Raw genomic sequence first — 55,622 nt, 5'->3', positions numbered from 1 at the left:
CAGATGTGTACCTCGCGATGCTCGGAGAGCGCCCCGAGTACTTCGAGCTGGTCGGTCGTCAACCGGGTGGGACCGAACACCGACAATCGGTTCGGTAGCTCCACCGATTCCGGCGCATCCCGCAAGCGAGCGCACGTCTCGGGCAGCCGCTCGGCGGGGCTCGGACTGCCGATCCGCTCCCGCATCAGATTCCACACTCGTGGTTGCCACAGCAGATCGTCGTCCAGGTCGCCGCCGAGCCCGTCGGAGAATCGACCGGCGAACCAGTCTCGCAGCATCTGGGGGCGTTGAGACCCGTAGGCGCGGAACAGTTCTGCCACGTGCGACGCCGTGGACCAACGACGTCCCGCACGGTGATCCTCGATCCTGGCACCCAGGTGTTCGTCCAGCACAGCGGCCCACGGTTCGGTGCGGCACTCGTCGATGACGTTCAGCGCCGTCCAGAGCACCCGTCCCGTCGCCCAGGGATCGTCGTCCGGATCGATGCCGTCGACCGCACCGATGGCGTGCGAAACCAACCTCGCCGGACTCGGAAATTCGATGTTCGCGGCGATTCCGTCGCCATCGGTACCGCCGAGCGTGCTCGACAGTCGTTGCGTCAGCCACCGCTCGACGCCCTTGGCGGGCACCGACACGATCTCGGGAACGAATGGATCGTCCAGCGGCTCGGAAAGAATGTCTGCGAGTGCCGCCGCGAGTGTCCCGGCGCGTTCCGCGCGGTGGAGCGTCAACACCGTTGCGGTCCCCTGCCTGCTCGTATCGGTGCCCGATCTCGGACTGATGACGACCCTACTCGAGCCTCCGACAAGTTCTGCGCGATGAATCCGGACGCTGATCCCGGTCAGTATTCGCGAACCCGTGTCGACAAGAAGGAGAATGGAATGTTCACCCATGTAATGGCAGTGGTGGCGGTGCGCGAGATCGACTCGGCCTCCGACTGGTACGAGCGGCTGTTCGATCGGCCTGCAGACAACAATCCGATGCCGAGCCTGGTGGAGTGGCAGGTCGCCCTCACTGCATGGGTGCAGGTGACAGTCGATCCCGATCGAGCAGGGTCGTCGCAGTTCAACGTTGCCGTCGACGATCTGGAGTCGTTCGTCGACGACGCTCGTTCACGCGGCATCGTCTTCGGCAACATCGTCGAAGCGAACAAGGGGGTCAGACTTTCGACGGTCACCGATCCCGATGGCAATTCCATTACGGCAATCGGCGGCTTTCGAGAGCACTACTGACCGTCAACCCACCAACCGCCGCGTCAGGTTCGCGCTCTCGTGGGAGTACGCCACCAGCATGACGAGGTCGACGGACGGCCGCGCAGCTTTCACCGCCAGCACCTGTTGAGTGACTGCGTCGTGCATCGGCCATCCGAATGATCCGCCGGAGATCAGAGGAAACGCGATGGACGTCAGATTCATCGACGCTGCGAGAGCAAGACTGCGGGCGTAGCACGACCGCAGCAGTTCGGACCTGTCCTCGTGCCGGGAGTATCGCGGACCGACGGTGTGGATGACATAGTCGGCACGTAGCCGGCCTGCGGTGGTTGCGACGGCCGCGCCTACTGTGAGGCCGTACGGCAAGGTGGTTGCCCGCAGTGCCTTGCATTCCGCCAGGATGGTCGGCCCACCCGCTCGGTGGATAGCACCGTCCACGCCGCCGCCGCCGAGTAGTCGCGTGTTGGCGGCGTTGACGATCGCGCCGGCGGTCACATCCGTGATGTCACCCTGAACGATGTCGATGACGGTCATGAGAGCTCCTCTCGTGCAATGATGTTCGAGGTAATTCGATCGAGGTCGTCGGCACGGACACCGGGGTAGCCGTGAACGACGTCGCGCCACTCACTCGGCACCGCCGATGCTCCCCAGCGCGCTCCGAGAAGTCCGCCGGCAATGGCCGCTGTGGTGTCGGTGTCACCGCCCGCCCGTACGCATCTTTCGAGAGCGGCCGGCAGGGGCCGTTCTGCGTCGACACTGCGATGGATTGCCCACCACGCGGTCTGCAGCGCATGCACCACCCAGCCATTGTTGGGGAAGTCGGCAGGCTCGCCCACCTCTGCCTGACGAATCAGCGGCTGCCAGTAGTCCCGCACCTCGCGCGTCGCCTCGTCGAGGAACTCGGTGACGCCGTCGTAGGTACCGCGGCGAACTGCGTATCGAATAGCGTGACTCCACAACTGGCACGCCTCACGGGCGCGTGGATCGGCATGTGTGAGGTCGCTGATCCGCGCGGCCGCCGCTGTACAACCGGCCGCATCGCCTAGGTAGGCCAGCGCGACGGGCGCGGTACGCATGAGCGATCCGTTGCCACCGGTGCGTCCCGGCAACGAGGCCGCCGCCGCGGTCATGTCCGCGCCATCGCGTGTGAGCTGCGACAGCACGGCGCGGGTTTGGTTTCCCACGTCGGGAGGGTTCTGCGCGAACCAACCGCGAAAATTCTCGGCGATCTCGTCGACGTCTCCGCCGGTTTCCAATGCCCGAGCGACACACAGCGCCATCGAGGTGTCGTCGGTCCATTCCCCCGGAGCCCAGTGAAATTGGCCGCCGCCGATCATGTCGATCGCCGTGTCGGCAGAGGGATACCCGAACTCGTATCCCGCGCCCAAGGCGTCGCCCACTGCCGTTCCGAGGAGCACGCCCTTCGCTCGATCGCGCTGCACATCCGTCAACTGCATGCCAAACCCCTTAGATCGTTGTTGCGCTAACCATAGATCACATTCGCGCTAAGATGCAAGGCATGACATGGCGAGACCGAGATGGCAACGCGTTGACCGACTACCCCCGCCCCTCCGTGGCAGTCGATGTGGCGGTTTTGACCGTGCTCGAAAATCGATTGCACGTCGTGGTGGTGCCCACGGAACGAGGCCCAGCGCTTCCGGGCACGTTTCTGCGACCCGAGGAAAAGCTCGCCGACGCTGCAGACCGCGCGTTACGCACCAAAGCAGGCATCGTCGATCTCGAATTTCACCAGCTGAGAATGTTCGACGCCCCGCATCGGGACGACCGTGGATGGGTTCTGTCGATGGCCCACAGCGCTGCCGTTTCGGCCCGATCGCTGATGGCGACAACCGAATTCGCAACGATAGACAATGGCAGACCGTCGTCGCCGCTCGCCTTCGACCATGCCGAGATGGTGACCGAGGCCGTGCTCGAACTACGTGAACGCTACGCACGCGAGGTAGATCCCGCGCTGCTGATCGCCGAGGAGTTCACTCTCCTCGAACTGCGGGAGCTCTACGAGATCGTGTTCGATCGGCGGCTGCCGAAGGACACGTTCCGCCGCCATGTCCTGGCCTCACTGGAGGGGACGGGCACGACGACGACTGCGGGCGGCGGACGTCCCGCCGAGCTGTATCGGCGTCGGCCGAACCGGACGCTCCCGCCGTCCGCTGCGACGTTCCTGCTCGGCTGAGGGCATGGACCGGCGAAACCGGACATCCCAGCAGATAAGCTCGGGTCCATGGGATCGAAGCGGCCTGCCAACCGCGGACAGAAACGTGCAGAGAAGACCAAGGCCCGGCAACGGCGTCAGCAGTCCCGACCGGCTCCGACCGGAACCGACAGAGAACGCATCGCCGATCTGGTCGACGGGTTCGTCGAGTGGCTGGACGAGAGCGAGATGTCGGAACAATCGGAGGCCATCTCTCGGCTCGTCTCCTCGACGCTCACCCAGCTCGCCGGAGCCCGTCCCGGCTTCTCGCCCAGCGCATGGCAGCCTGCCGATGCGCACCTGCTGGTGGACGCCGCGGAACGCATCCTGCAGGAGGAGTCGGAGACGGCCGAGGATACCGCGGTCAATCTGGTGCTCACGTCACTGCAGTACCTGACCTTTCTCGACGAGACCGACCTGTGGGACGGCACTCCCGAGGATTTCGCGCACTGCATGGAGGACCTGTCGGACTTCCTCCAAGGTGACGAGCCCGACATGCTCGACGCCGACGACATCGACCTGCCCGACGTGTCACTGGCCCAAGAACTGTCGGCAATCTCGTCGTTGCCCCTGTTGCCGGCGTTGGACGACATCGTCGCGCGGGTCGCCGACGGCCTCGCTGTGTCCAGCGATGCACATCTGCTCGGCGCAGCAGGGTCGAGTCCATTCGACGCTACCGAGTCCGGTGACGGTATTGCTGCGATCGATTACTGGTCGACGGCCATCGCGACGGGATTGATTCGCATCGACGGCGACACCGCGAAGCCGGGCGACAACGCACATTCCCTGGCGGGTCGGAGCGCAGAAACCGTGCACGAGTTGGTCGCCGAGCACGTGCGCGTGCAGCTGTCCGGAGACGCCGACGACCCCGACGTGTCGCGGTCGCTGGCCAACACGTTCGCCGTGCAAACACTGCTTGCCGCCATGACCGACGAACTACCGATCGACAACCAGGGCGAGGATTACTCCGATCTCGAAGGCGAGGATTTGCGGACGGCACAGTTGATCGATCATCGCGTCCGATCGCTGATCGAACAGGGCATCCTTGTCAGGATCGAGGAAGTGTTGGCCGTGCCGCACGCACTGCGCCCGGCCGTGCTGGACGGCGTGGCCGAGGCGCTGCCCTTCGGTGCGATCGACGAGCTGCCGAAGGACGCCTCACTGCACGACTCGGCCGAGGACCCGGCGTAGTCGTGATCGCCCCCGCGAGCGCCGAGACCCTGTCGGTGGTCGCCGCTAGCGTGATCGAGTGCGCATCACGAGAGCGCAATCTGGGTAAGGAGCCGACATGAGCGATTCACTCGAGTTCGACTTCGACGTCGATGCCGCCTGGATGCAATTCCAGCGCGCGCTCGGTGACTACGTCAACGCGATGCACGACGGCGACGCGCTGGTGATCGAGTCGCGGTACGACACCACCGACGGCGTTCCCGACACCGCCGCGTGCGTGCAGTTCTATGCCTGGGATTTCGATATGGTTCGCTGCGAGATTCCCGCGAACGAACACCTGCACAGCAGCCGTGCCATCACCGGCGAGCAGCGAGAAGCTTTGAGTGCATTGGGTTTTCGCGTGTCCGTCGATTCCGAGCCGACGGCACCGCACGTGGATCGCAATCGGTCGTGGTCCGATGATCTGGCGAAGAAGACCGTCACGGTGTTCCGGGACATCTGGGGCCTGCCGCATCCGTCGTTCCTGAGCTCCCGCGCCACGGGTCGTTACGACGTTCCGAGTTTCGACCTCACGGCTACCGAGCCCGATATCACCGTGGTTCCACTGTGCGTGCAACCCAAGGGCAGAGAGCATCTCCAACAACTGGTCGATCGCGCTCTCGAGCCGTGGTTCGGGTTCCCGCCGGATCACGACCCGGACGGCGACATTCCGTTGCGGTTCGTGGGCGGCACCGCGTACGTCTCGGTCAAACCCACCGAACCGGTGGTCGAAATCAATTCCACGTTGGTTCATGCCGTGTCCGGCCGCACTCGCGCGGCAGAACTTCTGGTCGACCTCAACCTGCAATTGCCCGATGTGATGCTGCACTTGGTTCAGGACTGCATCGTCGCTCAGGTTCGAGTCAGTGGGTCACCCTTCGTCGCCGATCACCTGCTGTGGGCGGTGCGCATGCTCAGTCACGTATGGGAGCAGGTCGACGACAAGTTCGCCGAGGATTTCGGTGGTGCGCTCGGGGAGCCGACGCCGCCCCCGGTCGACGCGGACGACTTTCCCGACGGCCTACTCGAACTGGTCGACCTGCTGGCCGAGTCGGAAGACAATCCCCTCGATCTCCAGGCCGTTCTCGAGTGTTGCTCGTCCGATCGCGATGTCGCGGTCTCCTACCTGCGAATCAGCGCCGAGCAGGAGGCGTCGTGGCGCGGGATGGCGGTCGCGGCGGATCTGGGCGACGAGCACTGCGACGTCGATGAGGCGGATCGGGAAGCGGCCAACTGGGCCCGTGCCGTGGCTGCCCTGCGCGAAGTACTGCGCAGTACTCCTGAGCAGGTGACGCAGGTTGTGGATCCCTCGGCGATCCAACTGCAGCTGTTCGAGACCGACGAAGTGGCCGAGGTATCCGACGAGCGTTCGGACGAACAATAGGACGCTCACCGAGAAGGCCTCACCGACGCGCTTCCCTTTTGTGTTAACCCGGGTTACATTAACCCCATGTTCGCGCAACGTTTGGAGAAGCCATGACACTGACGACAGGTAATACGTCCGTTTCGGTAGACACCGACTCTGCGGACGACAAGCAGTACATCGAGACCCTCACCCTGCTGTCCGAGGGTTCGGTGCACAAGCACTTCGATCCCTACGTCGACATCGACTGGAAGTCCGAGAAGTTCGCGGTACCCGCGAACGACCCCCGCTGGGTGCTTCCGGCCAAGACCGACCCCATCGGCGGCCACGACTGGTACCGCGCACTGCCGCTCGATCGGCAAATCGAAATCGGCATGTGGCGTCAGGCCAACGTAGCCAAGGTCGGTCTGCAGTTCGAGAACATCCTGATCCGCGGCATGATGCAGTACGTGTTCTCGCTGCCCAACGGCTCGGCCGAGGCGCGCTACTGCACCCATGAATCCATCGAAGAGTGCAACCACACCCTGATGTTCCAGGAGATGGTCAACCGGGTCGATTCGGATGCCCCCGGCATGAGTCGGCCGATGAAAATGCTCTCGCCGTTCATCCCGCTGTTCGCCACATTGCTCCCCGAACTGTTCTTCGTCGGTGTTCTCGCCGGCGAAGAACCGATCGACCACATTCAGAAGTCGGTGTTGCGATCCGGCGACGAGATCCACCCGATCATGCAGAGCGTCATGGCTATCCACGTTGCCGAGGAAGCGCGCCACATCTCTTTCGCGCACCAATTGCTGCGTCGTCGAGTCCCCAAGATGTCCAAGGCCGGGCGGTTCCTGCTTTCACTCGCGTTCCCGATCACGATGCGCATTCTGTGCGACGTGATCGTCATTCCGCCGAAGAAGTTCTGGACCAAGTTCGACATCCCCAAGCAGGTCAAGAAGGACCTCTTCTGGGGCACGCCGGAATCTCAGCACGCCCTGCAGGATTACTTCGGCGATGTCCGCATGTTGGCCACCGACACCGGCATGATGAATCGCGCCGCCAAGTTGATGTGGAAACTGTGCGGAATCGACGGCAAGGCGTCACGCTTCCGCAGCGAGCCCGATCGCAGTTCGAGTCAGTTCGCCGCATAACCCTCTCGACACCCCACGCGCCAGTTATCCGTACAGCAGCGCCCGCCGTCAGGAACCCTCATGCCCCACGTCGTCACCCAGTCATGTTGCAGCGACGCGTCGTGCGTCTTCGCGTGCCCCGTCAACTGCATCCACCCCACCCCCGACGAGCCGGACTTCCTGACGGCGGAGATGCTGCACATCGATCCGCAGTCGTGCGTCGACTGCGGTGCGTGCGTCTCGGCGTGCCCGGTCGATGCCATTGTGCCGCAAGCGAAGTTGACCGAGGCGCAGCTGCCGTTCCTGACGATCAATGCTGATTTCTACAAGCAGGAACGTCCACCGCGGCCGATTCTGGCACCGGTCACGCCGGCCGCCTCGGTCTCGCGGGATCGTCAGCCGCTCAGAGTCGCGATCGTAGGATCCGGCCCGTCGGCCATGTATGCGGCAGACGAACTGCTGACGCAGCCGGGCGTGCAAGTCGACGTCTACGACAGACTTCCGCAACCACACGGCCTCGCTCGCCTCGGCGTCGCGCCCGACCACCAGAAGACGCGTCAAGTATCGCGCTTGTTCGAGACCATCTCCGCGCAAAAGGGATTCACCTATCACTTGGGTATGGAGGTCGGCAAGGACATCACCCATGACGATTTGATGGACACCCACCACGCAGTGATCTACGCAGTCGGCGCATCGTCGGACCGTGAACTTCGTATCCCCGGTGCCGAATTGCCGGGCCGCAGTTCGGCAACCGACTTCGTCGCCTGGTACAACGGCCACCCCGATCACGCGCACCGCATGTTCGATCTATCGCACGAGCGCGCCGTCATCATCGGCAACGGCAACGTGGCACTCGATGTCGCACGCATCCTGACCATGGACCCGGAAGAGCTCGCCCAGACCGACATCGCCCCCCATGCCTTGGATGCCCTGCGGCGCAGCTCCATTCGTGAGGTTGTCGTGGTCGGCCGCCGAGGCGTGGCCCAGTCTGCATTCACCGTCCCCGAGTTCGCCGGCTTGCTCACCGTCCCGGACATCGACCTGGCCATCGACAGCAGCGAACTCGCACTCGACCCGGTGACTGCCCGTCTCGCCGCTACCGACGACCTACCTCACGCTGTGGCTCAGAAGCTTCAACTCCTCCGCCACGTCGACGAGTCACCTGAGCACCGCGACGGCCGCAAACGAATAACACTGCGGTACCTTCTCTCCCCGACGCGAATCCTCGGCACTGATCGGGTGACGGGCGTCGAGTTCGAGCGAATGGGCCTGTCCGCGGACGGCGACGACGTAGTGCGCAGTACCCCGACAGGTGACATGGACTCGATCGACGCCGGCCTCGTCCTCACCTCCATCGGATACCGCGGTGTCGCGCTGCCCGGGGTTCCATTCGACGATCTCGCCGGCATCATTCCCAACACCGGCGGCCGGGTATTGCAGGAACCCGGTGGGCAGACCTCGATCGGCAGCTACGTCACCGGCTGGATCAAGCGCGGGCCCTCGGGATTCATCGGCACCAACAAGTCGTGCGCCCAGGAAACCGTCGGGCATCTGGTCGCCGACTTCAATGCCGGTCACCTCACGGATCCGCTGAAGTTGCCCGACGCTTGGCCGGCCGCGTCGAATCGAGGGCCGTTACGACGATCGCGAGAAATGCTGTCGACGCTGCGCCGGTCCTGACTGGTCGCCCTCTTGTTGGGATCAATGCGCCTTCCAGTCGCTCCGACCGCAACCAAGCCACATTCATCCAGGTGACGAGGGCCTCAGAACTCGAGAAGGCGGCGCGAGGTTGAACCGTCTACCATCGGGGTAGCTTCACCCATCGGCCACCGAACAGCGGCGGGCCTACACCTCGAGGAGACCGAGATGCCGGGCCTACGTCGCAACGCACTGAGAGCCGCTGTCCCAATTGTCGGTATTGCGCTGGCCTTGACGTGCGCGGCTCCCGCCCAGGCTCTGCCGACACCCGCTGACCTGGCCGATGTTCCATCCCGGACCTCGATCTCGTACGAGCACGTACCTACAGGCACATACGTAGGCAGTGCCGAGGACAATTCCCCCCGTCCGGGACTGTCCACGGTCAAGCTCTACATGGCCGATTACATCGTTCGCTTCGGCGACGGTTCTGCGCGTGACCGCGACCTGTCCGCACGGATGGTCCAGGTCAGCGACGACGGGGCCGCCTCCGAACTCGACAGGAAATATCCTCAGGCAATTGGTGCAACTGCAGCGGAGTTCGGACTCACGTCGACGTCACGTGGTGGCTTCTGGGGCAATTCGTCCACCAGCACAGCCGACACCGTGCGGTTCTTGGCCGCGAAGAAGCGAACCGATCCCGCCAGCCCGATTCTGGCCTGGATGGCCACGGCCGCTCCCGTGGCACGGGACGGGTTTGCCCAGAACTGGGGAACCTCGCTGTTGCCTGGCGTGATCGGTAGCAAGTGGGGATGGGCCGACGACCGATCGAGCGTGGTCGCGTCGGCGTCGATCGGCGCTGATTTCGTCGTTGCATCCAATACTTACGGACCGAGCCGCTCCAATACCGACGATGTCTTGGCCACGCTCGGCGACCTCGAGTTGACGGCACCGCCCGCGCCCGCCCCTGTTCCGAACCTTCCCGTGATTCCCGGCCTGCCGTCGGTCGAAGAACTGCTTCAGATGCTCAGTCCTCGCTGACACGTTCGAATAGTTTGTCGTACCCCTCCCCTAGTCTGCGATTCACCGAAAAGTTCGGGGACCACACCGGGGGACGTGGAGGGGACGACGATGAGTCGTATCGATCTGGACAGTTTTTTCAAGTATTCGCGCGCAACCACCTCGAAAGACAGCGCTGATCCGAACGAATTGCTGGACAGCGGGATCGGTTTCGCCCAGTTGGGGTCGTCGGCGAAGGACATGACCCAGCTGATCGCGGAACGCCTGTCCGCCGTGGACGGCACCGGCCGCGTGCATTCGGTGCACGATCGCGCGGCAAAAGTACTCGACGACGCTGTCGACACGGCATTCGAGAACGGTTGGCAGCCGGCAGAACTGGTACACGTCACGCGTCAGAGCGCCGGAGCGGACGGTGCGGTGGTGATGATCGAGGCTATCGGCGCCCACGCGGTGCGCACTTCTGCGGACAGCCTTGCTCCGGATTCCTGGCGAGACCAATTGTCCGAGCTGAACGTGGAGTGTGCAGGAGGAACCTCTGCCGACCGTCTTCGGCGGTGGCGTTCGTACAACCGACGTTCATCGACGCAATCGTGGTACACCCTCCTTCTCGTACTCGGTTGCGCAACATGGTTGTTGCCCATCGAGACACTGCTGCCCTCTCCGACTCGATGGACATCACGCACGACGCCTACCGGTCCGCGAAAGGCGGCGGACTCCAAGATGCTCGGGAGGATTCGAGGGCTGCTGGCCAAGGCCGAGTCGACGCAGTTCCCCGCCGAAGCCGAGGCATTCTCGGCCAAGGCCCAGGACCTGATGACGCGGTATGCGATCGACAGCGCGCTTCTCGATGCGGAGAACTCTCGCAGCTTGACCGATGATGTCGTCAGTCGTCGCATCATGGTGAGCAATCCGTACTCGAAAGCCAAACTGCTTCTGCTACACAGCGTGTGTCAGGCGAACGGTGCCAGAACAGTGTGGAAGAAGAAGTACTTGCTGGCCACCGTGATCGGTCTGCCCGTCGACCTCGACCTGTGCGAACTCCTGTACACCTCGTTGCTGGTTCAATCGGCACGCGCACTCGAGGAGGTCGGTGAGTCGGCGAACTCGCGCACCCGCAGCTTCCGTCACGCATTCCTGATCGCGTACGCCCACCGAGTCGGTGAACGATTGCAGGACGCACGCAAGCGCGCCACTGCGGCGGCAACGCAAGAACACGGATCGGCTCTGGTGCCGATCATGGCGCAGCGATCCGATGCCGTGGACCGCGTCTACGCTGCCCGCTATCCGTCGACGAAGACGATCAGGTTCGGTAGCGACAATGCTCAGGGGTGGCTTGCGGGCCGGGCCGCCGCCGAACGCGCCGACCTGACCGGTGGCCGCGAACGTATCGACAAATCCGATCTGGCCTCGTGAGCGCGCGCTACATTGGCTCACATGACCGGTCTGGATACTCCCGTGACGCCACTTCGCTTTCTCGAACGCGCGGCGGAGGTCCACCCCCATAAGACTGCCGTGGTGGACGGTCCCAGGACGTTCACCTACGAGCAGTTCGCCGCCGATGTCACCCGGCTCGCGCATGCACTGCGCGCGTCGGGGGTCGGCCACGGAGATCGAGTGGCCTACCTCGCCTCCAATTCCGCAGAGCTGTTGTTCGCGCACTACGCGGTGCCACTGGCCGGTGCCGTTCTGGTTGCACTCAACACCCGGCTCTCACCGGATGAAGTTCGCTACATCTGCGATCACTCCGGCGCGGTTCTGCTGGTCGGTGATTCGGCGCTGCTGTCCGCACTCGGAACAGATCCCATCGCAGATTCGGTCACCGAGATCGTCGAGACCCCCTCGGTGAACGGCACGTACGGCAAGCTGCCGCACACCACGCGATACGACGCGTTCCTGGAACGAGGGTCCGACGAACCGCTGGAGTGGGAGGTCGACGACGAGACCTCGACCATCACGATCAACTACACCTCGGGCACCACCGGTCGACCCAAGGGCGTGATGTACACCCACCGCGGTGCCTACCTCAATTCGCTCGGAGAATTGCACCACCAGGGCTTCGACATCGACACTCGCTATCTGTGGACGCTGCCCATGTTCCACTGCAACGGGTGGTGCACCACCTGGGCGGTCACGGCCGCGTCGGGCACGCACGTCTGTCTGCGCGGTGTGCGCGGCGACGCGATCTGGTCGGCCATCGACGATGGCGTCGACCACCTCGCCGGCGCACCGACCGTGTTGACCACTCTTGCCACTGCTGCGCAGGCACATGCACTGGATCGCCCCCTCACCATCGTCACGGCCGGGGCTCCCCCGAGCCCGACGATCATCGGCAAGATTCGCGCGCTGGGCGCAACGCTCGTGCACGTCTACGGACTCACCGAGACCTACGGCCCGTACTCGGTGTGCGAGGCCAAGCAGGAGTGGCTCGAACTCGACGGCGATGAGCAGGCTCGGCGCTTGGCCCGGCAGGGAGTCGGAATGCTCACTGCCGACCGTCTACGCGTGGTACGCGACAAGCCTGGTCCAGGTGGAGTACTGATCGACGTCGAACCCGACGGCACCGAAATGGGCGAGATCGTCATGCGCGGAAACAACGTCATGAAGGGGTACTACAACGACACCGCCGGCACGACAGAAGCTTTCGCAGGCGGCTGGTTCCATTCCGGCGACCTGGGCGTGATGCATCCCGACGGCTACGTGCAGCTACTCGATCGCGCCAAGGACGTCGTCATCTCCGGCGGCGAGAACATCTCGACGATCGAGGTGGAACAGGCACTGGCCAGTCACCCCGCCGTCGCCGACGTCGCGGTGATCGGTGTACCGGACGACAAGTGGGGCGAGCGACCGAAAGCTTTCGTGGTGCTGGCACCGAGTGCGGACGCCTCGGAGGCCGAGCTCGTGGCGCACGTCAAATCGTCCATCGCGTCGTACAAAGCTCCCCGCGCAGTCGAATTCATCGTCGAACTACCGAAGACCTCGACCGGCAAGATCAGAAAGAAAGAACTACGCGACGCGGAATGGGGCGCATCCGCGTCCAAGATCAACGGGTAGACAGAGACCTCACGCCATCTGCACACCGGCGATTTCGGTGACCCCGCCCGTGCCATCGAAGGACAACTGCCGAAACGCCACCTTCTCGACGAAGAACCTGTCGTGGCTCACCAAGATCACCGCGCCGGGAAACGCCATCAGCGCGCGCTCGAGCACCTGAGTGCTCGGTAGGTCGAGGTGGTTGGTGGGCTCGTCGAGCACGATCACTCCGGCACCGAACAGCAGACACTGCGCCAGCGCCACGCGGGCTTTCTGTCCACCGGACAGGACGCCGATCTTGGTCTTGAGGTCGAGCTCGGAGAATTGCAGCAAGGTCAGGAAGCGGTGCACTTCCTTCTTGGTCGCGGTCAGCGCGAGGCTGCCCGGCATCGCGTTGACGGAGTGCGAGACGGTGTCGTCCAAGTCGAGGTCCTCGAGCACCTGGTTGTAATAGATGAACGACGGTGCCTTGGTCTTCCACTTGATCTTGCCGCTGTCCGGTTGTTCGGCACCGACGAGGATATCGACGAGCGTGGTCTTCCCGCATCCGTTCGGCCCAGTGATCGCAATTCGATCGCCACGATGGACGGTGAACGAGATGTTCTCGAAAAGACGTTGCTCGCCATAGCTTTTGGAGATACCCGCGATCTCCGCGAGGTTGTCGTGCACGTGTAATCCACCGTAAATTGCAGTGACCACAGTGTCGACCGGGCGCGGACTCTTGCTCTTCTTGATGTTCGCGAGTCGGCGCTTGAGCACCCCGCTGGGGTTCTTCACTGCTTCTTTGCGATCGCTGATGGCTTCCTGCTCGTAGGCCAGCAGTTGCTGTTCGTTGCTGAACTCGCGTTCGAGGTTCTTGAGTCGAAACTGCTTCTGCTGAACGTATTCCGAGTAGCTGCCGTCGTAGGTCTGCAGGTGGTGGTTCTCGATCTCGACGATGCTGGTGACAACCTGTTCGAGGAACGCGCGATCGTGCGAGACCACGAGAAGCGCACCGCGAAAATCGCGCAGCCACCGTTCGAGCCACGCGATCCCGGCAACATCGAGGAAGTTCGTCGGCTCGTCGAGCAGCAGGACGTCCGGGGCCTCGATGAGGATCTTCGCCAGGGCCGCGCGGTTGCGCCAGCCTCCCGACAGTCGGTCGACGGGCAGTGCGCGTCGCGCTGCATCGAAGCCCAGCATCGACAGCACAGTGTCGATCTGTTGGTGGTAGGTCCAGCCGCCGCTGTTCTCCATGGCGTCGAGCAATTCGGCTTGCCGGTCGACGAGCTTGTACATCTGTTTCTCGTCCAGGTCTCCGCCGAGGGCTGCCTCCACCTCGGCCAGTTCCGTCTCGATCTCGTGGACCGCGCCGAAGAGGGCGTCCAGCTCCTCCTGGATGCTCCGTTCGCCGTCCAGTTCGGAGAACTGCGAGAAGTAGCCGATGCGAGCGCCCTCGGTGACGTCGACGGTTCCCGAATCCGGCGTCTCCCGTCCCAGAAGGAGCTGGAGCAACGTGGTCTTGCCAGTGCCGTTGCGGCCGATCAGACCGATGCGATCGCCGTCGGCGAGGCGAAAGAACACCTCACGCAACATCACCTTCTGGTCGTATCCCTTGGCAACGTCGTTCAAGCGAATCCAGCTCAAGTGTTCACTTCTCCTGAAAACACGGGTCCGCTGAGTCGTCGAACCGGGCGTGCTCACTCTAGCGTCGGCGTAGTTCGACCCCGATTCGTTCGAACTCCGCATCGTTATCTATTCGTTTCCATCGTTGGAAATCAAGCTTTGTGGTGGCGATACGCGCAGAACCAACGACTGCGACAACACTGTGCGCTGGTCATTCACCCCGTTTCTGGCAAATCACCGTGCTACGTTCAAGTGCGGACAAAGAAACTCCCACAGAGAAGTACACAAGACTGCAACCGGTCCGCCCGAAGTGTTGCGTGTCCAGCCCCGGCACATCGGCGCAGGTCCGGTTCTAGCGCAGTCAAAGAACCGGAAGGCCCCACGCATGGCACAGAATGTGCTGAACACAGGCTCGAAGAAGAAGATCGTCACCACCCTCGCCGGTGCCGCGCTCGTCGCAGGCAGCCTCGCAGGATGCACCTCCACCAACACCGACGAAGGTGCCGACCGTCTGCAGTCGCTGCGCGACGCCGGCACCATCACCGTAGGAGTAGCCGGCGAAGCGCCGTACAGCTTCGAGGAAGACGGCGAATTGACCGGTGCGACAATCGCTTTGCACCGCGAAATCTTCGGCAACCTCGGCATCGACACCGTCGAGGGAGTCAACGCAGACTTCGGCGCACTGATTCCAGGCCTGCAGGCCAATCGATTCGACGTGGTGAGCGCCGGAATGTCGATACTTCCGCAGCGCTGTGAGCAGGCTGCCTTCGGCGACCCCGAATTCAACTACACGACGGCCCTGATGGTTCCGACAGGTAATCCGGCAGGCTTGACCGACATGCAGTCGGTCGCCGACAGCGGCCTGCGGTTGGCCACGATGACCGGAGCGATCGAGTCCGATTATGCAGAGGCGCTGGGCATTCCGACTCAGCAGGTAGCCGCACCTCAGGACGGCATGGACGCCGTCACCTCGGGCCGCGCCGATGTCTTTGCACTGACGGCAATCTCGCTGAACTGGATGAAGACGAACAATCCCGACGCGCCGGTGGACGTCACCGAGTCCTTCGTCGCCGAGATCGACGGTGAGCCGCAGGTGGGAGCCGGTGCCACCGTGTTTCGCACCGACGATCAGGAACTGCTGAACGCGTACAACGAGGAGCTCGCGAAGATCACCTCGGACACCGACGCGTATCTCGACATCGTCGGCGAATTCGGCTTCACCGCCGAGGAGCTGCCGGATCCGAGCCTGACCACCGCCATGCTCTGCGAGGGCTGATCGCTGTTGCAGGCTGATCGCCCGTGAACGAGAACATAGAGACCTTCCTGGATTCGTGGCCGCGAATCCAGGAAGGCATCCTCACGACCGTCTATCTCACCCTCGGCGGCGCGGCACTCGCCTTCGGCCTCGCTTTGGCCCTGGGCCTGGCCGCCGGAAACCGGCACATGTACGTACGAGCACCCGCTCGGTTCGTAGTCGAATTCTTCCGTGGCACATCACTTCTGGTCCAGTTGTTCTGGCTGTTCTACGTACTGCCACTGTTGGGTTTTCAGCTCGAGGCCATGTTCTGCGGAATCCTCGCACTCGGGCTCAACTACGGTGCCTACGGTGCCGAGGTGGTGCGCGGTTCCATCGCGGCCGTCGCGAAGCCGCAGTGGGAGGCCGCCCTCGCGCTGAACTTTTCCCCCTGGCAACGCCTGCATCGTGTCGTGTTCCCGCAGGCCTGGGTCCAGATGATCCCACCGCTGACGAATTTGCTGATCCAGCTCCTCAAGGGCAGCGCGCTCGCCAGTTTCGTTCTGCTGCAGGATCTCACGTACCAGATCACACAGCTGCGACGTACCACCGGCGACACTCTGTTCGCCTTCGGTGTCGGTCTTGTCATCTACTTCGTCATCGCCTACGCCCTGACGCTGCTGATGAACCTGCTGGAGATACGAGCCAAGGGACGTTTGGGATCCGGGCCGTCGATGCGTGAAGTTCTGCGGCTCAGGCCCGAACGCGTCGATCAGAACGTGGGGGTGGGTCGATGAGCGTCGACTGGAGCTGGGAACGCGCCTGTGACGCCCTGCCCTTCCTGCTCGAAGGTTTCAAGATCACCTTGTTGGCCACCGTGCTCGGCTTCGTCCTTGCTGCGGCTTTGGGGCTCGTGATCGCCGTCGTACGGCACTCGGGACCGAAGTTCGTCACCGTTCCGCTGCGGATGGTCACCGAGTTCATCCGTCTGACACCGCTCATCGTGCAGCTACTGTTCGCGTACTACCTGCTGCCGCAGTTCTCTGCCTTGCAGATCGGCATTGCCGTCCTCGGCATTCACTACTCGACCTATATGGCCGAGGTGTACCGCGCGGGCATCGACGCCGTTCCACCCGGGCAGTGGGAAGCAGCACGCGCGCTGTCGCTCCCCAGTAGCCGAACGTGGCGAGCAGTGGTGCTGCCGCAGGCGGTACGCAGCACCACACCCGCACTGGGCAACTACGCGATCTCGATGTTCAAGGACACACCGTTCCTGTTCGCCATCACCGTCGTCGAGATGGTCACCGCAGCGCAGCAATACGGTGCGAGCACGTTCCAATACCTCGAGCCGATCACATTGGCCGGCGTCATCTTCCTGTTGGCGAGCTATCCGACGTCGATCCTCATCAGAAGACTGGAGAAGTCACTTGCCTACTGACGATTCGGGCACCCCGATGATCAAGTTCGACAAGGTGGTCAAGCAATTCGGCGACCATGTCGTCCTCGATCACCTCGACTTCCAGGTTCGCCGCGGCGAACGCGTCGCGTTGATCGGGCCCAGCGGGTCCGGTAAGACGACAATTCTGCGTCTGCTGATGACCATCGAGAAGGTCAACGACGGTGTCATCTGGATCGAGGACGAGCCGCTGACACATCAGCGCAAGGGCGACAAGCTCGTCGTCGCGTCCGAGAAACACCTTCGGAAAGTGCGCACGCGCATCGGCATGGTCTTCCAACAGTTCAACCTGTTTCCCAATATGACTGTGCTGCAGAACATCACCGAGGCTCCGACTCATGTGCTCGGCAAGAGCAAGGCCGAGGCCACCGAGCGTGCACGCGAGCTGCTGCAGACAGTGGGGTTGGCGGACAAGGAAGACGCCCACCCGAACAAGCTGTCCGGCGGGCAGCAGCAGCGGGTGGCGATCGCCCGAGCGTTGGCCATGGATCCGGACATCCTGCTCCTCGACGAAGTGACATCTGCGCTGGATCCCGAACTCGTCGCCGACGTCCTCGACGTTCTCCGCACGATCGCCGAGACCACCGACATCACGATGCTCATCGTGACGCACGAGATGGGGTTCGCCCGCGACGTCGCAGACCGAGTTCTCGTCTTCGACGAGGGAAAGATCCTCGAAGAAGGACCACCGGAGGATATTTTCAGCAATCCGCAGCAGGAGCGAACGCAGCGGTTCTTGAAAGCTGTTTTGTCACAGTAGAATTCGTCGCTGGTTCAGGTCGTTCTCGGCACGCTCATGAACCGGTGATGGTGGCGAGCGAATCGACCGGCGGGGAGACCACGACGGGATCACGTCCCGACCACAGATCCAGTACCGCTTTGGGACGCGCCAACAACTCTCGCGCATAGTTGCGAACCACCGCGAGCGTATTGCAGTCGATGCAGTCGGCCGTGACTCCGTCGATCTCCAGATCCATGTCCTCGCACAATGCCACCGCACGTGAGACGTGCAGGGGCTGGCTGATGATGAGTCCACGTTCGACACCGAACGTCTCTTTCGCCCGGATGCAGGTGTCGTAGGTATCGATGCCGTGATCGTCGCCGATGATCACGTCGGGATCGATGCCATGCTCGATCAGGTAGTCGGTCATGGCTTCACTTTCGTTGCCGGAGTTGCCGTCTGCATCGCCGGAGACCAAGATCGCTTTGATCTTTCCCGCTGTCATCAACGCGATCGCGGCGTCGAGGCGTCCGGCGAGGAAGCGCATCGGCTTGCCGTCCCGCACCTGCGCACCGAGAACAATGGCAACGGGAGCGTCAGGCGCATCGTCGATGTCGTGCACCTTTCCTGCCGTCGCGTACGCAACCCAGCCGGCCGATGCCAGAACGATGGCGACGAGACCTGCGATGACCGCACACAGGGCGCGGACGAGCCGGCCGGCCAACCCTCGGGGCTTCGGTTCGGTACTCATGATCTCGTTTCGTCGACTGCGTGAGACCTCAAACTAACCGACGAAGACGACGCACAATCGACGTCGCAGCAGACCCATACCGATTCCACAGCGATTCCACAGAGCGAACCCTCAGAGCCGCCCCTGCTCGGAAGCTTCAGCAAACCCCGGAGTACCGTTCGAGCAGTGAATCCGCTGCTGACCTCTCGACGCTACGTCGACCTGCGTCTGCAAGCCAGCGCTACCTGTTGACGGTTCTCTAGACCGCATCCCTGACGTTCGGCCCATCGGCCGACGCGCATTCCTGTCGTCCACCTGTGTCGACAACTCGTCTCTTTCGAAAGGCATATCCATGTCTGCGCCCAGCGCTACCCGAACGCGCCGTGTCCCTACCTGGGCAACCGCGTTCGGACCACAGATCGTTGCCGGCCTCATCCTCGGAGTCGTATTTGGGCTGATCGCCCGATCCATGCCCGATGCTGCGGACGGAAACGAGAACTGGTTGGTCGGCACTCTGTCGACCATCGGTTCGAGCTACGTCAAACTCCTCACCGTCGCGGTGATCCCGCTGGTGTTCACCGCAATCGTCAGTTCGATCGCCAATCTTCGTGAGGTCACCAATGCGGCCCGGCTGGCGATCCAGACGCTGTGGTGGTTTGCCATCACCGCCTTCATCGCCGTCATCATCGGCATCGTGATCGGATTGGTTGCACAACCGGGATCCCGCACCAGCGCGGGAGCGGAATCGGCCGGGGACCCGTCCAGTGTCGGATCCTGGTGGTCGTTCCTCACCGGGTTGGTCCCCAACAACTTCCTGGCACTCGGGGCGAAGACGACGGTTGCCGACAGCGGTACCGCGACCACATCGTTGAGCTTCAACATTCTGCAGTTGCTGGTCATCGCCGCGGCCATCGGGATCGCCGCGTTGAAGGTCGGCAAGAAGGCCGAGCCGTTCCTCGCGTTCAACGCCTCGCTGCTGGCCATCGTGCAGAAGGTGCTGTGGTGGATCATCCGCTTGGCACCGATCGGAACCGCCGCACTCATCGGCAACGCGGTTGCGACCTACGGCTGGGACGCCATCGGTTCGCTCGGCGTGTTCACCGTTTCGATCTACGTCGGCCTCGCCGTGGTGTTCTTCGTGGTGTATCCCGTAATCGTTCGCGTTCATGGTCTTTCGGTGCGCAACTTCTATTCGGGGGTGTGGCCGGCCACGCAGTTGGGTTTCGTATCTCGCTCGTCGATCGGAACCATGCCGCTCACCGAGCGCGTCACCGAACGCAACCTCGGAGTGCCGCGTGAATACGCGTCGTTCGCGGTACCGCTCGGGGCGACGACGAAGATGGATGGTTGCGCAGCAATCTATCCCGCAATCGCCGCGCTGTTCGTCGCTCAGTTCTACGGCATCGATCTGTCCATCACCGATTACCTGCTGATCATCGTGGTCTCTGTGATCGGTTCTGCCGCAACGGCTGGCACAACCGGGGCCACAGTGATGCTCACTCTCACGCTGTCGACCCTGGGATTGCCATTGGCGGGCGTTGGTCTGCTGCTTGCAGTGGAGCCGATCGTCGATATGGGCCGCACCGCGGTGAACGTCACCGGGCAGGCGCTGGTGCCGACCATCGTCGCCAAGAGGGAGGGAATCCTCGACCTCGAGCGGTACAACGCTCCGCGAAACGGCGACCCCTTCGTCGACGAGGAAGCGGAAGTGGAACTCGCTCGCTGACACAGCTTTCCGATCTGCGATTCCCGACGACCGAGCACGTGGGTCGTCGGGAATTGTCGTCTATCGCGGTGGTGACAGCGATTCGACCGACACAGCGGTATCGGCGTCGGTGGCCTCGACACTGGCGAAGTAGTGTCCGAAGAACTCTCGCATGGTCTTGATGATCTCGATCTGCTGCTTGATCGCGAAGCGTGCGGAACCTTCTTCACCGACCGCAAGGCGATGGAACTTGGCACCGAGCATCTGAGCTGAGGGTAAGTCGCCGAACGCCTCCGGAAACGAAAGAGACTTGGTCATCTCGAGCATCTTGTTCAGGTCGGCAATATACGTTGCGCACACCTTGTCGCATTCAGAAGCGACTTCCGACTCGACGTGCAGTTCTCCAGCAGCTGCTTGTTCCTGCAGAGATTGCCAGTAAGCCAAGTTGGCCGCCAAGTCAGTAGATTCCCCGGACAAATTATTCCCCCATCATTTCGGCAGGAATGGTTCTAGCTCGCCGGCATGCTTGTTGGCCGCCTGACATGGGTCACCCATCGTCTCTTCTGATCCAACTGTGTCCAGAACTATGAGCAGTAGGTTTCCACTTGCGTCTATCGCTATGGCGCATCCATCAGGTGGATCACCTTGGTATGTCGCGTGCATTTGGACTGCATTGCGAGACCCAACCATTACCGGAATCTGTCGATCGTTCTGTGGACTACTTAGGTACTCGGCCATCGAGTTGATAGACGACATTACTGATACGTAGTACCACGAGTCCATGCCCAGACCGTCCCAGGTGCAGTTCTTCCAGCCCGGATACGTCGTAATTCCCGCAAAATCCGGCCGCTCAGTACTCACGTCCAGCCCACTTGCCGTCACCGCAGACTTCGGGATGGTGCAGGGATCGAACGGCTCCCCCGGTACCAACGCCCCCGTCGTCGATTCCGTCGAGGAGTCCTCACTCGCCACCGGACTCCCCTGGGTCGACTCCGCACAACTGGTCAACACCAGGGCAGCAGCACACAGCGCCGCGCGCCGGCCTCCACCCCTCACCCGCATACGTTCAACCTCTCGACATAGACGTCACTGAAAGGTTGGACGTGGGGCGAGCCCGATCGGTTCCCTTACACGGAGGACTGCTCGGCCTCGATCTGCAGCGGATCGACCGAGGCAGGGCTCCGTCGTTCTGCCGCCCGCACCCACAGCGCCAGTGAGAGCAGCGCGATCACTTCGGCGACGACGAGCACCCGTTCCACGTATCCGAGTGTGACGACGCGGTACCAAGGACGTGGGCCGGTGGCACCGATAACGAGCGCGTAGACAATGGGCAGCAGAGTCACGACCGACAGCAGACTCAGGCCCAACGTGATTCGCGCTCGAAATGCCCACACCCGGTCGCGAATCCACGGGCGCGAGAACACGAAAACGGCAAGCGGGATGCTCACGAACGCCACTGCGGCTCCGAGACGATGGATCGTCCCTCCGAGGCTCGACGACGCGTCGTTCGACCAGTCCTGTTTCGGTACCGCAACGACGGCGACGAGCCCCAGGGTCCATAGCGTCAACAGGATCGAACTGGCCGAACCGGGCCGAGTGAGGCGATACCTGAGCGCGGACGCGAGGGTGAGTGCCGAGCCCATCGCGAGCAGGACGACCCCTGTCGAGAACACCCACTGCTGCGCGCCGAGTCCGTATTCACTGATAGTGCGCCGCAGATGCGCCGGCGTCTGCCATGCGGTGTAGAGATCGAGGATCACGACAACGAGCGCGCCAAGCACAGTCAGAACAACGCCCATCTTGGCTGGTCGAACAGTCACGTCGCTCTCCTCCGGGACTGCACGTCCGGCAGCCCACGCTCCATGGTGCCTGACGAATCGACAAACACCTTGACGGGAAAGCGAGCCACGAATAACGTACAACCACATGGTTGTAGATGAGTTGAGTGGCGCCGAGGTCGATCGGCTGTTTCAAGCCTTCGCAGACAGAACGCGGCGCGACATCGTCGCGAAGGTCACTGTCGGTGAACAGTCCGTATCCGAGTTGGCTTCTCACTACGCCATGAGTTTCGCCGCAGTGCAGAAACATGTCGCGGTTCTCGAACGCGCCGCAGTCGTCACCAAACACAAGCGTGGACGGGAGCAGATCGTGCGAGTTCAGCTCGACGCGATCACGCGGGCCCGCACGTTGCTCGACGCTTACGGGCAGATGTGGCGACACCGAGTCGACCGGATCGACGACATTCTCGATGAAGACAAGAAGGGATGACACCATGCCGTTCATCAGTTCCCACAAGGATCCCGAAAACTTGACCATGACCGTGGTCGCGGAGTTCGACGCCAACATCGAACGTGTTTGGCAGATCTGGGAAGACCCACGTCAGCTCGAACGATGGTGGGGCCCGCCCACGTGGCCCGCAACGTTCGTGACCCACGACTTCGTTCCGGGTGGGAAAGCGTCGTACTACATGTCCGGGCCGGACGGCGAAAAGGCCGCTGGCTGGTGGCTTTTCACGGACATTACCGCACCCACATCGCTGTCCTTCGACGACGGTTTCGCCGATGACTCCGGCAATCCGTCGTCGACGATGCCGGTGACGCACGCTACGACAACTCTCGAGGACGTCGACGGCAGAACCCGTATGACCATCCGGTCTCGCTTCGACTCCCTGCAGCAACTCGAGGAACTGGTCGAGATGGGCATGGAGGAGGGCATGAGTCTGGCGTTGGGTCAGATCGACGCCATCATCGCGGAGTGATTGCGGTGCACAGAAATTCGGTCTCTGCACCGAATTTCCGTGCACGTGCGGCAAAGCCGCTCATCGGTGGGTGTTGCCGACCAGGGCTCGGCTGCTCCCCCATAGTGCGAAGCCGAGCAGCAAGAATCCAGGCAGCACAGCACCGATCGCGTCGATCGAACTCTCGGCGGCACCGGCGGCGGCGAGAATCAGAGCAAGTACGCCGAGCGCGGTCAACGCCACGCCGAGGCCGGTGCAGAAACGCAACTTCCACACCAGAGCGAGTGCGACGAAATGCAGGCCGACCACCGTCGAAATCCACGCGACCGCAGCCTGCGGTGCATCGAGTGGACCGTTGATGATCGCGAGTCCGCCGAAGATCGCTACCACCTCGACGGCCACCACAACCCAGTACCCGCGGCCGAAGCCGTCGCGACCTCCGCCTTCCGGAGCGGGGGCCGGCGGGACTCGCCACACCGCGAGAAGCACAGCGACCAATGCCACCACTGCTACAACGCGCAGTCCGACGGTCAAGATCGTCGGAAACGTATCCGAATTGACGAAGACGAAGACCAGTCCGAAAACGGCTCCGATGATCGAGCCAATCTTTTCGGGAGCCAAGCGCGCGCCGGATTTCATGTGGCCTACCGTCGCACAGTTGCACCGCGTGCACAGCGGTTCTCGCCGATCGATCGTGGTGCGCGAAACCTCGGTCTCTGCTACGTGTTCAGTCCGGGGACATATGAGACACGAGATGTCCACGGACATGTGACACACGGGCTGTGGTGATGCTGCGGGGCACTGTGACCGGCTATGGAGTAATCCATGGCCAGATCGGATGCCCGGATGAACCTGCTCGACGCCACCTTGACCGCATGGATCATCGAGGGAGCTGACGTCTTCGACGAACGAGGCCTGTCCGGCTTCTGCGTCGATCACGGACTCTCCCGCAGTACCGCACACCGCCACGCCGTCCGGATCCGAGAACGGGGCCGGTGGGAGCTCGACTCCCGCCGACCCCGTTCGAGCCCGGCACGCACCCCCGACACTGTCGAGGCCCACATCATCGCGCTCCGCGGCGAATTGGGCCGCGAAAACGGTGCCGACAACATCCGCTACGAACTGACAAAGCCTGCCGCCGAACACGATTGGGCCGGCAAAGGCTGGAAGATCCCAGCCAGATCCACCATCAACAACATCCTCACCCGACACGGGCTGGTCATTCCGGAGCCGAAGAAGCGACCCAAATCGTCCTACCGCCGATTCCAATACGCCCAACCCCGCGACTGCTATCAGATCGACGCCACCGAAGTCGTACTCGCCGGCGGCGGCAAAGCCACCGTCTTCGAAGTCCTCGACGACTGCACCCGCACCCTCGTCGCGACCTACGTCTGCCACGCCGAGACCACCGCCGGTGCCATCGCCGCCATCGGTACAGCGTTCACCGATTATGGTGTGCCAGCAATAGTGTTGTCCGACAACGGAATGGCGTTCTGCGCAACCGCATCGAAGGGCCGCTCGAAGTTCAGTGCATTCGTCACCGATTCCGGTGCCCGCCTCATCCACTCGAGCCCGTACCACCCGCAGACCAACGGCAAAGTCGAACGCCACCACCGGACCTTCAAAGACTGGCTCACCGACCAACCCACCCGGCCCGCCACCGCAGCTCAACTACAGAAATCATGCAACCGATACCAGAAGTTCTACAACACCGACCGCCGCCACAGTGCCGTGAACATGCCCCCGCAGCAGGCATGGAACCGCGCTGCGACCCTCGGCGGCCCGCAGCATTTACCCGCCCAGGTCGACGCCTCCGTCGGCACCCATCGCGTCTCCGACTCCGGCGTGATCTCCGTCGGCGACCACACGATCTCCGTCGGACGACCCCACGCCTACACCCGCGTGACCGTCCTACGCGACGGCAACCACGTCACCGCCTACACGGCCAGCGGAGACGTCCTCGGCCACCTGCACCTCAACATCGACAAGCGCTACCAAGGACAACTCCACCGCCCCGCAGCCTAGAATCGTGTCCCACATGTATCGAGACACCCGTGTCCCACATGTATCAAGACAGCACACGGTCTCTGCTACGAGTTTCCGTGCACGTGGGGCGAAGCCGCTCTACTCCGGGACGGAACTGACGGTGAACGGCTCGACGGGCTCGCCTCCGCGCTTGTCGAACTGACTGTTCACAACTAGAAGTCGATCGTCCACTGCTGCAACGGTTGTGGGGTAGGCGAACGATGCGTCGGTGATCTCCCCGGTGACGGTTCCGGTTCTGCCGTCGTCGTCGAGGTCGACATTCGCGATGAGGCCGTCTCGATTGCGGACGACATACAGGGTGTCGTCGTCCATCTCGAGCCCGTCACCATTGGTGAGCGTCGCCCCGCCCAAATCGACCTGCGTGACCTCTTTCGAGGTCTTGTCGACGCGGTACAGGTTGCCGGTACTGGACTGCACGACGATCAACGCCGATTCGTCGTCGTTCTCGACTATTCCGTTCGCGTTGAAGCCTTCTCCGTAGGCGAAAGGTGTTCCGTCGAAGCTCGCAAACGTCTCCAACGGACCGTCCTGCGTTCCGGCTGTCATCTGCTCGCGGGGTATGCGGTACAGCGCAGGGCTGCGCGAGTCCGTGACGTAGGCATCGCCGTTGTCGGCGATGGCAACGTCGTTGAGGAAGGTCGCGTCGGTGCCGAGGCCGTTGGTGAAGGTGGCGACCAAATCGGCCGAGCCGGCGTCGTACACCCAGACCTTGCCGGTGGCTCCGCCGGCGATCACCAGATAGTTGACGCCATCGTCGTCATCGGTCACGTCGAGTCCTGCGGCTGCGGTACGTCCGTCCGCGCCACCGGGCAGAAACACCGAAACGTCCGGGGACCCGACGGTTCCGCGGAACACTGCGCCGTCGGAGGTGGAGGTGACGTAGAACGTGTCGTCGGCGGCGGTGATGCCCTCGGGGAACACCTCACTGCCCGGTAGCTCGTAGACGGTGGCATCCGATGAAGCAGACGAACTCGCCGCGGTCGTACCCTCTGCGGACGACGGCGATGCGTCCGGTGCGCTGGGTGTGGCAGGAGTCTGCTCCGAGTCGGAGGACCCACAGGCGCTCAGCAGTAGGGTGACGGCGGCAACAACGGGCACTACTCGGGAGACTCGGTTCACACGCGCAAGTGTTCCATATGTCTCAATTTCTCGGCGTTCACGCTGGTGAAGTGACGTGCCAGTGATCGTTTTCGTACAGTCGTGGTCATGAACGACGCTTCCACTCTTGCCGCATCGGACACGGACCTCGGGGGAATCGCCGGCTGGGCAGTCGGTCTGATGGAGGCCATCGGCGGTCCAGGAGCAGGCATCGCTGTGGCTGCGGAGAATTTCTTCCCCCCGTTGCCCAGCGAGATCATCCTGCCGCTCGCCGGGTTCACCGCATCTCGGGGTGGCATGACTCTCTTCGGCGCATTGTTCTGGACCACGGCCGGATCGGTGATCGGCGCGCTGGTTCTCTACTGGCTGGGCATCAAGCTCGGACGTGATCGCATGTACGCCATCGTCGACAAGATGCCCTTCGTCGGAACCGACGACCTCACCAAGGCCGAGGATTGGTTCACCCGTCACGGTCGCTCGGCAGTTTTTTTCGGTCGGATGATTCCGGTGGTGCGGTCGGGCATATCGATACCGGCAGGTGTGTCGCGGATGCCCGTCCTGCAGTTCATTCTGTACACCACCCTGGGCAGCCTGATCTGGAATTCGATCTTCGTCCTTGCCGGCTACTTCCTCGGCGAGAACTGGCATTACGTGGAGACCTACGCCTCGGTGTTCCAGTACGCCGTGATCGGCGTCGTCGTTGCCCTGATCGTGTGGTTCGTCGTCAATAAGACCAAGTCTAGGCGCGCCGAAGCGCAGTGAGCACTCACAGGTCGTCGATATCGATGAACCCGTCCTGCAGAGCCCGTGCAAGCAGCGACGCTTTGGTGGGCGCGCTTCGCCCGACCGCTGAATATTTGGCCCGGATACGGGTCAGATGCGTGTTCACGGTTCCGATCGACAGGTAGAGCGACCGTGACGCCTGCGATTTCGAGTCGGACACCAACCATGCGGTGAGCACTTCGATCTCACGAGCGCTGAGCTTCGGACTGCAGAAGTCGCCGACACGAATGTCGAGAATTGTCATGTGGTTCCCCGATCTCTGGCACCACCGCTGTCCCGGTGGCACGAACGACGGTTATCACACCGCACTTCCGTCGGCGCGTCACTCCGTCCGATGATCGTGCTCGCTCTCGCTCGAGAGTGTTCACTCGCAGCTGCTCCGTCGCACCGGGCTCCAACTGGGTAGAGTCCCACCCCATGACCGAGCTGGACGCCGTTTCCGAACTCTTCGTCGAGGCCGGCGTCGCATTGCTGACTGCGCATCCGCGAACGATCCTCGAGCGCGGCTTGCGCATCGACGACGTCGTCAACGAGACCGGCTCGTCCACTGCGACATTCTTCCGAAAGTTCGGCACCAAGGCCGACTTTCTCGAGGCAGTAGTCGAGCACCTGGGAAGCCGAACGACACTGACTGCGGCAGACGTCCACGAACGAGTCAGCCAGTCGATGGCACACAACGACGATTCGGTTCGCGCAACGGTGAACGAACTCGTAGCGCGACACTTCTCTTCGGTCGTGGACCGCACCAGCACCGACCGGGCAGCTCTGGACCACGTGTTCCGTAATCCGAAATCCGGCACACTCGCCGGCGAGTACCGCGTGCGAGACGAGCTCGTACTCACCGCCTTCGAGGCACTGTTCGATCCCACAGCAGGAGCATTCCGTCGCCCCTTCACTGCCCGCACGTTCGCCCTGACGGTCAACGCCATCGTCGACGGCTTTCGCATTCGCAGCCAGGTGGACTCGAAAGCGGTGACCGCCGATGTGATGTCCGACGCGGTGTCGGCATTTCTCGGCGCCGTCATCGATACCGAGGGCCGGCACGAGCACTTGGACGACGTGGTCGGCTCGATCGATTCCTCGGCGGAGGAGCGTCCGCTGCCACGTGATCCGCGCGCGGCGATCGTCACCGCTGCACGCGACGAGTTCGGCAAGCGCGGCTACTCCATGACCCGAATGGACGACGTCGCCGACATTGCCGGAGTGACGAGGTCCGCGTGCAGAACACTGTTTCCGACAAAGCCGTCCGTCATCGTTGCTGCACTGCAGAACAGGGTCGATCGGTTGAGAGAGGCAGTTGCCGATGATCAGCTGATCGGCCTAGACGAGCTCACGATTCTGCGAAATCACATGCTGCGATGCGCCCAGCTCGCCGCCGACGAACTCGAGTTCATGGACGCGCTCCTCGTCGCCGTCGCCCATGACACCTACGGTGAGCCGGAAGGCTTGATCTCGATCAAGGAAAAGCTCAATCTGCCGGCGATCATCGCACCGGTCATCGCGCGCGGGCAGGACAGCGGCATCTTCCGGCGGAGCTCGAGCCCAGTCGATCTCGCAGCAGGCATCACCAACACTTTGCTGATGCGATGCTTCACCCGGCGGCAGAACAGTCCACAGGACAACGCAGACTTCGTCGGTGAACTTCTCCTCGACGGCATCGGCGCGCGCTGAGCAGCGACCGAGTGCGTGTCATCGGAGCCGGCAGCGCCTGACCGTCTGCCACTGGGTAGTCAATCGTTTGGAATACGGTAGCGACCGCCCTTGAACACGAAGGCTGCGTATCCCAGGATGGCAAGCAAGTAGAGCGCCGTCGGTACCGCGAAAACCCATACGCTGACCGAATTACCCGTCGTCGAACGTGCGACGCCTGCGATCCAGGCGAGCAACAGCATCGTCGCGACACCCATCCATTCGAGATCCTCGGGGACTTTGCGATTCAAGGCCGGGCGGTTCTCTGACGAAGTCCAATATTCGTGCATGCGACGGGTCGGGAGATTGACGAACTGAGCCGGCAATTTCGGGAACCACCACCGAACGCTTGCGAACAGCACGATCATCACGAAACCGGTGCCGCCCATGGTCAGTAAGAACGAGAGCTTCGAGTCCATCCGATCCACCTGACCGGATCCGTCGAAATGTGCGGGCATCTCGTCGGCTGCGGTCAGGGCGACCCACACCAGCACGCCGACGAAGAAAAGGGTAGACAGCAGCAAGGCAGCACGCGAGAGCTTCATCCCGACCCACTGTAGTACCTGCGACAGCTGAGCCTCTGGATCGCTCTGCAGGCTATGCTCCTGTGCCACGGAGAGCACAAAACCGAACCACGGCCGGAGGCACAACAATGCCCAACAACGAGTTCGGAGACTTTCAGACTCCGATCGAGTTGGCGCGCAGACTGGTCGCCACGCTGCCTCACCGCCCGTGGAGGCGCGTCCTCGAACCGACCTGCGGAGTGGGCAATTTCTTGTCGGCAATGCATGAGCAGTCCCCGGATGCCGAACGAGTAGGAATCGAAGTTCAGCCCGAATACGCGGCGACTGCTTCGGTTTTCGGGAAGATCATCACGGCGTCGATCTTCGACTTCGACCTGGCACGCGACATTGCATGGACATCGGAACCCGGCGCAACCCTGGTGATCGGCAACCCACCGTGGGTCACCAACTCGCAACTCTCGGTGCTCCATTCCGCCAATCGACCCACCCGTGCGAACACCAAGAACGCTCGCGGAATCGACGCGATCACCGGGAGCTCCAATTTCGATATCGCAGAGTTCATCTGGATCAAACTGCTCACCGAGTTCGCAGACCGCCCGGCGACCATCGCGATGATCTGCAAGACCCAGGTTGCGCGCAATGTGCTGCTGCACTGCGCGACACAGCAGCTTCCGGTCACCGGTTCGAGTGTGCGGATGATCGATGCGAAGAAGTGGTTCGACGCCGGAGTCGATGCTTGTTGGTTCACCGTCGAACTCGGCCCGGGAAAGTTCGACTACACCGCACAGACCTATCCGAGCATCGACGCGCCGCAACCGGACAACAGCATCGGGGTGGTCGATGGCCAACTGGTGGCCGACGTCGATGCGTATCAGCGCAGCAAGCAATTCGATGGTGCCAGCCCGCTCACCTGGCGGCAGGGCATCAAGCACGACGCCACCGCCGTGATGGAGTTGATCGAAAACGACGGTCCACGAACCAAATCGGGGATCAGCGTGGATATCGAACGCGATCATCTGTTCCCTCTGTTCAAGTGCACCGACGTCTATCGCGACAAGCTGGACGTGGTGTCGCGCTGGATGATCGTGCCGCAGACGCACACCGGCGACGATACCGAGACGCTGGCGTCGACAGCCCCGAAGCTGTGGAAGTACCTGACCGAAAACGCGGCTGTGCTCGACGGCAGAAAGTCGTCGATTTATCGAAACAGGGCGCGGTTCTGCATCTTCGGTGTCGGACCGTACACCTTCGCACCGTACAAGATCGCGATCTCCGGGTTCCACAAGATTCCACAGTTCAGAATGGTCGGCCCCTACGACGGCACTCCAGCGGTATTCGACGACGCCACGTACCTGCTTCCATTCGAGGATCCAGCGGCCTGTGCCGTCGCCCACGCGTTGCTGACCGGGCAGGAGGCTTCCGATCTCATTGCTGCACTGGCATTCTGGGACAGCAAACGACCGGTGACGAAGAAGCTGCTCCAACGCATCGACCTACGCGCAATAGCCCGGGCGACCGATCGCGCGAGTCTACGAGAGCGCGCCGCGGCCGTGTGCCCGGACGGCAGCGCAGTCGATCTGGCCATCGACAGTTTCAGAGATCAGTCGTGAACGTTTCGGCCGGTCGGTGCTCTCAAATCCTCGAAAGGCGGCCAGGACCAGGACTGATTGCCGGCAACACTACGATCGGATGGCACATTCCGTCCGAGGCAGTAGGAGAACCATGCATCCGTTCGACGAGGCAGTCGCACTCGAGGTGGTCGGCGACGGCACCTACAGCGGTAAGACGTCAGCGCCGTACAACAACATGGTCGGGCCGTTCGGTGGCATAACCGCGGCGACGTTCGTTCGGGCCATCGAGCTGCATCCGGAACGCCTGGGCACCCCGGTCTCGCTGACTGTGAATTTCGCCGGACCGGTAGCCGAGGGCGATTTCGAGATCTCCGCCCGACCGGTGCGCACCAACCGAAGCAACCAGCACTGGTACCTCGAACTGACGCAGGACGGATCTGTCGCTACCACCGCAACTGCGGTGTTCGGAACGCGACGTGAGACCTGGGACAACATCGAGGCGACGCCTCCTTCCGTGCCCTCCCCCACCGATACCGAGCAGGGCGGTTTTCCCGACGCCATCGCGTGGGCTCAGAACTACGAGATGCGTTTCGTCGCAGGCGCACTGAGCGACCAGGCGTCCACAGACTCGACCGAAACCCTCTGGATCCGCGATACGCCGCCGCGACCGCTGGACTTCGCCGCCTTGACCTCGCTCAGCGACGTGTTCTATCCGAGAATCTTCCAACGCCTGGGCCAGTACGTACCGGCCGGCACCATCTCGTTGACGACCCACTACTTCGCGACGCCGGAGGACCTCGAGGAGCACGCCGACGGATACATCCTCGGCACTGCGCGAGCACGCCGCTTCCACCAGGGCTACTTCGACCAGACCGCAGAGTTGTGGACCCAAAACGGGGGCCTGCTGGCCACCAGCCACCAGGTGGTCTACTACAAGGCCTGAAGCCGAACACTCAGTCAGTGGCTACGGCTGCGTAGCGTGAAACCCATGAACGACGTCTCGAAGCACATCGACATCATTGCCGCGCCTGGAGTGTTCGCCGATCTCGCCACCGCGCAAGAATTGGTGACCAGGGCCCTTGCTGCACGCGGATTGTCCGGCGGAATCGTCGCCGCGGCAACCGGATCCGATGAGGTCATCGTCGTTCCCGGCGACAGGATTCCCGTCGAGACGTCGTCGTACAGCAGTGCCGTTCGAGTCGACCTGGGGCAGTGCGCACCGGACAGATCCCCAGGCATCCGCACTCATATCCGTGGTCGAGGCTTGGACGGATTGCGGTTCGCAATCGACAGCGTCTATTTCCACCGCATCCATCCCGGCACGATCGTGAACTACGGGGATCACCCGGAGCAACGCGTCGAATTGCGTGTGCCGAATGGCGACGGCCCCTTCCCCGTTGCCGTGCTCATTCACGGTGGGTACTGGCGCTCGCGGTGGGAATTCGACCTGATGGACGCGATGGCCGTCGATCTGACGGAACGCGGCTACGCCACCTGGAACGTCGAATACCGTCGCCCCGACGAACACGGATGGGACGTGATGACCGGCGATGTCGCAGCCGCGCTCGCCGCGCTGGACACGGCACCCGGTGATCTGGATTTGTCTCGCGTGGTTGTGTTCGGCCATTCAGCAGGCGGTCAACTCGCGTTGCGCGTTGCGGCCGATTCCGTCGACCAAGCGGTGACACCTGCACTCGCAGTCAGTTTGGCCGGTGTACTCGATCTACAGGTCGGTGATGAGCGCTGGCTCGGCGAGGGGGCGGTGTCGAACGCGATCGGAGCGCGATTCGCCGGTGCGCACGACACGTACGAGGCATCGTCACCGATCTCGAGGCTTCCCCTCGGTGTCCCGCAGCTGGTGGCGAGCGCGGTGTCCGACGATCCCAACCTGCTCGAGATCAGTCGGGCGTACTACGCCGCCGCAGCAGCCGGCCCGGATTCCGTCGGTTACATCGAGGGACCGGGCGGCCATTTCGCCGTCGTCGATCCCTCGTCCGAGGTCTACCAAGACATTGTTCGCACGGTCGACGACCGAATTCGAGGTACCAGCGGCCACGCGTCGGAGTGAGTCCGTATCGTGCATGGTGTGACGCGCAGCACACCGATGTGATGCCGAGACTTCAGGAGCGAGATCGATGAAGAGCACCATGCAGGACACCCCACTGTCCATCGGGCAGCTGGTCCGATTCGGGACGTCCATTCACTCCTCGGCCGAGATCACCACCTGGACCGATAGCGGCCCCACCACGGTGACATTCGGGGAGTTGGGAAGGCGGGCAGCGCAACTGGCGCACGGTCTGCGGTCGATCGGCATCGACGACGACCAGCGCGTCGGTACCTTCATGTGGAACAACGCTCCGCACATGGAGGCCTACATGGCAATTCCCGCGATGGGAGCGGTGCTGCACACACTGAACATTCGACTCTTCCCCGAGCAGCTCACCTACATCGTCAACCACGCCGAAGACCAGGTGATCATTGCCGACGCGAGCCTGCTCCCCCTGCTGACGCCCCTGCTGCCGACGTTCGAGACGGTGCGGCACCTCGTCGTCGTGGGGGTGGACCCGGCACAGGTCACCGCGCCCGACGGTATCGAGGTGCTGGGCTACGAGGACCTGCTGGCAGGTCAGCCGGAGGAGTTCGACTGGCCGGAGCTCGACGAACGGTCAGCTGCCGCAATGTGTTACACCTCGGGCACTACCGGCGATCCCAAGGGCGTCGTGTATTCGCATCGATCGATCTATCTGCATTCGATGCAGGGCTGCATGACCGACGCCTTGGCAATCGCGCAGTCCGACAAGATTTTGGCGATCGTGCCGATGTTCCACGCGATGTCGTGGGGACTTCCCTATTCGGCGCTGATGGTCGGTGCATCGCTGATTATGCCCGACAGGTTTCTGCAGCCCGCCCCGTTGGCCGAGATGATGTCGACCCTGCGACCGACTGCCGCAGCGGCCGTTCCGACCATCTGGCAGGCTCTGCTCGCTCACCTGGAGGAGCATCCGGCCGATCTGTCGAGTCTGCGTGACGTGGTGGTCGGCGGTGCCGCCTGCCCGCCGAGTCTGATGAAGGCATTCCACGACAAGTACGGCGTCCACATCTCGCAGGCGTGGGGCATGACCGAGACCTCTCCACTGGGAACCTCGGGCAGGCCGGACGCCGGACTCTCTCCCGAGGACGAGTTCGACTTGCGTTGCACGCAGGGACGATTCGTAGCAGGAGTGCGAGCGCGCCTCGTCGACGACGCCGGAACGGTGTTGCCGTGGGACGGCAAAGCCGTAGGCGAACTCGAGGTGCGTGGCCCGTGGATCACCGGTAGCTACTACCGAGCAGACGCAGACGACAAGTTCGACGACGGCTGGCTGCGCACCGGCGACGTGGGGACAGTCTCCGAAGGCGGCTACCTACGACTCACCGACCGCTCCAAGGACATCATCAAGTCCGGTGGTGAGTGGATCTCGTCGGTGGAACTCGAGAACCAGGTGATGGGACATCCTGCCGTTCGTGAGGCCGCGGTCATCGGTGTGCCGGACGCCAAGTGGGACGAACGGCCTTTGGTGGCGGTCGTTGTCCGAGAGGGGGCGTCGGTGACGGCCGAGGAACTGAAACAGTTCCTCGACAGCCGCGTCGCGCATTGGCAGTTGCCCGAGCGTTGGACCTTCATCGACGAGGTCCCGAAGACGAGTGTCGGCAAATACGACAAGAAGCGTCTGCGAAGCTCGCATGCCGACGGCGCGTTGAACGTCATCGAGTTGGTGTAGCGAAACGCGACAAGCCCGGTCGCTGCGATGTGCTGCAGCGACCGGGCTTGTATTGTGTCGAGGCTTATCCAGTCACGCCGGTCAGCTCGTTGGGTGTGTGCGCGAGTTCGCCGGTGGCCGTGACGGTTCCGGAGGACAGGTCCACGGCATGGACTGCGTTCTCGGCCGGATCGGAGACATAGGCGGTACCGTCCTGGACGAACAGAGCCGGCCGCGGCTCCTGCCATTCGGTGGGCTCTTCCCACGCATCGACAACCGGAATGGTTTGCGTGACGGCCCTGGTGTTCACGTCGATGACGTGCAGCGCGCCATCGGTACCGAGGACGATGGCTTCACCGGCCGGGCCACGCCCGAGAGAGCGGAACGTGTAGCTGGTGCCGAGCTCGACCAGTGACAGTTCGCCGGTGACGGTGTTCGTCAGCGACACGCGGGTAGGACGCTCGAGTTCCGCATCGGGATTGACCTTGTAATCACCCAGGAGAATTGGTGATTCCTCGTCACCGGCCTGGTTTCCGATGCGGCCGTATGCGTCCGGGCTCTGCACCTTGGTGATGGCACCGTCGCGGTAGATCAGCAGTCCGTCCTCACAGCCGACGACGACGGCCTCGTCCGCGGCCACGGCCTCACCGTGAACACCGGGACATTCTTCGTTACGCGCGATCTCCTTTCGGTCGGCATCGAGTACGACGATGCCGGTTCGCTCGTCCTCGTTGCCCACTGTAGTCAGCAGTGATCCGTCCGACAGTTCCACGGCCACGCCGTGATGCGCCTCAGGCGTGGTGTACGACTCGGTCTCGGGCTTGCTGCCCGCGAGCAGTGCTGTTGATTCGAAGACCTCGACGTTGCCGGTGCCGTCGTCGAACAGAACGGTCTTTCCGTCGTGACGAACGACGTGTCCGGGAGTCGTGGCATCGAACGCGATGTCGGTCATGGCGGGGGTCGAGGTGTAATGCTCCGAGCCGTCGGTCCAGGTGCCGGCGTCGAGCGCAGTGAATGCGCCTGAACCGCTGACGAACACGTGGCGGCCGTCCCCAGCCGGGTTGAGACGGGTGAATCCCTCGATACCGCTGATGTCCTCGACGGTGTCGAGTGTTTGGGCGTCGAGAATCAGGACGCCGCCGTCGTAGCTGGTGGCGATACGCGGCGTTGCATCCGAGACACTCTGCGCTGCTGCGGTTTCGGCGGTGGCGGTGGCGGAATCTGCTTCGGTGCTCGAGTCGGACGAGCAGGCCGCGAGGAGGGCAACCGAGGTTCCCAACGCGACAACTGCGCCGACAGTTCGTTGAGTGCGATAGATCTTCATGACCTAAAGAAGTACAGGTTATTGCAAATGATTGTCAAAGACATGAATGCATACGATTGCATGTGGGACAGCACCTTTCGCGGCTAGGCAAGACCGGACGCGATTGCGGCAGTATTGAACTTCATCATGTCGAGATATGTCGGAGCCTCGGAATTCTCGTCTCCGAGCGATTCGGTGAACAACGAGACCACGTTGATCTGCACCCCCGCCTCCGATGCCATCACGTGCGCAAGTCGATCCGGCTGCGAGGTGTCGACAAAGATCGTCCGAACGCCCGCTTTTCGTACGGTATCGGCGAGCTCCGACAGGTCGGACGCACTGGGCGACGCAAGAGTAGTTCCGCTGGGAATCACAGCGCCCACCACTTCGAAGTCGTAGCGGTCCGCCAAGTACCCGAACACGTGATGGTTCGTCACGAGCTTGCGTTTCTCAGGGACGATCGCATCGAATTGCTCGGCCATTCGGGCGTCGAGTTCGACCAATCGCGAGTCGTATTCCGCAGCAGCAGAGGCGACGTCGACCCCATCGACGTTGGTCGTGATCGCGTCTCGGATCAGGGCGACCACGTCGCGCATCCTTTCCGCGTCGGTCCAAATGTGCGGGTCCTGCGCCCCCGATGACTGACCGCTCACATACGAAATCGGGTCGGCAGCAGGGCCCGCCTCGACGATCGGGATGCCCTCCGCGCGGGCCGCATCCATAGTGGACACGATGCCTTCCTCGAGCCCTAGGCCGTTGGCGATCAACAGGTCCGCACTCGAGACTCGGGCAGCATCGGAGGCCGAGATCTCGAACGAATGGGGATCGGAGTTCGGCGGCATCAGCACCATCACCTCGGCCTGATCCCCGACGATGTTCGAGGTGATGTCGCCCAGAATGTTGGTGGTCACCACGATCGTCGGCGCTCCCGAGGTCTCGGACTCCGCGCACGCGGTCAGCATCAAAAGCGCGGGCAGTACCAGCAGCATAACCTTTTTCACGATCCGACCACGCCGATCGAGGCGGGCGTGAAGTCGAAATCCAAGGTGCGCGCGACGCGGCCGCTGTCGCGATAGTCGATTTCCATCAGGGCGCTGCCTGCCGGATCTGCGACGTAGGCGCGAGTACCCGCCACGTGAAGCGATGGTTTCGGGTCGGCCTCGTCGTACGGTGCCGACAGAACCGGCGTCGAGGACAATTCCGCCCCGGTGACCGCGTCGAACACTCGAAATGTGCCATCGGCCTGAAGCGACAGAATGGTCTTGCCGTCGCTCGACACCCCGGTCGAGAGTGACGCACCCTCGGTGCGCGCCTGAACCCACTCGCCGGTTCTGGTGTCGAGCATCAGCACTCCGGTCTCGGTCGGAGCCGCGACCAACGAGCCGCGCGTTCCCTCGGCGAAGGTGAACGCGCGATCGTCCGGGCTCGGGTACGGGAACTTCGTGGTGGAGAACTCGTCGTCGGTCGCGTCCACCTTGACCACACCGTCCGCGCAGGCCACCACGAGGTAGCTCGAGAACACCGCCTCGCCGTGCATCTCGGGGCACGAAGCATCCAGCGCACGAACAGGATTGCCGGCGGAGTCGCGTAGCTCCAGTCCGGTGGGCAGATCCTCTTCGGTGCCACCGGTCGAGACGACGACGTGATCGGACAGCGGGACGGCGATGCCGTGGTGAGGATTGGTGTCGACGGTTGCTGCGACGGCCGCATCACCTGCACTCAGCGCATCGAAATCGACGACATCCGCTCTTCCGGCACCGTCGAAGAAGACGGCCACCTTTCGATCTCCTGCGATGATGTGCGCGGGGTTTTCTCCCTCGAGCACACCGAGATCGACGGGGCCCTTGGTGTACGAGTGCGAGTGATCGCCGTGTTCGATGGTCCACGAACCCGGGTCGAGAAAACGTGCCCGGGCGTCGTCGGTCGCGACGACGTAGCGGCCGTTGATCGTCGTCAGACGCGATGCATTCTCGACGTCGAACGAATGCACGGTCTGTTCGGTGGCAAGATCGAGAACGTCGATTCTTCCGGAATCGGCGTCGGCCACAACGAGCCTCGGCTCGGGACCTTGAACCTCGGTGGACCCGGTCTCGGCCGCGAGATCACTGCCCGGCCGAGCGGCACCGGTTGTCTCTTCCACCGGTGCATCCTCGGCGGTGTCGGTACTACCGCATCCGGTGACGACCAGTCCGATGACTCCGAGGGTCAGAACAGTTCTACGCACGTGAAGACACTCCAGACAAATCTTTTGATAACGATTGTCGTTTACGGTAGACCACTAGTGCACGTTCGTCCGAATCGACTCCCGAGCCGATCGAGCCGCGACCACAACGAAGAACTGCAGCACCGCAAGGCCTGCGATGGTGGCACCGGCGGCAGTGTCGGCGTTCCAGGACACGATCAGTCCGAATACCGTGGCCGACCAGCCGAACAGCGTCGCGATGATCATCGACACGGGGATGGATCGGCCGAACAGATATGCCGTGGCCGACGGGGCAACCAGCAGGCCGAACACCAGCAACGTCCCCACTATGCGGAAGGATGAGACGACAGCCAGCACCACCAACGCCAGCAAGACGATGTGCGCGAGGCGCGGCCTGAATCCGAACGTGTGAGCTTTGCGCTCGTCGAACACCAGAGCAACGAACGGCCGATACGCCAGCACCGACACCGCCAGCGCAATGGCCGACGCGAAAACCAAGAAGGCCAGGTCGGCGTAGGTAGCCGAGAGCACATCCCCGAACAGGAACGACGTCAGATCGGTGGCGAACGATCGCGCCCGCGAGACGATCACCACCCCGAGGGCCAACATCCCGACGAACAGCAAGCCGATTCCGGTGTCCTCGGACAATCGCGAATTCCGCGTCACCCACGCCACTCCCCCGATCATCGCGACCGCACTGATGGCCGCGCCCACGAGGAGATTTGCACTCAGAAGGTACGCGACGGCAACGCCCGGGAGCATGCCGTGCGACACGGCTTCACTGAGAAATGCCATGCCGCGCAACACAACCCATGTTCCGACGAGGGCGCAGAGAATCGACACGAGCATGCCCGCCACGAGGGCGCGCTGCACGAACGACACAGCGAAGGGGTCCAGTAGCCAGTCCACGAGATCGAACCCTATGCGATAATGATTGTCGTGAGCGAATCAGTGGTCGTACAGTCCCTCTCCGTCCGCTACCGAAACACCACTGCACTGCACGATGTCACGGCCCGCTTCGAACCCGGTTCTCTCACAACTCTTGTCGGGCACAACGGCTCCGGCAAGTCGACGCTGCTGCAGGTTCTTGCCGGGATCGTCGAGCCATCGACAGGTTCGGTACACACCGGGAGTCGATGCGTCACCTACGTACCGCAACGCAGCGAGGTCGACGACCGGATGGCTCTCAGCGTCGGCGAGGTCGTCGCCATGGGCACCTGGCCTCGGCGCGGTCTGCTCGGGCGTGCGTCCGCTGACGATCGCCGAGCTGTCGCCCTCGCCCTCGACCGACTCGGGCTGGGGGCGTTACGTTCACGACGACTCTCGGCGCTCTCCGGTGGACAACGTCAACGCGCGCTACTCGCTCAGGCCCTCATCGAGGGCGGCGAACTGGTACTGCTCGACGAGCCCACCACCGGCCTGGATGCCGGAGCGAAACAGATCATCGACGACGTGATCGACGAGGAGGTCCGCCGCGGCGCAGTCGTGGTGGTCGCGACCCACGACGCCGAGAGCGCGGCCCGCGCCGACACCACCATCACCCTGGGACGGGGTGAGGTTCTGTCGATCACACGGTAGCTTCGCGCTATCCTCTCCAACCCCAGTTGTAGGGGTTCACAACGATTCGATACCAGGTGTCGGTGTTCTCGACGTTGGTGCACGGCAACACGATGAACGACTGTGACGCTTTCTCGAGTGACAGCGCCTTGTTGCAGAAGTACTGCGCGCCTTCCCCCGACTGCTCGGCGCGATACACCGGACCGTAGTGCCACTCGTCGGCACTGGCGGTTGCAACTCCCATCGTGGCTCCGGCTGCAATCGGAAGCGCGAGAAGTCCGGTCAACACTGCAATGCGTCGGCTGGTGCTGTTCATTCGAGGCCTTTCGTCGGCGGCACGGTGTACACGAACGTCGCCGGCCGTAATACGGCCACCGACTCGATCCCTTCATGGGTGACGTCGCGCGAATCACCAGTCTCGTTACCGCTTGCGAAAGAGCAAGGTCGGCTAGCTGTCGACCTCGACGCCGTATCTGACCGCGAGCTCCGGGAGCCCGTCGTGATAACCCTGGCCGACTGGCCGAAAGCGCCAGCCGCTCCCCCGACGGTAGATCTCTGCCAATAGCATCGACTGTTCGGTCGTAGCCGCGTCGAGCACAGCCGTAGCAACCGTCGATTCGACTCCATCGAGCGATACCGAGACGGCACCAACGTCGCCAAACGTCTTGTCGCCGTCGATAGCAGCAGCGATGACGATGCGCGCGCAGTCCTCGGGAACGAATGCCAGATCGATCCGAACACCCTGTTCACTGTCGCCGTCGATCGACATCGAGACAGCGCCGTCAGAGGTGGCCGGAGCGTTGTAAAACACGAAATCCTCGTCGCTCGAGACCAATTCGTCGTCGTTGACGAGGAATGCCACGACATCGACGTCGACCCGCTCGAACTCGTCGGCGCGCCAGGAACTGTTGACCGTCAGCACTGTCTGATCTGGGTCGAGGTCGACGACGCCACCACGTGGCACGAGCGGAGCGATTCGGGACCGCCGCACTGGAAGCGGTGCAGGCACCTCGATCTTCAGCTCACGGTCGATCGATGTGGGCGTCAACAATGTGAGTTCCCGTTCTCTCACCTTCGGCATCCGGGGATCTCCGTCGCCACCGTCCAGGATCAGGATGTCGGTGACGCCTGCGCTGAGATTCACAGCCGGTGTGGCTCCCAGTTGGATCAGGCGAGACCGCATCAGTACCGACTCAGCATGCGAACCACCCATAACCAAGACCCTTCGTGCCTGCCACGGCTTGCCGCTTGGATCGGGCTTCAGCACGGGTGGCTTCGGCTGCGTTTGCGATCCAGCCGCTTTCAGCGTTCCTGGTTGCACATCCCGGAGTAGGTCGAGTAATTCCGATTCCGAGATGATGCGAAGGCCATGGGCACGAGCTCGTTCGACCTTTCGGCTTTCCGTTGTGGGATCCGAGCACACCACCACACTGGTGAATCGGCTGACGGAGTTCATCACGTCCAAGCCCGCTTCGGTGAGCTGAGCGGCCAGACGCAACCGCGGGATCCGCGTGTCGCCGCTGATCACGACTCGCATGCCCTGAATCAGAGCACCGTCCTCAGCAAGGGGGCCGGGGTTCTCCCACGGGCAATGCGTACGAGGAACGGTGTCCGGATACAGCGTCAAGCGCTCGGTGCACGTGACGACGGGAAGGGGAAGTTCGAGCGACCTGGCCAGTCGGGCACTGTGGGTGAACACCTGCGCCAGCACTCGGGCATCGTCGTAGGCGTCATGTGCATTGGACTGCAGCACTTTCCAGTGCGCGGCCAAGGTGGACAGCTTGTGGTTGGGAGTGTCGAGTTGCAGCCGTCTGGACAGCGCTACCGTGCACAACCGCTGCTTTGTCGGCATATCGATGCCCGCACGCATCGATTCAAGCTTCAAGAAGCCGTGGTCGAAGCTCGCGTTGTGCGCAACCATGGTTCGACCGTCCAGCAGATCCATCAGCTGCGGGGCAATCATGTCGAAGGTCGGCGCATCGGCGAGCCGTTCCGGCGTCAGCTTATGGATATGCACCGGACCGGGATCGCAGCCCGGATTCACCAAAGTGGACAGTTCGCGTCCGACACGTCCGTTCTCGTCGACCGTAAGAGCAGCCACACTGAGCACCCGATCACGGGACGCCTTCAAACCCGAGGTCTCGACGTCGACAACGACCCACTTGTCACTCCCGCTTCTGAGCGCGTTCCCCATAGAGCTTCCACCTTCGACCGAGTCGGACAATGGACGTCACTATGCCGTACGAGCTGCGATCATCAGTTGAAGTTCGGCTTCTACAGCCGGTTTGTGCTGGCTGAAGGCTGTTCCGCAGCCCTCACCCGCAAGGCAAAAATTCGCTGGGCATGGGAACACGTACACAGCACGGTGATGTGTTCTCCACATCGATATTGGACGGCTTGTGCTTTAGATAGCAGGCATAAGGGCTTCTGTGCAGCCTTTTCACGACGTACGATCCGATATGCATGCCTACGCAAGCGTAAGGAGTATTGGTGGCCGAACCACGACGACGCTCTCGGAAGTATCCAGGCGAGCTGGCCGGCACTTTCGTTGCGCGGCGACATCAGTTACGCATGACACAAACCGAGCTGGCATTGCTTGCCGGCGTGGGGCGCTCGACAGTCCAGGCGCTCGAAAGTGGAAAAGACACCGTGCAGCTCGACGGTGCGGTCGCTGTCGCGGAGGCACTGGGCTGCGAGATCACATTGCTCACGCGCGCAGGATCTCCTGTGCCGCCGCTCGATCCGACATGATCCCCGCATCCAAGCGGCAGGGCGTCGATGCAGTCGAGGTCTACAAGAGCGACCTCCTAGCAGGCGCGCGAACCGTTGGACACGTGCGCATTTCGTCGAGTCCGCGAGCCGCCTGAGAATGCCCGAGCGTGCAACTCTACGAATCCTCGACGACGTGTGCACAGACGTTCGAGCCGGTATCGACGAACTCGAAGCTATCGGATTCGATGACAAGCGATGGTTGGTTATGGCAGCAGGTTTGCGAGGCGTTCGGTCGCGGCATCCGTACCGAGTTCGTGTCGCAGTTTCGGGTGGTCGAGGTACAGCCGGATCCATCGGGTCAGGACTACGGGGTGGACGTCGAAGAATCGGCAGTCGATCAAAGCGCCGGGGAAGAAAATCGGCTGTTCGTCCAGCTTGAGCCGGGTCAGTTTGGCGTGCTTGAACGAGCCGAAAATTGGTGCCCGCAGTTCAAGCTCGGGTGGCCATTTCGGTTTCAGTACTGCATCTTTCAGCGCTTCCCATGGAATGATCTTCCTGAACCCATATCCCTCTTGAATGACACCTTCACGTGTGAGTTCGATTCTCGGACGCCGCCGTCCACCGCGTATCAAGCCTACGAACAGAACGACGAACGGAATCGTGAATACAACGCTGACAACTGTTCCACCGATGCCGTGCTGTAGCCCCAGCCACATGATTCCTGTCCCCGCCAGGACCATGAGAACCAGACTCAATCTAAGCACGCCGTGTTTGTAGCGGACACTCGATCCGGTTGTCGTGCGATACACCGCCTGCCCCGTCGAGCGTCCGGCCCTGTGAAAGATGCGCGTTGCGGGAGTCAAGCCGATCATGAGTCCGATAAGCGCGACCGAGATGGAGGAATACGATTGATTGTCGATGACCGAGAAGATGGCACCGTAGACGAACATGAACGCAAACAATTCCAAGAACAAAGTGGCAGCGATGAACTTGAGGTCGATTCGATTTTCGTGAACATACTCGGCCAGTCCGAACTCTCTCGGGTCATCGGTGTGCACAGGGTCTCCGGTCGTCATGGAAGCACGTTCGCGCGGCGGTCAGTTGCGGCATTTGTAGCTAATTTTTAGTCGGGTATTCGGAGGCCCAATGCCTCGAAGCTTCAGAAAATTGCATCCCACACCCCAGTTGCAAGATCCGATCCCGCTTCCACCGTGGCCCCCACGGCATCGACTCCGTCCGTGATGGCCCCGCGGACCGAGTCAAAGCCATCTTCGTATAACCCGTCGACAATTCCAGAGGTAAAGATTCCAACGAAAGCACCGCCTATCGCTCCCACTGCTGTGCCAAAACCTGGAATGGGAAGCGCGGTGCCGATCAATGCCCCTGCAGCCACGGCGGCCCCGAACCCCAATCCACCGGCAACTACGGCCTGGTCGACAGGCTTACCGTTGGCGATGTCGTAGCCGATGCTGAGCACCGCCAAGCCACCTCCAGCGCGCAACCCCCATTTTCCTGCCTTCGAGTTCAGGTCATCTGCATTCCGGACCATGTCGTCGGCTTGGTTCCGAAGTAAGTCGGAGAATCCGAAATCGCGGTAGACAGCCGAGAAGGGAGACCCGGCAGGGGCCGTGCGGGCAAACTCGGCCCAGTGAACAGCCCGCGCATACATTTCGTCGGCTTTCGAGGTCATCAACCACGCGCGGGTTTCCATCGCCGCTTGTGCCAACCCAATCGCTACCGAGCCACCGAAGAAGAAGGTCTTGGCGGCCGCGTCGATGTAATCGACCTTGAGTTGCTCGCCCGCCGCGGTCTCGTCGCCTCGCAAATGCGCGACCCTCCGCTCGAACGCGTCGAACTTATCGCGCAGGGCGTCGTCGATGGGTTCGATGATGGCGTCGTCGATGACGTCGAGTCCAACATCGATTGCGTCCGATCGGATGTCACGCATACCGTCGTGCAGTGCCTGCAGTGCTACAGCGAATGCGTCGACCTTGTCGGCGTAATCTGCTGCTGCAGTTGCCAACTGAGAGGCACCGTCCGTGGTGGCAAGCGCCTGCGCGAAGAAGGCTTCGGATGCGGGGCCGTCCCATCCGGCCTCTGTTCGATTTCTGGTGCTATCGAGCGTGTCGATGGAGGTACTGAGGTCCGCGGCGAAGCTGTTGCGAAGCCACCCGGCGACGGCGTGCACAGAGGTCACGCTGCCGTCGACCTTCGTGTCGATGGGCACTTTCACTTCTCCCAGAGCGTGGCATTGATTCCGTCCGCTGTCGCGGCGTCCTGGGTCTCGTATTCGATAGCGCATCGATCGAGCGCGACCGAGTAGGACGCCAATGCGGTTTGCAGTTCGCCGCCGCGACCGGTGAACAGCGCCAGAATCCCGGCCAGCGCCGGCGCTCCGATACCGGTGTCAGCGGCGTCGGGAATCGACGACGCTGAGGTGTCGAAGTCGTCGGCAATTCTGAGCATCGTGTCCGCAGAATCGCGTAGTACAGCAACGTCGACGTAGAGGGTCATTGGTGGACTCTCCGACGTTCGTGCTGGGGAATCATGACGTCCATCAGCAGTAGGTCGAACGGATGCGACTCATTGATCTTCGACAGGGCCGTTGTCGGCAGCACCATCCAGGGTTGGTCATCGCCACAACAGGCATGGAGCCGATCCAGTGCCGAATATGCCAGCAGGGCACTACGCCCGTCCCGGGTGGTGCGTAGGTCGACCACTGCCTGCTCCACGATGGAGACGTGCGCAGTGCACGGTACGTACACCACAGGTGGAATGTTGTCCGGTAGCCGCATCTTCTCCCCCATCGACCGTGGGGAGGTCGAACCCCACGACAGATCAGACGCATCGAGTGACTGTTCGGTTCCCCAATCTGAACCGAGCAGCATCCGCGCAGCGCCGTGTTACTTCCCCACACCCTCCGCGATGTCGGTAATCGACTTCAGAGTCCGCTGATCGGCGTACTCGGCCTCGTCGAAGTACCGGCGAAACACCGAGCGCATCAATTCGATGACATCGATGTGCTGCAAGAGCACCACGCGTAACGACCGATCGCCGCTGTAGGCGATTCTCTCGAACTTCTCACCAAGCTGGCGGGCCGAATCGAGGGTGCCGAAGGCTTCGACGTCGACGAGCGACTTGGTCTGGCTCACCATCCCTTCGAGGTGCCTGATGTATGCCGCGCACACCTCGTCGCACTGGAACGCCACACCCTCCGGAATTTTCAACACTCCGGCCTCTGCTTGCGCAGACAGCGCCTGCCACTGCTGCATCGATGACGCCAACCCGTTCAGTTCCAAACCCATTGCTTCCTCCTGCTACCTCGACGACGGCAAGAACGGACGGAGCGAACGCGCCACACGCTCGACCTCGACGCACGGATCTTCGAGTGGTTCGGCCGACGCGAAACCGTCGAGCATGAAGTAGATGACCCCTCTGTCGCGCCCGAAAGCAATGCCGCAACTGACTTCGTCGTACTTGATCTTCCGTTGGAACCGCAGGCCATCGAACCCGTCGACCGGAGTGAACTGCTCGAACGGTCCGCCCTCGCGCAGATAATCCAACGAGAAAGCAGATGAGAAGATGCCGAGGGTGTACCACGTGTCCGGCAGCGGATTCAACCAAAAGCACGTCGACCAATCCGGCGAGATCGGCCGTTCACCAATTAAAGTTGCCTTTTTGGTTTCTACCGCCAATCCAGCGGCTTCGATCGCCTCATCCGGAATGGTGCACGGATCCCATGTTTCAGTCGACGCGGACGCAGCGATGGCCGAAGTCGTCGACGGTGCCGCGGTCTGCGCACCGTCGCTCGTACCACCGCATCCGGACACGAGCAGCATTACGCCCACAACGCCCGCTGCCCACACTCGCATCGTGCTCACACCACTCCGTTCCCTCGTCCCCGTCCACACCATTGGACGCAGTCCGTGACGAATCGGTTCCACCTCACCATGCGAATCCATTCACTTCAGGAGCGGGAACACCGACGCGTTCTTCAGAGACCCAACATGTCGCGTAGTCGACCCAAGCTCATCGCACCAACTCGCTCTTCTTCCGGGAAAGAGTCGAGAAGACGAATGAGATCATCGCGACGAGTCGGATCTCCAGCGGCATCGCGTGGCGTCCACCCTTGGAGAGCGGGGATGGACTCGTCGATCCACTTCTTTTCGTATGCGCGAATCTGCTTCTCAAGAAGTGCAGCCACCTCGGGAGTCATCTCGACGGGTTCTGCCGGCTTCCTCGACTTGTCGGCCATCGCGTCCTCTGCCGTGAGGCGTCTTTCACTCTGCTGATCCGCATCGGGGTGGAGGGTCATTAGGTCATCGATCAACGTATCGATGCGGCGTTCGGACATTGCTTCCAGCCTCAGATGGGTGCCGTCCAGGGTGAGTGTGCCGAGGATGCTCGTTCCGGCCCTCCAGTGCCAACGATCGCCCTCCGCTGCCCCGTATTTGCGGCTGAGCCTCCGCCGTAGTCCCCCGACTCCACCGAGCTCGAAGACTGCCTCGCACAACACCGTCGGATCACCGTCACGCGTTTCGATTCGGCGAGGAGCCAGCCGGGCGCTGAGAAAGCTCACCAGATCTTCGGCATCGACCGGATCGGCGTCGAGGATCTCGATCAGCTCTGTACGTTGAGACGGATCGACGGGTTCGATTCCTCCGAAGATCTGGAACCCTTCACCGACGGGTACGACGCGCGAGCAGATGAATTGTCCTGCAGACAACTGTCGACTGGCCGAGCGTTCCGTGACGTCATGTCGATCGCCGGTACGAATATCACGCAGCGACATGCCTTCTCCGGGACTGACCGATTCGATCTCGTGAATCGACCGTTCCACCAGGAGCCATTGCTGGGCCAGCATCAACTCGTCGGCTGGAAGTAGCGGGCCATGAGAAGTCACGAACTCGGCGAATCTCCCGCCCTCGAACAACACGACGTCGCCGACGAACGGTTCATCGAAGGCTTTCGCCAGCGCATCGTCGCCACTACCGAGATGCTCCGTGCGGATGCGTGCCAGAGCGAGAATGAGATCCGCGGAGTTCGCCGCGGCCGCGAAGCCACTTGCCTTCTGGTACAGCCACTGTGCGCGCTCGCCGAGCGAGAGAATGTTCTTACCGAGGTGACATACTTTGTACTTGCGCCCCGAACCGCACCAGCAGCGGTCGTTACGACCTAGATCGGGGTGATCCTGAGGGACGTACGGCTCCAACATCTCTCGCAGATCCGCGCCTGCGTCGGGATCGATACGGCCGAGAAGAGACAATCCACGCACCGCATCTCCCCGCGTCGACGCGTACTCAACGAGAGCCAGTACTGCAGGCTCGAAATGCGAGTCGGCGTCGAGTGCCTTCTCCAGCGCCTTCTCGGCCGATAGTGCGTCCCCGAGCCGGTCCAGCGCGGTAGCGCGGAACCAGTGCGCAGCTGCGGTCAGCCGCCGCGGCCCTGCACTCAGCAACGCGCCTGCCACATGCAGCAACGACTCCGCGGCCCCCTCGCTGTCGAAATGCCTGTTCAGCGCCAGGGCGGCTACGTCGGATCGAGCAAGTGGGGTGAGCTCATCTGCACCGTCCGAGACCGCCGCCTCGGCACGTTGTCGGGCGTCGTGAGCGGCGTCGCCTCGGATGTCCCGCATGATGTCGCCGAACCAGATGAGTGCACGGGCCCCGTCGGTATGAACTCCGAAGGTGTTCGCGACGATGTTCGTCCGCGTGGTGTCCGCCGCGGCGTCGAAGTCGAATCCTGTGCGGGCCACGTAGTCTTCGGATTGTTCGATGCCGGCACCGGCGTAGATCTCGGACAGCGGTGGTCCTGGTTTCGTGAAGAGGTCCGGTCGGTCGTACATCAGTTGATAAACAACAGCATCGCGCTCGACGCTCTCGCCTTCGGGCACCATCTCGTGCAGCGCGGCAGTGACGTCGATGTGCTCAAGCGGGCCGTCGACCGCTCGAATACGAACCACACCGTCCACCACGACGAGCGATACGAGGTCACCTGGTTCGTAGTCGCTGAGCGTCCCCTCTGGGAGCACGAGCGCTTCGCTGGGCGGCCACTGCGGGTCATCGATGCCGCGAATGGTGAAGATCTCGCCGTCACCGATACCTCGGTACTTCGTGCGAAGGCCAGCGGGATCGTCCGCGAACTGCAAGAGGGTCGTGATGGGCGACAGGTCGTCCATCGAGTCGATGATGTCCGACGCCACCTCCCGGTGGTTGAGCCGGTGAGTGAGGGCGCGGCCCTCCAACAGCGTGGCGACTGCGATGTTCCGCATGTCCGGCAGAAAGGCCAGATCGACCGAATCGACAGTGTCGACGAGTTCGTACATATCGCGCCGGCGTCCGAATCCTCGGTCGGACATGGCAATCGCCCAGCCCTCGGTGCTCAGCGGACCGAGCTCCCGCAAGACATCGAGAGCTGCGGTATCGAGCTCGTCGTAAGCATCGTTGTCGTCCATCGCGGCCAGCATAAACGTGACGGTCGGGAAAGGTGGATACCAGCGCGAGCCCCCGCGTCTTCCATAAGATGTGCGTGTGACTCCCCACCGCACAGGTCGCGACCTCGCCGAAGTGGTCCCACTGTTCGGTCGCCGGGGATCTCGTGCCACCACCGCGGACTTGGCCGACGACGTCGAGCCGACAGCCGAGTCTTCGGTCGAACGGTTGATGCCCCACGGCATCGAGCCCGCAACGCCAGACGCCAGCGAAGAGTTGGCAGCGCTGACCGCATCGAAGCCGATTGCGCAGCTTCGCTCGCTCCTCGGCTGGCTCGGTACATCACGACCGATCACCGGCAGGGGGTTCCGCGGCCAGGGTCGGTTCGCGAGCTGGCGAACGCCGTCGGCGTGGAGTTGGATGGGCGTGCATCGAGGTCGAGATCGATGCTCGAGATCCCAGGGTTGATGACACTGTGGGATGCGGCGAAGGCGGCCGGTTTGATCGAGTTGACCTCCACCACAGCCGTTCCCGGTCCGCATTCGCACGGGTTCGCCCACTCACTTGACAGCTCCCTGGCCGCTCACCGAACGGCACTTTCGCACGTCATCGGTCGTCACTTCTTCAGCAAGGATCCCCTCCGTCCGTCCCCGGCCGTCGATGTCGTTGCCGGACAGATCGTTCTCGCCGCGATGACGAGCACCCCGCGGACGCGGCTGCCGGCAGTCGGCCCGGTCGGTGCCGGGGATCTGTACGAACACATCGAGGCGTTGATACTTCGCGGCATGCTGGAGCATTTCATTGCCGACGGGTGGTTGGTCTGCGACGGCAAGTACACAGTGCCGCAACCTTTTCGCCCGGCCGTTCTGGATGCGATGACATCACTTCCCTACTACGAAACGGATGACACCAGCCGATGATCATCACCGGGTTGTTTTTCGCGGAGTACGCACGGGTTAGCGAAGACATGCTCGATGTCCTCGGCGGGGTCTGGGATACCTGCACGGTTCCCCGCGACACCCGCATGCTCGAATGCCGCCTGGTCGCGCTGTTGCAGACGGGACCTGACGACATCGGTAAGGACTTTCCCGCGACACTCGAGGTGCTCGACGCGAACGGCGAACACATCGTGAATCAACGTGGCCTTCAGATCCCCGGTGCCGGCTTCACCGGGGAGAATCGGTTCTGGTTCCTACCGATGCAGATGGTGTTCCGCGACGAAGGACGGCACAACTTCATCCTCAGCGCCGGTGGGGCCACCGCAAGCGTCGGGCTTCGCATCGCCTTCGGCTGACGTCGGGACGCGATGCTCATGGCCGCGCCGACATCCGATCCCGATCGCATTCTCGGTACCGCTTGCTATACGGGACGCCCAGGTCCATTCGAGGACACGAATTGCATACGCTGTTGCCGAACACCGAGGAGAGCATGTGAACAGTCCATTGCGCGGAGACCAGCACTTTCTCGCACTTGCACTCGAACAGGCGAGGATCGGTTGGGAGGAAGGCGCGGTTCCCATTGGCGCGGCACTCGTTCACGATGGCGAAGTTCTTGCGGTCGGTCGGAACCGCCGAGTCCAGATGAACAGCGCAATCCGTCATGGAGAAACCGACTGCATCGAGCGAGCGGGGCGGCTTCCGGCGTCGGTGTACCGAAAGTCGGTGCTCTACACCACGTTGTCTCCATGCTTCATGTGCGCGGGAACCGCTCTGCTGTACGAGATTCCTCGGATCGTCGTCGGTGAGAACCGCTCGTTCGAGACATCGGAGAGCTTGCTACGCGAGCACGGCGTGCAGGTCGACGTCGTCGACAACGTCGAATGCGCGGAACTGATGGAACGCATGCTCGCCGAGCGCCCGAGCTTGTGGCTCGAGGACATCGGGGAGGACGCATAAGCGCTGCCGCCGAACCGGTTCTGTCTGTGCTCGGGTGACTCAGCGAGCCAGCGCCTGCCAGGTCGCCTCGCCCGCGCGGTACCCCGCCTCGAACAGCCATGGCCACTCGGAAAAGTCCTCAGGATCGACCACCACAGTCTCGACACCGCCGTTCCCGCGCCGCTTCGGCATGTTCGCGGGGTGGAATGGGAAGCGATCCTTCAGGTACGCGGGCTCGAGACTCTGTCGGAATATCATCCACGTCTGCGGCGTGAAGCCCACTGCTTCAGCACGTTTCGCAAGGTCGATCCAAGCTTCGGCATTGGCGTACCTTCCTTCGAGCACCAGCCTTCGAGTCTCGAGCATCGGGAACACCCCGAACCATATCGGCGGATAGCTCAGCAGCGTCTGGCACCAGGCACGACGACGCTCCGGCGGAATGGGTTCCCACTTGGCTTGTGCTGCTGCAAGTCCGTCATCTGCAGACATTGTTCACCTCGTCCTGGAGGTGCGACCCTCCATCGACTTGCGCACCCGCGGTCGCGAGATGCGCCGGTTCTTCCCCTGGGGCACCCTGTCGATGGAGACGGGGTTGCCGGACAGCCGGCCAGGTACCTACGGCTATCGCTCTTGAACCTTCCTCGACAATAGCCGAGGGGTACGGCTTGGACAATCCTGTGGATCGACGCAGTAGCTCGATCAATTCCCAACGAGATCAGCAACCTACAGGTGCACCGGCAACACTCCGGCAAAGGTTCTCGACGTACATCGGACATCCGTCATCATTGACGCGTGATCAAACAGGGAACTTGTTTTGCTTTGCTCGGCGCTGTGATCGCGGTCCTGGGTCACGCAGTGACGGGAACTTCGGGGTACTCGGCGTACGTCTCCGGCGAATCGTTCTATGGACCCGACACCACGCTGGGGCCGTGGGTGCGACCCGTCGTCGCCGCGTCGACCGGCGCGGTGATCGGCATGTTCGCAGGGCTGGTGCTGCACCTGTGTGGCTATCGATTCATCGTCGAACCCTCTCGGCGCGTAGGGCTCGTCGTCGTTGCCGGTCTGGTCGGAGTGACTCTGGGGATGACGCCCGTGCTGATTCTGGTCGGCACGAGCTTCTCCGGTTCGAGTTCGGGCGTATCACCCGACTACTTGCTCCCGATCTATGCAGGCACCGCAGTGTTGGCTTACGTGCTCGGAGTCGCCTCGGTCCGGCTGCTGCTCAGGGCAACTCACGATCCGTTGTCGTCTCGAACGACCAAGGTTGTGGCTGCCTTCTTCCGATCGGCGGTGTCCTCGCAACCCTCGCCGGAATGGGGATTGCCTGGATTCTCGGATTTTCCACGACGGTATCGAACTTTGTCGCGGTGATCGTGGCGGTGCTGTGCGTACTCGCGGCAACCTTTGCACTCGCTCGGGCGTGGGCGTTGCGCACGACGGCATAGAAGCTCGAAGATCGACCGCCAAGATCTTTCAGCCTGAAGCGAATTCGGCCCTCCCGCACGACTCCTGCATGCCCGAATGCCGGCACTGTTGCAGAATGGACCTGACGACTTCGGTAAGGACATGCCCGCGATTCCGACGGCGTTCTCGGTGTCCCTCGCTAACGAACGTCATTCGCCAAGCGCCGTCCAGCGTCGACCAGCCACCGTCGTGGATCCGCCATGGCTGCCTCCACACTGCCGGCAAGGTCCGTCAGCGACACTTTCCGCACCTCGACGTCCGTATCCACCGACCCGGCGACAACGGCCACCGGAACCGAAGCGTCCGAGCATATCTGGACCACATGTCCGACGAGTTTGCCCGTCAGCGACGTGCGGTCGAACTTGCCCTCACCCGTCACCACGAGGTCCGCTGCAGGTACAGCAGCCGACAGTCCTGTCAGCTCCGACACCCGTTCCGCCCCGCCGGATACACGAGCCCCCAGCGCGCACAGACCGAATCCGACTCCGCCGGCAGCGCCGGTCCCCGGCATGAACGGGTCGGCCGGCAAGCCGGCCTCGGCGAGCAACTCGGCCCAGCAGTGCAATGCCCCGTCCAGCATCTCGATGTCGGCGGCCGACGCGCCCTTCTGTGGCCCGAAGACGTGCGCGGCACCGTCGGGTCCGAACAACACCGCACGCGTATCGGTCAGCAATTCGATGTCGGACGGCACTCCCGCGAGGCCCGACGCATCCACCGACCGGGCGGCCAGCAGACCGGCGCCGCCCTCCGGAACGTCCAGGCCCGATTCGTCCAGCACCCGAACACCAAGCGCACGAAACACTCCCAGTCCGCCGTCGGTGGAGGCCGAGCCCCCGAGAGCTACCGAGATGCGATCCGAACCGCAGCCTCGAATGACCTCACCGAGTCCGCGCGTCGTCGCAGCCAATGCATTCAGCGACTGCATCATCGCGATGCCCGAGGACTCCGCCAACTCGATCACCGCCCGGCCGTCTTCGAGCATCAACCATCGCGCGTCGACCGGTCGACCGTCCGGGCCGCAGACACCCGACACCGATGACCATGTCGGGTCAGCCGAGCACGCTGCGAGGACGTCGAGTGTCCCTTCGCCCCCATCTGCCTGCGGCATCGACACCAGGTCGTCGCCGCTGCGGACAGCCGCCCATCCCTCGATCAGTGCCGCGGCAGCATCGACCGCGTCGATGGTGCCTTTGAAGGAATCGGGGGCGAAGAGCACTCTCATGCGATCAGACTGGGCAGAACCAGATCGCGGTAGCGCTGCTTCATCGTCTCGATCACCTGGTCCCCGTTGGTTGCCCACACAGCAGCGTTGAAGATCTCCACTTCCACATCACCCTGGTACCCAGCGCCTCGAACCCAACGACCGATGGATTCGAAATCGATCACACCATCGCCCATCATTCCGCGCGAGAGGAGGGGGTCGGCTTCCATCGGCACCAGCCAGTCGCACACCTGGTACGAGCTGATGCGGCCACGCTCACCAGCAATTCGGATCAAGGACTCCAGATCCGGATCCCACCACACGTGGAAGGTGTCGACGACGACGCCCACTGCCTCCGCCGGGTGCGGTTCGGCCATCGACAAGGCCTGTCCCAGTGTGGAGATGACCGCACGGTCGGCCACGAACATCGGGTGCAAGGGTTCCAGCGCAATGCGCACCCCCCGCTCGAGTGCGTACGGAACGAGCAGAGCCAGCCTCTCCTCCACCCTGGCTCGGGCTCCGACGAGGTCACGATCGGGAATGCCGCCCATGACCATCACGAGCTCGGGTGCCCCGAGTTCGGCGGCTTCGTCGAGAGCGCGACGGTTGTCGTCGAGACCGTCGTCGTCGATCGCCGTGAGGAACCCGCCGCGACACAGGCTCGACACCCGCAGACCGGCGTCGGAAATGAGCTTGGCCGATTCGCTGACACCTGCCTCCTGGATTCGATCCCGCCACGGTGCCACCGCACCCAGCTCAGCTCGCGCGGCACCGTCGACGGCTTGCTTCAGCGTCCAGGCGTTCGTCGTCTTGGTGTTGAGAGACAATGCTGCGTAGGGATTGTCGAGGCCGTACGGTGCGATACTCACGACGCTGCCCCGTTCAGTTCGAGGTAGAGCCCCATGCGGTGTGCGGCCAGCGATGGATCCGCCAGCAACCCTGCGCGATCGGCCAGGACGAACAGCGTCGTCAGATGCTTCACGCTGCGTCCGGATGCCAAGCCGCCCACCATCGAGAACCCAGGTTGCTTGCCGTTGAGCCACGACAGGAACGCAATTCCGGTCTTGTAGTAATACGTGGGAGCGGCGAAAATGTGCCGGCCGAGTTCCTGCGTCGAGCGCAAAATATCATCGGCGCGAGCGGTATTGCCGAGGTCGAGTTCCTGCAATGCCGTCGACGCCGCGGGGTATATACCGGCAAAGATGCCGAGCAGTGCATCCGAATGATGCTGTCCATCACCGATGATCAGCTCGGGATAGTTGAAGTCGTCGCCGGTGTAGAGGCGGACGCCTGCGGGCAGCCCGGCTCGTAGGGCGATCTCGTGCTGGGCGTCGAGCAACGACACCTTCACGCCGTCGACCTTGGGCGCGTGCGAATCGATCAGCGAGCGGAACGTGTCCGTTGCGGTCGAAATGTCTGCGCTCCCCCAATACCCGGCGAGCGCCGGATCGAACATCGTTCCGAGCCAATGTAATACGACGGGCTCATCGACTTCGTCGAGCAGAGTCGTGTAGACCGAAAGATAGTCCTCGGAGGACGTCGCTACCCGAGCCAGGGCACGTGAGGCCATGACGATGACCTTGGCTCCCGAATCGGTGACCACCGCGATCTGCTCGCGGTAGGCGTCAAGTACAGCAGCGAGACCGTCCTTGCCCGACGGCAGCGCATCCAGGTCGAGTTGGTCCGTGCCCGCACCGCAGGCGAGTGACCCGCCGACGTGAGCGGCTTCGGCCCCGGAGCGGCGGATCAGCTCGGACGTCGCGGCCCAGTCCAGGCCCATGCCGCGCTGAGCGGTATCCATCGCGTCGGCGACGCCCAGTCTGTAGGACCAGAGTTCGTGGCGGTACGCCAGGGTGGCGTCCCAGTCGATGTCGGCGGGAGCCCCAGGAGTGTTGTCGCCCATGGCACTAGGGACGACGTGCGCGGCGGCATATGCGACGCGTGAGGTGATGGGTGCGGCGGGTTTGGTCCACTCACCCGGTTCGCCGAGCACGTAGACCCCGTGGCCGGGGAGGGTGATCGACACCCGGGAGTCGACGGCGGTCACAGCGCGATCTCCGGGACGTCGAGGCGGCGACCCTCGGCGGACGATCGCAAACCGAGCTCGGCCAACTGAACACCGCGGGCGGCGGAGAGCAGACCGTAGCGATGCGGCCGTTCGGCAACGACGTCACGCAGGAACTCTTCCCATTGCAACTTGAAACCGTTGTCCAGGTCGGCGTTCGCGGGGACCTCGAGCCACTGGTCGCGGAACGGTTCGGTGACGGGCAGATCTGGATTCCACACAGGCTTGGGGGTGTGCGAACGATGCTGGGCTACGCAGTTGCGCAGTCCCGCGACCGCGGAGCCATGCGTGCCATCGATCTGGAATTCGACCAGTTCGTCCCGGAACACCCGCACGGCCCACGACGAGTTGATCTGCGCTACAACGCCGTTCTCCATCTCG

Annotated in this window: 60 protein-coding genes and 1 riboswitch (2 of these 61 only partly in view); of the genes, 30 read left to right on the top strand and 30 right to left on the bottom strand. The window is 62.7% G+C overall.

What is annotated here, in order from left to right:
- Window positions 1-734: the 5' portion of an exodeoxyribonuclease V subunit gamma gene (gene recC / locus ACIGGF_RS16470; protein ID WP_397522312.1), read on the bottom strand. 2,548 nt of this gene lie to the left of the window's left edge; only the first 734 of its 3,282 coding nucleotides appear in the window; the start codon lies at window positions 732-734; its stop codon lies off the left edge, out of view.
- A gap of 147 nt (window positions 735-881) precedes the next feature.
- Here recC and ACIGGF_RS16465 point away from each other — a divergent pair, with 147 nt between their 5' ends.
- Window positions 882-1,232 (top strand): VOC family protein, encoded by a 351-nt coding sequence (locus ACIGGF_RS16465; RefSeq protein WP_397522311.1) that lies wholly within the window; start codon window positions 882-884, stop codon window positions 1,230-1,232.
- A gap of 3 nt (window positions 1,233-1,235) precedes the next feature.
- Here ACIGGF_RS16465 and ACIGGF_RS16460 read toward each other — a convergent pair whose 3' ends face one another.
- Entirely contained in the window at window positions 1,236-1,745 is a 510-nt protein-coding gene (locus ACIGGF_RS16460; protein WP_397522310.1) for an O-acetyl-ADP-ribose deacetylase, read from the bottom strand.
- Window positions 1,742-2,668: an ADP-ribosylglycohydrolase family protein gene (locus ACIGGF_RS16455; protein ID WP_397522309.1), complete on the bottom strand. Its 927-nt coding sequence runs from the start codon at window positions 2,666-2,668 to the stop codon at window positions 1,742-1,744. Before ACIGGF_RS16455 ends, ACIGGF_RS16460 begins: the two co-directional genes overlap by 4 nt.
- Before the next feature lie 62 nt (window positions 2,669-2,730).
- Here ACIGGF_RS16455 and ACIGGF_RS16450 point away from each other — a divergent pair, with 62 nt between their 5' ends.
- The 8 genes from ACIGGF_RS16450 to ACIGGF_RS16415 all read left to right on the top strand — a co-directional run bounded on the left by ACIGGF_RS16450 (window position 2,731) and on the right by ACIGGF_RS16415 (window position 12,813).
- The gene (locus ACIGGF_RS16450) at window positions 2,731-3,405 is read left to right on the top strand and encodes an NrtR DNA-binding winged helix domain-containing protein (protein ID WP_397522308.1); all 675 of its coding nucleotides are present in this window, start codon (window positions 2,731-2,733) and stop codon (window positions 3,403-3,405) included.
- A gap of 48 nt (window positions 3,406-3,453) precedes the next feature.
- Window positions 3,454-4,614 (top strand): hypothetical protein, encoded by a 1,161-nt coding sequence (locus ACIGGF_RS16445; protein ID WP_397522307.1) that lies wholly within the window; start codon window positions 3,454-3,456, stop codon window positions 4,612-4,614.
- 97 nt (window positions 4,615-4,711) lie between these two features.
- Window positions 4,712-6,016 carry a T3SS (YopN, CesT) and YbjN peptide-binding chaperone 1 gene (locus ACIGGF_RS16440; RefSeq protein WP_397522306.1) on the top strand — a complete coding sequence of 435 codons (1,305 nt, stop codon included), beginning with the start codon at window positions 4,712-4,714 and terminating at the stop codon, window positions 6,014-6,016.
- 92 nt (window positions 6,017-6,108) lie between these two features.
- The gene (locus tag ACIGGF_RS16435) at window positions 6,109-7,128 is read left to right on the top strand and encodes a diiron oxygenase (RefSeq protein ID WP_397522305.1); all 1,020 of its coding nucleotides are present in this window, start codon (window positions 6,109-6,111) and stop codon (window positions 7,126-7,128) included.
- A 60-nt stretch (window positions 7,129-7,188) separates the two neighbouring features.
- Window positions 7,189-8,787, top strand: coding sequence for an FAD-dependent oxidoreductase (locus ACIGGF_RS16430; RefSeq protein ID WP_397522304.1), 1,599 nt, complete (start codon window positions 7,189-7,191; stop codon window positions 8,785-8,787).
- Window positions 8,788-8,973: 186 nt separating this feature from the next.
- Complete coding sequence (locus tag ACIGGF_RS16425) at window positions 8,974-9,783, top strand: hypothetical protein (protein WP_397522303.1); 810 nt, start codon at window positions 8,974-8,976, stop codon at window positions 9,781-9,783.
- Between the two features lie 90 nt (window positions 9,784-9,873).
- Entirely contained in the window at window positions 9,874-11,175 is a 1,302-nt protein-coding gene (locus tag ACIGGF_RS16420) for a DUF2786 domain-containing protein (protein ID WP_397522302.1), read from the top strand.
- A gap of 21 nt (window positions 11,176-11,196) precedes the next feature.
- The gene (locus ACIGGF_RS16415) at window positions 11,197-12,813 is read left to right on the top strand and encodes an AMP-binding protein (protein WP_397522301.1); all 1,617 of its coding nucleotides are present in this window, start codon (window positions 11,197-11,199) and stop codon (window positions 12,811-12,813) included.
- 9 nt (window positions 12,814-12,822) lie between these two features.
- On the opposite strand, the gene ACIGGF_RS16410 is transcribed toward ACIGGF_RS16415, so the two are convergent.
- Window positions 12,823-14,418 carry an ABC-F family ATP-binding cassette domain-containing protein gene (locus tag ACIGGF_RS16410; protein WP_397522300.1) on the bottom strand — a complete coding sequence of 532 codons (1,596 nt, stop codon included), beginning with the start codon at window positions 14,416-14,418 and terminating at the stop codon, window positions 12,823-12,825.
- 364 nt (window positions 14,419-14,782) lie between these two features.
- Between ACIGGF_RS16410 and ehuB the strand changes: the two genes are divergently transcribed.
- From ehuB to ehuA, 4 genes are read left to right on the top strand one after another with little or no spacing between them, the layout of a single operon-like run.
- Complete coding sequence (gene ehuB / locus ACIGGF_RS16405; protein WP_397522299.1) at window positions 14,783-15,673, top strand: ectoine/hydroxyectoine ABC transporter substrate-binding protein EhuB; 891 nt, start codon at window positions 14,783-14,785, stop codon at window positions 15,671-15,673.
- Window positions 15,674-15,696: 23 nt separating this feature from the next.
- The gene (gene ehuC, locus ACIGGF_RS16400; protein ID WP_397522298.1) at window positions 15,697-16,428 is read left to right on the top strand and encodes an ectoine/hydroxyectoine ABC transporter permease subunit EhuC; all 732 of its coding nucleotides are present in this window, start codon (window positions 15,697-15,699) and stop codon (window positions 16,426-16,428) included.
- Complete coding sequence (gene ehuD / locus ACIGGF_RS16395; protein WP_397522297.1) at window positions 16,425-17,069, top strand: ectoine/hydroxyectoine ABC transporter permease subunit EhuD; 645 nt, start codon at window positions 16,425-16,427, stop codon at window positions 17,067-17,069. The genes ehuC and ehuD overlap by 4 nt, the downstream gene beginning before the upstream one ends.
- 16 nt (window positions 17,070-17,085) lie before the next feature.
- Window positions 17,086-17,847: an ectoine/hydroxyectoine ABC transporter ATP-binding protein EhuA gene (gene ehuA / locus ACIGGF_RS16390; protein WP_397522327.1), complete on the top strand. Its 762-nt coding sequence runs from the start codon at window positions 17,086-17,088 to the stop codon at window positions 17,845-17,847.
- 34 nt (window positions 17,848-17,881) lie between these two features.
- Here the strand turns inward: ehuA and ACIGGF_RS16385 are convergent, their stop codons facing one another.
- Window positions 17,882-18,559: a vancomycin high temperature exclusion protein gene (locus ACIGGF_RS16385; RefSeq protein ID WP_397522296.1), complete on the bottom strand. Its 678-nt coding sequence runs from the start codon at window positions 18,557-18,559 to the stop codon at window positions 17,882-17,884.
- 331 nt (window positions 18,560-18,890) lie between these two features.
- Here ACIGGF_RS16385 and ACIGGF_RS16380 point away from each other — a divergent pair, with 331 nt between their 5' ends.
- Window positions 18,891-20,264 carry a dicarboxylate/amino acid:cation symporter gene (locus ACIGGF_RS16380; protein WP_397522295.1) on the top strand — a complete coding sequence of 458 codons (1,374 nt, stop codon included), beginning with the start codon at window positions 18,891-18,893 and terminating at the stop codon, window positions 20,262-20,264.
- Window positions 20,265-20,324: 60 nt separating this feature from the next.
- Here the strand turns inward: ACIGGF_RS16380 and ACIGGF_RS16375 are convergent, their stop codons facing one another.
- From ACIGGF_RS16375 to ACIGGF_RS16365, 3 genes are all read right to left on the bottom strand, one after another.
- Window positions 20,325-20,561, bottom strand: coding sequence for a hypothetical protein (locus tag ACIGGF_RS16375; protein WP_397522294.1), 237 nt, complete (start codon window positions 20,559-20,561; stop codon window positions 20,325-20,327).
- 171 nt (window positions 20,562-20,732) lie between these two features.
- The gene (locus tag ACIGGF_RS16370) at window positions 20,733-21,305 is read right to left on the bottom strand and encodes a DUF3558 domain-containing protein (protein ID WP_397522293.1); all 573 of its coding nucleotides are present in this window, start codon (window positions 21,303-21,305) and stop codon (window positions 20,733-20,735) included.
- A 65-nt stretch (window positions 21,306-21,370) separates the two neighbouring features.
- Window positions 21,371-22,063, bottom strand: a complete 693-nt coding sequence (locus ACIGGF_RS16365; RefSeq protein WP_397522292.1) for a DUF998 domain-containing protein — start codon at window positions 22,061-22,063, stop codon at window positions 21,371-21,373.
- Window positions 22,064-22,169: 106 nt separating this feature from the next.
- On the opposite strand from ACIGGF_RS16365, the gene ACIGGF_RS16360 reads away from it, so the two are divergent.
- Window positions 22,170-22,511, top strand: a complete 342-nt coding sequence (locus ACIGGF_RS16360) for an ArsR/SmtB family transcription factor (RefSeq protein ID WP_397522291.1) — start codon at window positions 22,170-22,172, stop codon at window positions 22,509-22,511.
- A gap of 4 nt (window positions 22,512-22,515) precedes the next feature.
- A complete protein-coding gene (locus ACIGGF_RS16355) occupies window positions 22,516-23,001 on the top strand; it encodes an SRPBCC domain-containing protein (RefSeq protein WP_397522290.1) in 486 nt (161 codons plus the stop codon).
- Between the two features lie 60 nt (window positions 23,002-23,061).
- Here ACIGGF_RS16355 and ACIGGF_RS16350 read toward each other — a convergent pair whose 3' ends face one another.
- Window positions 23,062-23,619 carry a hypothetical protein gene (locus ACIGGF_RS16350; RefSeq protein WP_397522289.1) on the bottom strand — a complete coding sequence of 186 codons (558 nt, stop codon included), beginning with the start codon at window positions 23,617-23,619 and terminating at the stop codon, window positions 23,062-23,064.
- A gap of 186 nt (window positions 23,620-23,805) precedes the next feature.
- Between ACIGGF_RS16350 and ACIGGF_RS16345 the strand changes: the two genes are divergently transcribed.
- The gene (locus tag ACIGGF_RS16345; protein WP_397522288.1) at window positions 23,806-25,005 is read left to right on the top strand and encodes a DDE-type integrase/transposase/recombinase; all 1,200 of its coding nucleotides are present in this window, start codon (window positions 23,806-23,808) and stop codon (window positions 25,003-25,005) included.
- Between the two features lie 99 nt (window positions 25,006-25,104).
- Here ACIGGF_RS16345 and ACIGGF_RS16340 read toward each other — a convergent pair whose 3' ends face one another.
- Entirely contained in the window at window positions 25,105-26,145 is a 1,041-nt protein-coding gene (locus ACIGGF_RS16340; RefSeq protein ID WP_397522287.1) for an SMP-30/gluconolactonase/LRE family protein, read from the bottom strand.
- Window positions 26,146-26,232: 87 nt separating this feature from the next.
- Here ACIGGF_RS16340 and ACIGGF_RS16335 point away from each other — a divergent pair, with 87 nt between their 5' ends.
- Complete coding sequence (locus ACIGGF_RS16335) at window positions 26,233-26,886, top strand: DedA family protein (RefSeq protein ID WP_397522286.1); 654 nt, start codon at window positions 26,233-26,235, stop codon at window positions 26,884-26,886.
- Window positions 26,887-26,890: 4 nt separating this feature from the next.
- Here ACIGGF_RS16335 and ACIGGF_RS16330 read toward each other — a convergent pair whose 3' ends face one another.
- On the bottom strand, window positions 26,891-27,151 hold the full coding sequence (locus ACIGGF_RS16330) for a LuxR C-terminal-related transcriptional regulator (protein ID WP_397522285.1): 261 nt from the start codon (window positions 27,149-27,151) through the stop codon (window positions 26,891-26,893).
- Between the two features lie 173 nt (window positions 27,152-27,324).
- Between ACIGGF_RS16330 and ACIGGF_RS16325 the strand changes: the two genes are divergently transcribed.
- The gene (locus ACIGGF_RS16325) at window positions 27,325-28,578 is read left to right on the top strand and encodes a TetR/AcrR family transcriptional regulator (RefSeq protein WP_397522284.1); all 1,254 of its coding nucleotides are present in this window, start codon (window positions 27,325-27,327) and stop codon (window positions 28,576-28,578) included.
- A 59-nt stretch (window positions 28,579-28,637) separates the two neighbouring features.
- On the opposite strand, the gene ACIGGF_RS16320 is transcribed toward ACIGGF_RS16325, so the two are convergent.
- Window positions 28,638-29,141, bottom strand: a complete 504-nt coding sequence (locus tag ACIGGF_RS16320) for a hypothetical protein (protein WP_397522283.1) — start codon at window positions 29,139-29,141, stop codon at window positions 28,638-28,640.
- Window positions 29,142-29,248: 107 nt separating this feature from the next.
- Between ACIGGF_RS16320 and ACIGGF_RS16315 the strand changes: the two genes are divergently transcribed.
- The 4 genes from ACIGGF_RS16315 to ACIGGF_RS16300 all read left to right on the top strand — a co-directional run bounded on the left by ACIGGF_RS16315 (window position 29,249) and on the right by ACIGGF_RS16300 (window position 34,452).
- Complete coding sequence (locus ACIGGF_RS16315; protein ID WP_397522282.1) at window positions 29,249-30,730, top strand: SAM-dependent methyltransferase; 1,482 nt, start codon at window positions 29,249-29,251, stop codon at window positions 30,728-30,730.
- A gap of 112 nt (window positions 30,731-30,842) precedes the next feature.
- Window positions 30,843-31,634 (top strand): acyl-CoA thioesterase, encoded by a 792-nt coding sequence (locus tag ACIGGF_RS16310; RefSeq protein ID WP_397522281.1) that lies wholly within the window; start codon window positions 30,843-30,845, stop codon window positions 31,632-31,634.
- Between the two features lie 45 nt (window positions 31,635-31,679).
- Complete coding sequence (locus tag ACIGGF_RS16305) at window positions 31,680-32,759, top strand: alpha/beta hydrolase (protein WP_397522280.1); 1,080 nt, start codon at window positions 31,680-31,682, stop codon at window positions 32,757-32,759.
- 67 nt (window positions 32,760-32,826) lie between these two features.
- Entirely contained in the window at window positions 32,827-34,452 is a 1,626-nt protein-coding gene (locus ACIGGF_RS16300; protein ID WP_397522279.1) for a long-chain fatty acid--CoA ligase, read from the top strand.
- 64 nt (window positions 34,453-34,516) lie between these two features.
- On the opposite strand, the gene aztD is transcribed toward ACIGGF_RS16300, so the two are convergent.
- The 4 genes from aztD to aztB form a co-directional block, all read right to left on the bottom strand.
- Window positions 34,517-35,755, bottom strand: coding sequence for a zinc metallochaperone AztD (aztD, locus tag ACIGGF_RS16295; RefSeq protein ID WP_397522278.1), 1,239 nt, complete (start codon window positions 35,753-35,755; stop codon window positions 34,517-34,519).
- Between the two features lie 83 nt (window positions 35,756-35,838).
- On the bottom strand, window positions 35,839-36,735 hold the full coding sequence (gene aztC, locus ACIGGF_RS16290; RefSeq protein ID WP_397522277.1) for a zinc ABC transporter substrate-binding protein AztC: 897 nt from the start codon (window positions 36,733-36,735) through the stop codon (window positions 35,839-35,841).
- Window positions 36,732-37,958 carry a hypothetical protein gene (locus tag ACIGGF_RS16285; protein WP_397522276.1) on the bottom strand — a complete coding sequence of 409 codons (1,227 nt, stop codon included), beginning with the start codon at window positions 37,956-37,958 and terminating at the stop codon, window positions 36,732-36,734. The genes aztC and ACIGGF_RS16285 overlap by 4 nt, the downstream gene beginning before the upstream one ends.
- A 54-nt stretch (window positions 37,959-38,012) precedes the next feature.
- Window positions 38,013-38,846, bottom strand: coding sequence for a zinc ABC transporter permease AztB (aztB, locus tag ACIGGF_RS16280; protein ID WP_397522275.1), 834 nt, complete (start codon window positions 38,844-38,846; stop codon window positions 38,013-38,015).
- 21 nt (window positions 38,847-38,867) lie between these two features.
- Here aztB and aztA point away from each other — a divergent pair, with 21 nt between their 5' ends.
- On the top strand, window positions 38,868-39,515 hold the full coding sequence (gene aztA, locus ACIGGF_RS16275) for a zinc ABC transporter ATP-binding protein AztA (RefSeq protein ID WP_397522274.1): 648 nt from the start codon (window positions 38,868-38,870) through the stop codon (window positions 39,513-39,515).
- 7 nt (window positions 39,516-39,522) lie between these two features.
- Here the strand turns inward: aztA and ACIGGF_RS16270 are convergent, their stop codons facing one another.
- The gene (locus ACIGGF_RS16270; protein ID WP_397522273.1) at window positions 39,523-39,810 is read right to left on the bottom strand and encodes a hypothetical protein; all 288 of its coding nucleotides are present in this window, start codon (window positions 39,808-39,810) and stop codon (window positions 39,523-39,525) included.
- A gap of 132 nt (window positions 39,811-39,942) precedes the next feature.
- Window positions 39,943-41,688 (bottom strand): TerD family protein, encoded by a 1,746-nt coding sequence (locus ACIGGF_RS16265; protein ID WP_397522272.1) that lies wholly within the window; start codon window positions 41,686-41,688, stop codon window positions 39,943-39,945.
- A 296-nt stretch (window positions 41,689-41,984) separates the two neighbouring features.
- Between ACIGGF_RS16265 and ACIGGF_RS16260 the strand changes: the two genes are divergently transcribed.
- Entirely contained in the window at window positions 41,985-42,245 is a 261-nt protein-coding gene (locus ACIGGF_RS16260; protein WP_397522271.1) for a helix-turn-helix domain-containing protein, read from the top strand.
- 224 nt (window positions 42,246-42,469) lie between these two features.
- On the opposite strand, the gene ACIGGF_RS16255 is transcribed toward ACIGGF_RS16260, so the two are convergent.
- The 7 genes from ACIGGF_RS16255 to ACIGGF_RS16225 all read right to left on the bottom strand — a co-directional run bounded on the left by ACIGGF_RS16255 (window position 42,470) and on the right by ACIGGF_RS16225 (window position 48,660).
- On the bottom strand, window positions 42,470-43,282 hold the full coding sequence (locus ACIGGF_RS16255) for a hypothetical protein (protein WP_397522270.1): 813 nt from the start codon (window positions 43,280-43,282) through the stop codon (window positions 42,470-42,472).
- Window positions 43,283-43,365: 83 nt separating this feature from the next.
- Window positions 43,366-44,433 carry a WXG100 family type VII secretion target gene (locus tag ACIGGF_RS16250; protein WP_397522269.1) on the bottom strand — a complete coding sequence of 356 codons (1,068 nt, stop codon included), beginning with the start codon at window positions 44,431-44,433 and terminating at the stop codon, window positions 43,366-43,368.
- A 2-nt stretch (window positions 44,434-44,435) separates the two neighbouring features.
- Window positions 44,436-44,720, bottom strand: coding sequence for a hypothetical protein (locus ACIGGF_RS16245; protein WP_397522268.1), 285 nt, complete (start codon window positions 44,718-44,720; stop codon window positions 44,436-44,438).
- Entirely contained in the window at window positions 44,717-45,094 is a 378-nt protein-coding gene (locus ACIGGF_RS16240) for an SAV_915 family protein (protein WP_397522267.1), read from the bottom strand. Before ACIGGF_RS16240 ends, ACIGGF_RS16245 begins: the two co-directional genes overlap by 4 nt.
- 15 nt (window positions 45,095-45,109) lie before the next feature.
- Window positions 45,110-45,511 (bottom strand): hypothetical protein, encoded by a 402-nt coding sequence (locus ACIGGF_RS16235; protein WP_397522266.1) that lies wholly within the window; start codon window positions 45,509-45,511, stop codon window positions 45,110-45,112.
- Window positions 45,512-45,523: 12 nt separating this feature from the next.
- Window positions 45,524-46,045: a DUF3558 domain-containing protein gene (locus ACIGGF_RS16230; RefSeq protein WP_397522326.1), complete on the bottom strand. Its 522-nt coding sequence runs from the start codon at window positions 46,043-46,045 to the stop codon at window positions 45,524-45,526.
- Window positions 46,046-46,200: 155 nt separating this feature from the next.
- Window positions 46,201-48,660, bottom strand: a complete 2,460-nt coding sequence (locus tag ACIGGF_RS16225) for an SEC-C metal-binding domain-containing protein (RefSeq protein WP_397522265.1) — start codon at window positions 48,658-48,660, stop codon at window positions 46,201-46,203.
- 76 nt (window positions 48,661-48,736) lie between these two features.
- Here ACIGGF_RS16225 and ACIGGF_RS16220 point away from each other — a divergent pair, with 76 nt between their 5' ends.
- The 4 genes from ACIGGF_RS16220 (at window position 48,737) to ACIGGF_RS16205 (ending at window position 50,532) form a co-directional block, all read left to right on the top strand.
- Window positions 48,737-49,105, top strand: a complete 369-nt coding sequence (locus ACIGGF_RS16220; RefSeq protein WP_397522264.1) for a hypothetical protein — start codon at window positions 48,737-48,739, stop codon at window positions 49,103-49,105.
- Window positions 49,084-49,557, top strand: a complete 474-nt coding sequence (locus ACIGGF_RS16215; RefSeq protein ID WP_397522263.1) for a hypothetical protein — start codon at window positions 49,084-49,086, stop codon at window positions 49,555-49,557. Before ACIGGF_RS16220 ends, ACIGGF_RS16215 begins: the two co-directional genes overlap by 22 nt.
- Entirely contained in the window at window positions 49,554-49,931 is a 378-nt protein-coding gene (locus tag ACIGGF_RS16210; RefSeq protein ID WP_397522262.1) for a DUF6941 family protein, read from the top strand. The genes ACIGGF_RS16215 and ACIGGF_RS16210 overlap by 4 nt, the downstream gene beginning before the upstream one ends.
- 136 nt (window positions 49,932-50,067) lie before the next feature.
- The gene (locus ACIGGF_RS16205) at window positions 50,068-50,532 is read left to right on the top strand and encodes a nucleoside deaminase (RefSeq protein ID WP_397522261.1); all 465 of its coding nucleotides are present in this window, start codon (window positions 50,068-50,070) and stop codon (window positions 50,530-50,532) included.
- A gap of 39 nt (window positions 50,533-50,571) precedes the next feature.
- Here the strand turns inward: ACIGGF_RS16205 and ACIGGF_RS16200 are convergent, their stop codons facing one another.
- A complete protein-coding gene (locus ACIGGF_RS16200) occupies window positions 50,572-51,000 on the bottom strand; it encodes a mandelate racemase/muconate lactonizing protein (RefSeq protein WP_397522260.1) in 429 nt (142 codons plus the stop codon).
- Window positions 51,001-51,028: 28 nt separating this feature from the next.
- Window positions 51,029-51,147: riboswitch (SAM riboswitch) on the bottom strand.
- Window positions 51,148-51,366: 219 nt separating this feature from the next.
- On the opposite strand from ACIGGF_RS16200, the gene ACIGGF_RS16195 reads away from it, so the two are divergent.
- Window positions 51,367-51,882, top strand: coding sequence for a hypothetical protein (locus ACIGGF_RS16195; protein WP_397522259.1), 516 nt, complete (start codon window positions 51,367-51,369; stop codon window positions 51,880-51,882).
- A 232-nt stretch (window positions 51,883-52,114) separates the two neighbouring features.
- Here the strand turns inward: ACIGGF_RS16195 and ACIGGF_RS16190 are convergent, their stop codons facing one another.
- The 4 genes in view from ACIGGF_RS16190 to ACIGGF_RS16175 are tightly spaced (each overlapping or abutting the next) and all read right to left on the bottom strand, a layout consistent with a single transcriptional unit that may run on beyond the window.
- Window positions 52,115-53,197, bottom strand: coding sequence for a glycerate kinase (locus tag ACIGGF_RS16190; RefSeq protein ID WP_397522258.1), 1,083 nt, complete (start codon window positions 53,195-53,197; stop codon window positions 52,115-52,117).
- Window positions 53,194-54,045, bottom strand: a complete 852-nt coding sequence (locus tag ACIGGF_RS16185) for a sugar phosphate isomerase/epimerase family protein (protein WP_397522257.1) — start codon at window positions 54,043-54,045, stop codon at window positions 53,194-53,196. The genes ACIGGF_RS16190 and ACIGGF_RS16185 overlap by 4 nt, the downstream gene beginning before the upstream one ends.
- Complete coding sequence (locus ACIGGF_RS16180) at window positions 54,042-55,223, bottom strand: dihydrodipicolinate synthase family protein (protein WP_397522256.1); 1,182 nt, start codon at window positions 55,221-55,223, stop codon at window positions 54,042-54,044. Before ACIGGF_RS16180 ends, ACIGGF_RS16185 begins: the two co-directional genes overlap by 4 nt.
- A protein-coding gene (locus ACIGGF_RS16175) for a Gfo/Idh/MocA family protein (protein WP_397522255.1) crosses the window boundary here: on the bottom strand, window positions 55,220-55,622 show its end. 755 nt of this gene lie beyond the right edge of the window; the window shows 403 of its 1,158 coding nt (coding positions 756-1,158); its start codon lies beyond the right edge, outside the window; it ends in the stop codon at window positions 55,220-55,222. Before ACIGGF_RS16175 ends, ACIGGF_RS16180 begins: the two co-directional genes overlap by 4 nt.

Source organism: Rhodococcus sp. NPDC078407, assembly GCF_044542515.1.
Lineage (GTDB): Bacteria > Actinomycetota > Actinomycetes > Mycobacteriales > Mycobacteriaceae > Rhodococcoides.
The sequence above is the reverse complement of the archived record's forward strand: the minus strand, read 5'-3'. Positions and strand labels throughout refer to the sequence as shown.

Coding starts and splice junctions, on each gene's coding strand:
- ACIGGF_RS16465 (WP_397522311.1), top strand. CDS start 882: ATGTTCACCCATGTAATGGCAGTGGTGGCGGTGCGCGAGATCGACTCG.
- ACIGGF_RS16460 (WP_397522310.1), bottom strand. CDS start 1,745: ATGACCGTCATCGACATCGTTCAGGGTGACATCACGGATGTGACCGCC.
- ACIGGF_RS16455 (WP_397522309.1), bottom strand. CDS start 2,668: ATGCAGTTGACGGATGTGCAGCGCGATCGAGCGAAGGGCGTGCTCCTC.
- ACIGGF_RS16450 (WP_397522308.1), top strand. CDS start 2,731: ATGACATGGCGAGACCGAGATGGCAACGCGTTGACCGACTACCCCCGC.
- ACIGGF_RS16445 (WP_397522307.1), top strand. CDS start 3,454: ATGGGATCGAAGCGGCCTGCCAACCGCGGACAGAAACGTGCAGAGAAG.
- ACIGGF_RS16440 (WP_397522306.1), top strand. CDS start 4,712: ATGAGCGATTCACTCGAGTTCGACTTCGACGTCGATGCCGCCTGGATG.
- ACIGGF_RS16435 (WP_397522305.1), top strand. CDS start 6,109: ATGACACTGACGACAGGTAATACGTCCGTTTCGGTAGACACCGACTCT.
- ACIGGF_RS16430 (WP_397522304.1), top strand. CDS start 7,189: ATGCCCCACGTCGTCACCCAGTCATGTTGCAGCGACGCGTCGTGCGTC.
- ACIGGF_RS16425 (WP_397522303.1), top strand. CDS start 8,974: ATGCCGGGCCTACGTCGCAACGCACTGAGAGCCGCTGTCCCAATTGTC.
- ACIGGF_RS16420 (WP_397522302.1), top strand. CDS start 9,874: ATGAGTCGTATCGATCTGGACAGTTTTTTCAAGTATTCGCGCGCAACC.
- ACIGGF_RS16415 (WP_397522301.1), top strand. CDS start 11,197: ATGACCGGTCTGGATACTCCCGTGACGCCACTTCGCTTTCTCGAACGC.
- ehuB (WP_397522299.1), top strand. CDS start 14,783: ATGGCACAGAATGTGCTGAACACAGGCTCGAAGAAGAAGATCGTCACC.
- ehuD (WP_397522297.1), top strand. CDS start 16,425: ATGAGCGTCGACTGGAGCTGGGAACGCGCCTGTGACGCCCTGCCCTTC.
- ehuA (WP_397522327.1), top strand. CDS start 17,086: ATGATCAAGTTCGACAAGGTGGTCAAGCAATTCGGCGACCATGTCGTC.
- ACIGGF_RS16385 (WP_397522296.1), bottom strand. CDS start 18,559: ATGAGTACCGAACCGAAGCCCCGAGGGTTGGCCGGCCGGCTCGTCCGC.
- ACIGGF_RS16380 (WP_397522295.1), top strand. CDS start 18,891: ATGTCTGCGCCCAGCGCTACCCGAACGCGCCGTGTCCCTACCTGGGCA.
- ACIGGF_RS16375 (WP_397522294.1), bottom strand. CDS start 20,561: ATGACCAAGTCTCTTTCGTTTCCGGAGGCGTTCGGCGACTTACCCTCA.
- ACIGGF_RS16370 (WP_397522293.1), bottom strand. CDS start 21,305: ATGCGGGTGAGGGGTGGAGGCCGGCGCGCGGCGCTGTGTGCTGCTGCC.
- ACIGGF_RS16360 (WP_397522291.1), top strand. CDS start 22,170: ATGGTTGTAGATGAGTTGAGTGGCGCCGAGGTCGATCGGCTGTTTCAA.
- ACIGGF_RS16355 (WP_397522290.1), top strand. CDS start 22,516: ATGCCGTTCATCAGTTCCCACAAGGATCCCGAAAACTTGACCATGACC.
- ACIGGF_RS16350 (WP_397522289.1), bottom strand. CDS start 23,619: ATGAAATCCGGCGCGCGCTTGGCTCCCGAAAAGATTGGCTCGATCATC.
- ACIGGF_RS16345 (WP_397522288.1), top strand. CDS start 23,806: ATGGCCAGATCGGATGCCCGGATGAACCTGCTCGACGCCACCTTGACC.
- ACIGGF_RS16335 (WP_397522286.1), top strand. CDS start 26,233: ATGAACGACGCTTCCACTCTTGCCGCATCGGACACGGACCTCGGGGGA.
- ACIGGF_RS16330 (WP_397522285.1), bottom strand. CDS start 27,151: ATGACAATTCTCGACATTCGTGTCGGCGACTTCTGCAGTCCGAAGCTC.
- ACIGGF_RS16325 (WP_397522284.1), top strand. CDS start 27,325: ATGACCGAGCTGGACGCCGTTTCCGAACTCTTCGTCGAGGCCGGCGTC.
- ACIGGF_RS16320 (WP_397522283.1), bottom strand. CDS start 29,141: ATGAAGCTCTCGCGTGCTGCCTTGCTGCTGTCTACCCTTTTCTTCGTC.
- ACIGGF_RS16315 (WP_397522282.1), top strand. CDS start 29,249: ATGCCCAACAACGAGTTCGGAGACTTTCAGACTCCGATCGAGTTGGCG.
- ACIGGF_RS16310 (WP_397522281.1), top strand. CDS start 30,843: ATGCATCCGTTCGACGAGGCAGTCGCACTCGAGGTGGTCGGCGACGGC.
- ACIGGF_RS16305 (WP_397522280.1), top strand. CDS start 31,680: ATGAACGACGTCTCGAAGCACATCGACATCATTGCCGCGCCTGGAGTG.
- ACIGGF_RS16300 (WP_397522279.1), top strand. CDS start 32,827: ATGAAGAGCACCATGCAGGACACCCCACTGTCCATCGGGCAGCTGGTC.
- aztD (WP_397522278.1), bottom strand. CDS start 35,755: ATGAAGATCTATCGCACTCAACGAACTGTCGGCGCAGTTGTCGCGTTG.
- aztA (WP_397522274.1), top strand. CDS start 38,868: ATGATTGTCGTGAGCGAATCAGTGGTCGTACAGTCCCTCTCCGTCCGC.
- ACIGGF_RS16270 (WP_397522273.1), bottom strand. CDS start 39,810: ATGAACAGCACCAGCCGACGCATTGCAGTGTTGACCGGACTTCTCGCG.
- ACIGGF_RS16265 (WP_397522272.1), bottom strand. CDS start 41,688: ATGGGGAACGCGCTCAGAAGCGGGAGTGACAAGTGGGTCGTTGTCGAC.
- ACIGGF_RS16255 (WP_397522270.1), bottom strand. CDS start 43,282: ATGACGACCGGAGACCCTGTGCACACCGATGACCCGAGAGAGTTCGGA.
- ACIGGF_RS16245 (WP_397522268.1), bottom strand. CDS start 44,720: ATGACCCTCTACGTCGACGTTGCTGTACTACGCGATTCTGCGGACACG.
- ACIGGF_RS16240 (WP_397522267.1), bottom strand. CDS start 45,094: ATGCTGCTCGGTTCAGATTGGGGAACCGAACAGTCACTCGATGCGTCT.
- ACIGGF_RS16235 (WP_397522266.1), bottom strand. CDS start 45,511: ATGGGTTTGGAACTGAACGGGTTGGCGTCATCGATGCAGCAGTGGCAG.
- ACIGGF_RS16230 (WP_397522326.1), bottom strand. CDS start 46,045: ATGCTGCTCGTGTCCGGATGCGGTGGTACGAGCGACGGTGCGCAGACC.
- ACIGGF_RS16225 (WP_397522265.1), bottom strand. CDS start 48,660: ATGGACGACAACGATGCTTACGACGAGCTCGATACCGCAGCTCTCGAT.
- ACIGGF_RS16215 (WP_397522263.1), top strand. CDS start 49,084: ATGCTCGAGATCCCAGGGTTGATGACACTGTGGGATGCGGCGAAGGCG.
- ACIGGF_RS16210 (WP_397522262.1), top strand. CDS start 49,554: ATGATCATCACCGGGTTGTTTTTCGCGGAGTACGCACGGGTTAGCGAA.
- ACIGGF_RS16200 (WP_397522260.1), bottom strand. CDS start 51,000: ATGTCTGCAGATGACGGACTTGCAGCAGCACAAGCCAAGTGGGAACCC.
- ACIGGF_RS16190 (WP_397522258.1), bottom strand. CDS start 53,197: ATGAGAGTGCTCTTCGCCCCCGATTCCTTCAAAGGCACCATCGACGCG.